The organism is Shinella sp. WSC3-e, from assembly GCF_945994535.1.
GTDB lineage: Bacteria > Pseudomonadota > Alphaproteobacteria > Rhizobiales > Rhizobiaceae > Shinella > Shinella yambaruensis.
Window position 1 is genome coordinate 170677 of sequence record NZ_OZ000533.1, and the last position, 55595, is coordinate 226271.

General features: G+C 64.0%; 55 protein-coding genes, 4 pseudogenes and 1 riboswitch (2 of these 60 only partly in view). Of the genes and pseudogenes, 14 read left to right on the forward strand and 45 right to left on the reverse strand.

Translation table 11 applies throughout. The features are described 5' to 3' along the window. On the reverse strand, nucleotides 1-1077 hold the 5' portion of the coding sequence (locus AABF56_RS29510; protein ID WP_272808529.1) for an ABC transporter substrate-binding protein. 471 nt of this gene lie to the left of the window's left edge; the window shows 1077 of its 1548 coding nt (coding positions 1-1077); it begins with the start codon at nucleotides 1075-1077; its stop codon lies off the left edge, out of view. A 371-nt stretch (nucleotides 1078-1448) separates the two neighbouring features. Here AABF56_RS29510 and AABF56_RS29515 point away from each other — a divergent pair, with 371 nt between their 5' ends. After that, nucleotides 1449-1745, forward strand: coding sequence for an antibiotic biosynthesis monooxygenase (locus AABF56_RS29515; protein ID WP_272808528.1), 297 nt, complete (start codon nucleotides 1449-1451; stop codon nucleotides 1743-1745). An 84-nt stretch (nucleotides 1746-1829) separates the two neighbouring features. Here the strand turns inward: AABF56_RS29515 and AABF56_RS29520 are convergent, their stop codons facing one another. Then, nucleotides 1830-2543, reverse strand: coding sequence for an HPP family protein (locus AABF56_RS29520; protein WP_272808527.1), 714 nt, complete (start codon nucleotides 2541-2543; stop codon nucleotides 1830-1832). 154 nt (nucleotides 2544-2697) lie between these two features. On the opposite strand from AABF56_RS29520, the gene AABF56_RS29525 reads away from it, so the two are divergent. Further along, entirely contained in the window at nucleotides 2698-3147 is a 450-nt protein-coding gene (locus AABF56_RS29525; RefSeq protein WP_244768546.1) for an NUDIX hydrolase, read from the forward strand. 86 nt (nucleotides 3148-3233) lie between these two features. On the opposite strand, the pseudogene AABF56_RS29530 reads toward AABF56_RS29525, so the two are convergent. The 9 genes and pseudogenes from AABF56_RS29530 to AABF56_RS29570 form a co-directional block, all read right to left on the reverse strand. After that, nucleotides 3234-3533 (reverse strand): annotated as a pseudogene (locus tag AABF56_RS29530) (IS3 family transposase); the annotation flags it as partial. A gap of 136 nt (nucleotides 3534-3669) precedes the next feature. After that, on the reverse strand, nucleotides 3670-5175 hold the full coding sequence (locus AABF56_RS29535; RefSeq protein ID WP_272808526.1) for an aldehyde dehydrogenase family protein: 1506 nt from the start codon (nucleotides 5173-5175) through the stop codon (nucleotides 3670-3672). A 145-nt stretch (nucleotides 5176-5320) separates the two neighbouring features. Further along, nucleotides 5321-5668, reverse strand: a complete 348-nt coding sequence (locus tag AABF56_RS29540) for a cupin domain-containing protein (protein WP_064333342.1) — start codon at nucleotides 5666-5668, stop codon at nucleotides 5321-5323. Between the two features lie 29 nt (nucleotides 5669-5697). Then, nucleotides 5698-6060, reverse strand: coding sequence for a cupin domain-containing protein (locus AABF56_RS29545; protein WP_272808525.1), 363 nt, complete (start codon nucleotides 6058-6060; stop codon nucleotides 5698-5700). Next, nucleotides 6053-7345 carry a glycosyltransferase gene (locus AABF56_RS29550; protein WP_272808524.1) on the reverse strand — a complete coding sequence of 431 codons (1293 nt, stop codon included), beginning with the start codon at nucleotides 7343-7345 and terminating at the stop codon, nucleotides 6053-6055. Before AABF56_RS29550 ends, AABF56_RS29545 begins: the two co-directional genes overlap by 8 nt. 17 nt (nucleotides 7346-7362) lie before the next feature. Then, a complete protein-coding gene (locus AABF56_RS29555; RefSeq protein ID WP_272808523.1) occupies nucleotides 7363-8409 on the reverse strand; it encodes an ABC transporter ATP-binding protein in 1047 nt (348 codons plus the stop codon). Beyond that, on the reverse strand, nucleotides 8406-9197 hold the full coding sequence (locus AABF56_RS29560; protein WP_272808522.1) for an ABC transporter permease: 792 nt from the start codon (nucleotides 9195-9197) through the stop codon (nucleotides 8406-8408). Before AABF56_RS29560 ends, AABF56_RS29555 begins: the two co-directional genes overlap by 4 nt. Further along, nucleotides 9194-9994, reverse strand: coding sequence for an ABC transporter permease (locus AABF56_RS29565; protein WP_272808766.1), 801 nt, complete (start codon nucleotides 9992-9994; stop codon nucleotides 9194-9196). The genes AABF56_RS29560 and AABF56_RS29565 overlap by 4 nt, the downstream gene beginning before the upstream one ends. Before the next feature lie 174 nt (nucleotides 9995-10168). Continuing rightward, nucleotides 10169-11209 carry a polyamine ABC transporter substrate-binding protein gene (locus tag AABF56_RS29570; protein WP_145926072.1) on the reverse strand — a complete coding sequence of 347 codons (1041 nt, stop codon included), beginning with the start codon at nucleotides 11207-11209 and terminating at the stop codon, nucleotides 10169-10171. Nucleotides 11210-11431: 222 nt separating this feature from the next. Here AABF56_RS29570 and AABF56_RS29575 point away from each other — a divergent pair, with 222 nt between their 5' ends. Next, nucleotides 11432-12364: a GntR family transcriptional regulator gene (locus AABF56_RS29575; RefSeq protein WP_244768539.1), complete on the forward strand. Its 933-nt coding sequence runs from the start codon at nucleotides 11432-11434 to the stop codon at nucleotides 12362-12364. A 6-nt stretch (nucleotides 12365-12370) separates the two neighbouring features. Continuing rightward, nucleotides 12371-13672 carry a glycosyltransferase gene (locus AABF56_RS29580; RefSeq protein WP_272808521.1) on the forward strand — a complete coding sequence of 434 codons (1302 nt, stop codon included), beginning with the start codon at nucleotides 12371-12373 and terminating at the stop codon, nucleotides 13670-13672. Here the strand turns inward: AABF56_RS29580 and AABF56_RS29585 are convergent. From AABF56_RS29585 to AABF56_RS29595, 3 genes are all read right to left on the reverse strand, one after another. Next, nucleotides 13655-13963: a gluconokinase gene (locus tag AABF56_RS29585; RefSeq protein WP_272808520.1), complete on the reverse strand. Its 309-nt coding sequence runs from the start codon at nucleotides 13961-13963 to the stop codon at nucleotides 13655-13657. The genes AABF56_RS29580 and AABF56_RS29585 overlap by 18 nt on opposite strands. Nucleotides 13964-14230: 267 nt before the next feature. Next, nucleotides 14231-14866, reverse strand: a complete 636-nt coding sequence (locus AABF56_RS29590) for an NrsF family protein (RefSeq protein WP_272808519.1) — start codon at nucleotides 14864-14866, stop codon at nucleotides 14231-14233. A gap of 1 nt (nucleotide 14867) precedes the next feature. Beyond that, nucleotides 14868-15422, reverse strand: a complete 555-nt coding sequence (locus tag AABF56_RS29595) for a sigma-70 family RNA polymerase sigma factor (RefSeq protein WP_272808518.1) — start codon at nucleotides 15420-15422, stop codon at nucleotides 14868-14870. A 226-nt stretch (nucleotides 15423-15648) separates the two neighbouring features. Between AABF56_RS29595 and AABF56_RS29600 the strand changes: the two genes are divergently transcribed. From AABF56_RS29600 to AABF56_RS29615, 4 genes are all read left to right on the forward strand, one after another. Continuing rightward, entirely contained in the window at nucleotides 15649-15930 is a 282-nt protein-coding gene (locus tag AABF56_RS29600) for a BufA1 family periplasmic bufferin-type metallophore (protein ID WP_272808517.1), read from the forward strand. A gap of 68 nt (nucleotides 15931-15998) precedes the next feature. Beyond that, on the forward strand, nucleotides 15999-16853 hold the full coding sequence (bufB, locus tag AABF56_RS29605; RefSeq protein ID WP_272808516.1) for an MNIO family bufferin maturase: 855 nt from the start codon (nucleotides 15999-16001) through the stop codon (nucleotides 16851-16853). A 3-nt stretch (nucleotides 16854-16856) separates the two neighbouring features. Continuing rightward, the gene (locus tag AABF56_RS29610) at nucleotides 16857-17642 is read left to right on the forward strand and encodes an HvfC/BufC N-terminal domain-containing protein (protein ID WP_272808515.1); all 786 of its coding nucleotides are present in this window, start codon (nucleotides 16857-16859) and stop codon (nucleotides 17640-17642) included. Continuing rightward, complete coding sequence (locus tag AABF56_RS29615) at nucleotides 17620-18108, forward strand: DoxX family protein (RefSeq protein WP_272808514.1); 489 nt, start codon at nucleotides 17620-17622, stop codon at nucleotides 18106-18108. The genes AABF56_RS29610 and AABF56_RS29615 overlap by 23 nt, the downstream gene beginning before the upstream one ends. 209 nt (nucleotides 18109-18317) lie before the next feature. On the opposite strand, the gene AABF56_RS29620 is transcribed toward AABF56_RS29615, so the two are convergent. From AABF56_RS29620 to pstS, 11 genes are all read right to left on the reverse strand, one after another. Further along, nucleotides 18318-19997, reverse strand: coding sequence for an ABC transporter permease (locus tag AABF56_RS29620; RefSeq protein ID WP_272808513.1), 1680 nt, complete (start codon nucleotides 19995-19997; stop codon nucleotides 18318-18320). A gap of 9 nt (nucleotides 19998-20006) precedes the next feature. Then, nucleotides 20007-20966 (reverse strand): ABC transporter substrate-binding protein, encoded by a 960-nt coding sequence (locus AABF56_RS29625; protein ID WP_272808512.1) that lies wholly within the window; start codon nucleotides 20964-20966, stop codon nucleotides 20007-20009. Further along, on the reverse strand, nucleotides 20960-22078 hold the full coding sequence (locus AABF56_RS29630) for an ABC transporter ATP-binding protein (RefSeq protein ID WP_272808511.1): 1119 nt from the start codon (nucleotides 22076-22078) through the stop codon (nucleotides 20960-20962). Before AABF56_RS29630 ends, AABF56_RS29625 begins: the two co-directional genes overlap by 7 nt. Before the next feature lie 66 nt (nucleotides 22079-22144). Further along, nucleotides 22145-22906 carry a metallophosphoesterase gene (locus AABF56_RS29635; RefSeq protein ID WP_272808510.1) on the reverse strand — a complete coding sequence of 254 codons (762 nt, stop codon included), beginning with the start codon at nucleotides 22904-22906 and terminating at the stop codon, nucleotides 22145-22147. A gap of 127 nt (nucleotides 22907-23033) precedes the next feature. Then, nucleotides 23034-24011: a CorA family divalent cation transporter gene (locus tag AABF56_RS29640; RefSeq protein WP_272808509.1), complete on the reverse strand. Its 978-nt coding sequence runs from the start codon at nucleotides 24009-24011 to the stop codon at nucleotides 23034-23036. Between the two features lie 45 nt (nucleotides 24012-24056). After that, a complete protein-coding gene (ppk2, locus tag AABF56_RS29645) occupies nucleotides 24057-24965 on the reverse strand; it encodes a polyphosphate kinase 2 (protein ID WP_244768828.1) in 909 nt (302 codons plus the stop codon). A 248-nt stretch (nucleotides 24966-25213) separates the two neighbouring features. Continuing rightward, nucleotides 25214-26179: a magnesium and cobalt transport protein CorA gene (locus AABF56_RS29650; protein WP_272808765.1), complete on the reverse strand. Its 966-nt coding sequence runs from the start codon at nucleotides 26177-26179 to the stop codon at nucleotides 25214-25216. Between the two features lie 125 nt (nucleotides 26180-26304). After that, complete coding sequence (locus AABF56_RS29655; RefSeq protein ID WP_272808508.1) at nucleotides 26305-27753, reverse strand: CYTH and CHAD domain-containing protein; 1449 nt, start codon at nucleotides 27751-27753, stop codon at nucleotides 26305-26307. A 59-nt stretch (nucleotides 27754-27812) separates the two neighbouring features. Next, nucleotides 27813-28811, reverse strand: coding sequence for a DUF808 domain-containing protein (locus AABF56_RS29660; RefSeq protein ID WP_272808507.1), 999 nt, complete (start codon nucleotides 28809-28811; stop codon nucleotides 27813-27815). A gap of 146 nt (nucleotides 28812-28957) precedes the next feature. Next, nucleotides 28958-30691 carry a Na/Pi cotransporter family protein gene (locus AABF56_RS29665; RefSeq protein WP_272808506.1) on the reverse strand — a complete coding sequence of 578 codons (1734 nt, stop codon included), beginning with the start codon at nucleotides 30689-30691 and terminating at the stop codon, nucleotides 28958-28960. A gap of 43 nt (nucleotides 30692-30734) precedes the next feature. Beyond that, complete coding sequence (pstS, locus tag AABF56_RS29670) at nucleotides 30735-31814, reverse strand: phosphate ABC transporter substrate-binding protein PstS (protein ID WP_272808505.1); 1080 nt, start codon at nucleotides 31812-31814, stop codon at nucleotides 30735-30737. A gap of 283 nt (nucleotides 31815-32097) precedes the next feature. Between pstS and AABF56_RS29675 the strand changes: the two genes are divergently transcribed. The 4 genes from AABF56_RS29675 (at nucleotide 32098) to AABF56_RS29690 (ending at nucleotide 35321) form a co-directional block, all read left to right on the forward strand. Further along, nucleotides 32098-32904, forward strand: a complete 807-nt coding sequence (locus AABF56_RS29675; protein ID WP_272808504.1) for a 3-hydroxybutyrate dehydrogenase — start codon at nucleotides 32098-32100, stop codon at nucleotides 32902-32904. Between the two features lie 38 nt (nucleotides 32905-32942). Continuing rightward, nucleotides 32943-33686: an acetoacetate decarboxylase gene (locus AABF56_RS29680; RefSeq protein ID WP_272808503.1), complete on the forward strand. Its 744-nt coding sequence runs from the start codon at nucleotides 32943-32945 to the stop codon at nucleotides 33684-33686. Between the two features lie 11 nt (nucleotides 33687-33697). Then, entirely contained in the window at nucleotides 33698-34870 is a 1173-nt protein-coding gene (locus AABF56_RS29685) for a patatin-like phospholipase family protein (RefSeq protein WP_443021260.1), read from the forward strand. Nucleotides 34871-35051: 181 nt separating this feature from the next. Next, nucleotides 35052-35321: an amphi-Trp domain-containing protein gene (locus tag AABF56_RS29690; protein WP_272808501.1), complete on the forward strand. Its 270-nt coding sequence runs from the start codon at nucleotides 35052-35054 to the stop codon at nucleotides 35319-35321. A gap of 262 nt (nucleotides 35322-35583) precedes the next feature. Here the strand turns inward: AABF56_RS29690 and AABF56_RS29695 are convergent, their stop codons facing one another. The 20 genes and pseudogenes from AABF56_RS29695 to AABF56_RS29780 all read right to left on the reverse strand — a co-directional run bounded on the left by AABF56_RS29695 (nucleotide 35584) and on the right by AABF56_RS29780 (nucleotide 53154). After that, nucleotides 35584-35889, reverse strand: coding sequence for a hypothetical protein (locus AABF56_RS29695; RefSeq protein ID WP_272808764.1), 306 nt, complete (start codon nucleotides 35887-35889; stop codon nucleotides 35584-35586). 205 nt (nucleotides 35890-36094) lie between these two features. Further along, complete coding sequence (locus tag AABF56_RS37810; RefSeq protein ID WP_445949912.1) at nucleotides 36095-36307, reverse strand: hypothetical protein; 213 nt, start codon at nucleotides 36305-36307, stop codon at nucleotides 36095-36097. 49 nt (nucleotides 36308-36356) lie between these two features. Beyond that, a pseudogene (locus AABF56_RS37815) lies at nucleotides 36357-36730 on the reverse strand (DUF6925 family protein). After that, nucleotides 36619-37002, reverse strand: coding sequence for a DUF6925 family protein (locus AABF56_RS37820; protein ID WP_445949911.1), 384 nt, complete (start codon nucleotides 37000-37002; stop codon nucleotides 36619-36621). Before AABF56_RS37820 ends, AABF56_RS37815 begins: the two are co-directional and overlap by 112 nt. 29 nt (nucleotides 37003-37031) lie before the next feature. Beyond that, on the reverse strand, nucleotides 37032-38222 hold the full coding sequence (fdhA, locus tag AABF56_RS29705) for a formaldehyde dehydrogenase, glutathione-independent (RefSeq protein ID WP_272808499.1): 1191 nt from the start codon (nucleotides 38220-38222) through the stop codon (nucleotides 37032-37034). A gap of 183 nt (nucleotides 38223-38405) precedes the next feature. After that, a riboswitch (cobalamin riboswitch) is annotated at nucleotides 38406-38606 on the reverse strand. Nucleotides 38607-38689: 83 nt separating this feature from the next. Then, a complete protein-coding gene (locus AABF56_RS29710) occupies nucleotides 38690-38872 on the reverse strand; it encodes a helix-turn-helix transcriptional regulator (protein WP_443021238.1) in 183 nt (60 codons plus the stop codon). A 121-nt stretch (nucleotides 38873-38993) separates the two neighbouring features. Continuing rightward, nucleotides 38994-39170: pseudogene (locus AABF56_RS29715) on the reverse strand (integrase core domain-containing protein); the annotation flags it as partial. Nucleotides 39171-39175: 5 nt separating this feature from the next. Continuing rightward, nucleotides 39176-39533: pseudogene (locus AABF56_RS29720) on the reverse strand (transposase); the annotation flags it as partial. 331 nt (nucleotides 39534-39864) lie between these two features. Then, nucleotides 39865-40806 (reverse strand): HAD-IIA family hydrolase, encoded by a 942-nt coding sequence (locus AABF56_RS29725; protein WP_272808497.1) that lies wholly within the window; start codon nucleotides 40804-40806, stop codon nucleotides 39865-39867. After that, entirely contained in the window at nucleotides 40793-42313 is a 1521-nt protein-coding gene (locus AABF56_RS29730; protein ID WP_272808496.1) for a xylulokinase, read from the reverse strand. The genes AABF56_RS29725 and AABF56_RS29730 overlap by 14 nt, the downstream gene beginning before the upstream one ends. Then, a complete protein-coding gene (locus tag AABF56_RS29735; RefSeq protein WP_272808495.1) occupies nucleotides 42310-43779 on the reverse strand; it encodes an iron-containing alcohol dehydrogenase in 1470 nt (489 codons plus the stop codon). Before AABF56_RS29735 ends, AABF56_RS29730 begins: the two co-directional genes overlap by 4 nt. Before the next feature lie 41 nt (nucleotides 43780-43820). Next, a complete protein-coding gene (locus tag AABF56_RS29740; RefSeq protein ID WP_338341932.1) occupies nucleotides 43821-44768 on the reverse strand; it encodes an ABC transporter permease in 948 nt (315 codons plus the stop codon). Nucleotides 44769-44860: 92 nt separating this feature from the next. After that, the gene (locus tag AABF56_RS29745) at nucleotides 44861-46390 is read right to left on the reverse strand and encodes a sugar ABC transporter ATP-binding protein (protein WP_272808493.1); all 1530 of its coding nucleotides are present in this window, start codon (nucleotides 46388-46390) and stop codon (nucleotides 44861-44863) included. Nucleotides 46391-46465: 75 nt separating this feature from the next. Beyond that, a complete protein-coding gene (locus AABF56_RS29750) occupies nucleotides 46466-47446 on the reverse strand; it encodes a substrate-binding domain-containing protein (protein ID WP_272808492.1) in 981 nt (326 codons plus the stop codon). A 73-nt stretch (nucleotides 47447-47519) separates the two neighbouring features. After that, nucleotides 47520-48197 (reverse strand): 2-oxo acid dehydrogenase subunit E2, encoded by a 678-nt coding sequence (locus tag AABF56_RS29755; RefSeq protein WP_272808491.1) that lies wholly within the window; start codon nucleotides 48195-48197, stop codon nucleotides 47520-47522. Nucleotides 48198-48209: 12 nt separating this feature from the next. Continuing rightward, entirely contained in the window at nucleotides 48210-49055 is an 846-nt protein-coding gene (locus tag AABF56_RS29760) for a class II fructose-bisphosphate aldolase (protein ID WP_272808490.1), read from the reverse strand. Next, nucleotides 49052-50818 carry a glycerol-3-phosphate dehydrogenase gene (glpD, locus tag AABF56_RS29765; protein WP_272808489.1) on the reverse strand — a complete coding sequence of 589 codons (1767 nt, stop codon included), beginning with the start codon at nucleotides 50816-50818 and terminating at the stop codon, nucleotides 49052-49054. The genes AABF56_RS29760 and glpD overlap by 4 nt, the downstream gene beginning before the upstream one ends. Before the next feature lie 61 nt (nucleotides 50819-50879). Further along, nucleotides 50880-51122, reverse strand: a complete 243-nt coding sequence (locus tag AABF56_RS29770; RefSeq protein ID WP_272808488.1) for a biotin/lipoyl-containing protein — start codon at nucleotides 51120-51122, stop codon at nucleotides 50880-50882. Next, a complete protein-coding gene (locus AABF56_RS29775) occupies nucleotides 51119-52153 on the reverse strand; it encodes an alpha-ketoacid dehydrogenase subunit beta (RefSeq protein ID WP_338341926.1) in 1035 nt (344 codons plus the stop codon). Before AABF56_RS29775 ends, AABF56_RS29770 begins: the two co-directional genes overlap by 4 nt. Beyond that, nucleotides 52150-53154: a thiamine pyrophosphate-dependent dehydrogenase E1 component subunit alpha gene (locus AABF56_RS29780; RefSeq protein ID WP_272808487.1), complete on the reverse strand. Its 1005-nt coding sequence runs from the start codon at nucleotides 53152-53154 to the stop codon at nucleotides 52150-52152. Before AABF56_RS29780 ends, AABF56_RS29775 begins: the two co-directional genes overlap by 4 nt. A gap of 302 nt (nucleotides 53155-53456) precedes the next feature. On the opposite strand from AABF56_RS29780, the gene AABF56_RS29785 reads away from it, so the two are divergent. Further along, nucleotides 53457-54440, forward strand: coding sequence for a sugar-binding transcriptional regulator (locus tag AABF56_RS29785; protein ID WP_272808486.1), 984 nt, complete (start codon nucleotides 53457-53459; stop codon nucleotides 54438-54440). A gap of 148 nt (nucleotides 54441-54588) precedes the next feature. Next, nucleotides 54589-55595 carry the 5' portion of an FGGY-family carbohydrate kinase gene (locus AABF56_RS29790; RefSeq protein WP_272808485.1) on the forward strand. Its footprint extends 466 nt past the window's final position, so the window shows 1007 of its 1473 coding nt (coding positions 1-1007); it begins with the start codon at nucleotides 54589-54591; its stop codon lies off the right edge, out of view.

The following is a 55595-nucleotide window of genomic DNA, read 5'->3' on the forward strand; positions in this document are numbered from 1 at the left end:
CACCTCGCGCCCCGCCATGCCGGAGGCGGCCAGCAATTCCTTCGCCTTGGCAGGATCATGGGGAATGCCCGGATAGTCCTTGTCGTGGAAATCGACGCTGCCCGGCAGCGTGGTATTCGCCGGTTCGGCATAGCCGCGCGTGATGGCCGCGGCCATGGCCTTGTTGTCGATCGCCATGCCCGCCGCCTGCCGCGCCGCCAGGCTGGAGAAGGGCTCGCGCTTGTGGTTCAGCAGGGTCATGTAGATGGTTGTCGAAGGCTCAAGCCGCATGTCGATCGTCTCGACCGTCTTCAGGTCGTCGACCTGCGCCCACGGCACGGCGCGGACTGCATCGATCTCGCCGGCCTTCAGCATGGCGATGCGGGTCTCGGGCGAGGCGATCTCGATCAATTCGACGGTGGCGTCCGATTTCGGATAGCCCTTGCGCCAGTAGTGCGGATTGGGTTCGAGCACAAGCCTCTCGTTCGGCTTCCACTGCTTGACGCCGTAGGGACCGGACGTGACCGGAACCGTGCCGAAAGCCTCCTCCTCCCCCCGCTTTTCCACGTCGGCCCTGGACACGATGCCCATGTTCCAGATTTCCGCATTGCCGAGGAACGGCGCGAAGGCCGACTTCAGCGTGACCACCACGGTCTTCGGATCGGCCGCCGTCACCGCTTCCACCGCGCTGAGCGGGGCCGGATAGGCCGAGCGCTTGTCGGTGCGGATGCGTTCGAGGCTGAAGGCCACGTCATCGGCCGTGATCGGCGAGCCGTCCGAGAACCGGGCGTCGCGAAGATGGAACGTATATGTCCTGCCATCCTCGGAAATATCCCAGGTCTCGGCCAGCCCCGGCTCCAGCGCGCCGGTCTCCGGATTGCGCCGCAGGAGGCGCGAATAGAGCTGGCCATAGGTTTCGATATTGCCCGCCGCCGCCGACCGCATCGGGTCCAGCGTCGTCGTCTGGTAGGGCGAGGCGACGCGGATGACGTCAGCCGCCAGGGCCGGCGCAAAGCCGGCGAGGCCCGCCGCCAGGATCGTCATGCCGCCCAATACCAGACCCTTGCCCCGCATGGAGGGCTTGCGCCAAAAACTCATTCTCTCTCCTCCCGAAATCCAACATCCCATCGGACACATCGCGGAGGCTATGTTAGATTATACACAAATGTCAATATCAATGTTATATATTCAACATCGATGGGAACGGCACCGACCGCCTGCCTTGCCGGTCATGCCGCGAGCCTCGCCTTGAAGAAGGGGCCTGGCTTCGGCATTTACGCGCGAACGGCATGCCGCCAGCCGGTGCTGAGGCAGCATTGCATTTCGCATATCTATTTTAGATTTCCCTTGTTTTTCGTGCGTGCTAGTTTGGGGGCAAGGATGTGTCCGGCACGGACTTCCGTGCGCCGGTCCGTCCCCGGACGCCGGTGTCCTGTAGCAATCGCAGCTATTTCTGACGGTAGGCAGCCATGATCGCATTCAATGTCGTGCGTTTCAAAGTCAAGTCCGGCATGGAGAACGCCTTTCTCGATGCGCACCGCAATGTCGCGACCGACTGGGCGGGCCTGCGCCATGCCAGTATCGTTCAGACGGGAGAAGGGCGTTATTGCATCGTTGCGGAATGGGAGAGCATGGATGCTCTTGCCGCCAGCAGGCCGCAGATGATCGCTACGCTCGACGGCTTTCGCGATACCCTCGAAGACCTCGGCGGCGGCCTCGGCATCACCGATCCGATCGCCGGTCCGGTTGTTCTTGCGCTGAAGTGATACGCCGCAGCATAGCGGGAACCCATAACAGGCCGCGCGGCGGTCTTGGACCGGTCGACGGATCAGACCGCCTCCCGGCACCTTTCACGCCGGATAGGCGCGCTTTGAAACAAACCGGTGGTAGAGCCAGGCGAGAAGGACAAGGATTGCGGTCCCCGTGGCGATCGGCAGGAGCAGGAAGGGCCATCCCGCACCGGCGAGGATGACGACCAAGGGGTCGCCGCCGGCCGGCGGATGAAGCGTGCCGCTGAACTGCATAAGCGCGATGGCAAGGCCGACGCCGAGCCCCATGGCGATAACGCCATCGCCAAGGACGGTCAGGACCAGCAGGCCGACCAGCGCGGAGATCAGGTGCCCGCCGATCACGTTCCGCGGCCTAGCGAGCGGACTTTGCGGCAGAGCGAAGAGAAGGACGCAGCTTGCCCCGAAGGGGGCGATCAGGAGGAACTGGCCGAGGTTTTCCGTCAGCGCGGCGAGCAATGAGATCGCGAGCGCTCCCGGGATCACGCCGAGCCGCAGCGTCCCGGTCAAGCCGCCCTTCTTCCTGCCTCTCAGGTCATCGTGAAGGCTCTCGTAGTCAGCGAGGATCTGCCGCCCCCAGCGCAGGACCTTCTCGCCTTCGGCGGTCAGCGACAGGAAGCGGTGCCCCCGAACGATCAGGGAAAGGTTCAGATCCTCCTCGAGCTTGCGGATCGCTTGCGAGAGCGTGGGTTGCGTGACGCTGCACTGTTCTGCGGCGCGCCCGAAATGCTGTTCTTCGGCGAGCGTCACGAAAAACTTCAGGTGCCTGATCAGCATGTCCTCATCCTGTCTCGATCTCCGGTCGGCATCGACATGGCTCTTCCCAATACGTTATATTTTGTGAAATATAACGATTAGAGGATTTGCGGCCGGAGCCAAAGCGCCTTCGGGCGGCGGCGCGCCATCGTTGGAAGAGGAATATCGGGTCATCATGCAGGAAGAAATCCGCATCGCGGTCGCGCTCGTCACCCGGGAGAACGGCGACACGCTGCTCGTGCGCAAGCGCGGCGGGCCGCAGTTCATGCAGGCCGGCGGCAGGATCAGGGACGGCGAAGTGCCGAAGGCGACACTTGCCCGCCGGCTGCACGAGGAACTGGGCATCCTCATTCCGCCCTCGCGCATGGCGCCCTTCGGCTGCTTCGAGGCCGAGGCGGCCGACGAGACGGACCATCTGCTCGTCGCCTATGTCTTCAGGGTCCAGCTCGAAGACGAGGTCATCGCGCCGACGAGCGAGATCGACGAGGCGCGGTGGATGCCGATCCAGGACACGCCCACGCTGCCGCTCGCCCCGCTCACGCGCAACCACATCCTCACCCTGTTCTGGCAGATGCAGTTCGGCACCGACCTGCCGCACCAGCACGGCCGGGAGGCCGCGGCGTAAGCGCCGCCCGTCTCGAAGATCGGAACGTCCATGCCGACCCTTCCGCACCTGACTGAATAGCCCCGAGTTTCGTAGACACCCTCGGGTTAGATTTTCTGCTGCTTTTCGAACTCGACGGGCGACAGCATCCCGTTCCTGACATGCTTTCATTTCGGGTTGCAGAACATCTCGATGTAATCGAACACATCCTGACGCGCCTCATCACGAGAGCGATAGACCCTGCGGCGTATCCGTTCACGCTTCAGAAGGTTGAAGAAGCTCTCTGCGACTGCGTTGTCATGGCAGTTGCCGCGTCGGCTCATGCAATGAACCAGTTTGTGGTGTTTGAGGAAGGATGCCCAGTCCATGCTGGTGAACTGGGAGCCCTGGTCCGAATGGACCGGCACCAGTTCTTATGGCTTGCGTCGTCTATCGAGACATGGACGAACTCCCGCAACGGCTGTTGGACTGGCCGGTGCGGTCGCCGGTGATGCAGTGCCCTCGGCGATGCGCCGAAGGATGCCGGCGAGCGAGGAATGAACCTCACACATGCTTGCGCCCCTCCGCGTCGAAGAACCAGTCATCCGGATAGGGATACCACCAGCCCTGGATCACCGGTTTATGGTCAATGATGACCATTTTCGAGCGGCGGAAGGCATCGAGGCCGAGTTTTGAAAGCTCCCGTCCGAGGCCGGATTTCTTCCAGCCCCCGAAGGGCAACGCGTCGTTGTCGATCAGCGGGTTGTTGACCCAGACCATGCCGGCCTCAAGCCGATCCGCCGCCTCCATCGCTTCTTCGAGTGAGGTGGTAAAGACGGACGCGCCGAGGCCGAACTCGCTGTCGTTGGCCCGTTCGATCGCCTCGTCGAAATCCTTGACGCGCATGATAGCGGCGACAGGACCGAAGCACTCTTCGTTCATGATCGCCATGTCGGGTGTGCAATTGACAAGGATGGTCGGCTCGTAGAACCAGCCGGTCGGCTCAGTGTCCGGGATCTTCCCGCCTAGCACCACCGTCGCTCCCGCGGCCTTGGCATCCTCGACCAGCCGGATGACCTTTGCGCGCGCCGCCTCGCTGACAAGCGGACCTATCTCAGCGCGCGTGAGACCGTTGCCGATGCGCAGACGCTTCGTCTCGGTAGCGAACTTCGCGAGGAACGCGTCATGCACCGCATCGACGACGAAAAACCGCTCGGCCGAGGTGCAGACCTGGCCGGACATGTGAAAGGCGGCGGTGACGGCACCGGCCGCGGCCACATCGAGCGGCGCGTGGGCCGTGATGATCATCGGGTCCGAACCGCCTGCCTCGATGACAGCGGGCTTCATCTGCGCCGCGGCGGCCATCGCCACGGCCTTGCCGGCGGCAACTGAGCCAGTGAACGCGACGGCGTGAGTCTTCGGCGAGGCGATGAGTGCGCTGCTCAGCCCGACACCGCCCGGCAGGCAGGCGATCAGGCCATCCGGCAAGGCCTTGAAGACCCGCATGAATTCCAGCGTGGAGAGCGTCGTCGCGGGCGCCGGCTTGATGATGCACGCATTGCCCGCGGCGAGCGACGCGGCGACCGTCCAGCACATCAGGAGGATCGGGAAATTGAACGGCATGATATGCACGCTCACGCCGAGCGCCTCGTAGCGCGCATGTTGGAAGGAGCCGGCCTGCGTGGTGCCCGCCACCTTGCCGCCCTCGTCGCGCGCCATTTCCGCGAAATAGCGGAAGGCGCCCGCGCAGTTCGCCACCTCGCCGATCGCCTCCGGATAGGGCTTGCCCATCTCGCGCGACATCAGTTCAGCGCAGCGGCGCATGTCTGTTGCCTCGATGCGGTTGGCGATGCGGTGAAGGATGGTCGCGCGTGTCTTCGCGTCGAGCCGTTTCCAGTCCCGCTGCGCCATGGCGGCGGCATCGAGCACAGCTTCCATGTCGTCGAGCGCGGTGTCGGCGATGGTGCCGACGGTGGCGAGCGTTGCGGGATCGATCACGGCATGGCGGGCGCCCTTGCTCGGGACATAGGCCGGGTGCCGGTAGAACACGGGTTCGGCGGGGTTGAACATGGCAATACTTCCTTGGTGTTCTGGAGAACCGGGCGACGGTCCCTCATCCGCCTGCCCGCCCCCCTCTCCGCAGGCAGGGAGAAGGGGCCGACCGCAGCGTTTCGTCTCGCTCTCCCCGCTTGCGGGGTGAGGGGAAAATATGCCCTCAGCGGATCATGTAGACCTTCTTCACGGTCTCATGGACCGTGCATTCACCCTTCCAGTCCTTCGGGAAGAAGGCGGCGGTATCCGGCGTGATCTCGATCACCTCACCGCTTTCATGGACATAGGTGCAGCGCCCTTCGAGGAAGTGGCAGAACTCGTCGCTGGTGACGTGGCAGAACCACTTTCCCGGCGTGCAGATCCATAGGCCGCTTTCGGATTCGCCGTTCGGGCCCTTGTAGATGACCTTGCCGGAGGTGCGGCTCTCGCCCTCGATCATGGTGGGAATCACGCCCCAGTCCTTGAGGTCGGTCTCTTCCAGCGGCTTGCGCATCAGGGGTGTCGCGGTCATGGGATATTTCCTTTCATTTTCTCTTTACGTCAGACCAGCATGTAGATGTTGCGCATGGTCTCGGTGACGGTGCATTCGCCGGTCCAGCCGCCGGGGAACATAACGACCGTGCCCGGTTCGACCACGATCACCTCGCCTTCGTCCGAGCGATACACCGCCCGGCCGGCCACGAAATGGCAGAATTCGTCCCGTGGGATGGACAGCCGCCAGCGGCCGGGCGTGCAGACCCAGATGCCGGATTCCGGCTGGTTGTTCGGCCCCTTGTAGACGAGACGGCCCGAGGAGCGAGACTGGCCCTCCAGGCTGTCCGGCTGGTCGCCCCAGTCGACGAGGCCGGAAAAGGTAGTCGCGTTATGGATGTGCGGGGCGGATGCTTTCGTCGTCTCAACCATTGTAGGCGCCCGTCTTCACGAGGTCGTCGAGAATGCCCGCGGCCTTCTTCGGGCCGTTGCGGGCCTGCATATGGGCGCTGGTGGCGGCAAGGCGCGTCTTCATGGTCGAATTGTTGAGGCAGGCGTCGAGTTTTGCCGCAAGGTCGGCATCCGTCCAGTCGTAACGCGGCATCTTGAAGCCGTGGCCGGTCTCGTCGACGCGCGTCGCATTGTCGTGACCATCCCAGACATAGGGCATGATGATCGCCGGCTTGCCGAAATAGAGGCACTCCGTGAACGAATTGTTGCCGCCGTGATGGATGACCGCATCGACCTGCGGGATGACCGAAGGCTGCGGGAACCAACTGTCGACGATGACGTTGCCGGGCAGGTTCTCGTACTGATCCTTGTAGTCGCCGACATTGACGAGCGCGCGATAGGGCAGCTTGCCGATGGTCGTGATCAGGCGCTTCAGGAGGTCCGTATCCCCTGCCCCCAGCGAGCCGAAGGAAATGTAGATCAGCGGCTTGTCGTTGTTCTCGGCAAAGGTCGGCACCTCGTAGGGCTTCTCCTTGCGAACGCAGCCCTCGAGATACTGGAACTGTTTCGGATCGAGCGGATGCTCGCGCTCGAACTTCACCGGCTCCGGATAGAGCAGCAGGTTCATGAAGGGCGAGGCTTCGAAAAACTGGCCGATCGGATAGGACGCCTCGTTATTCTCGGCAAGGAAACCGTTGAAATCGTCATGGATCGGCTTGATGACGTCGTTGAAATGGTCGCGATAGGCGGCGTGGCAGGCGAAATCCTTCTCACCGCAGCCGGAAAGATGCGGCGGGATTTTCGGATCCTCGATCTCGTTTTCCGAGCAGGAGATGATGCGCACCCAGGGCGTGCCGTATTGCTTGATCGCCGGGAAGAGGATGACGTTGTCGACGCAGATGAGGTCCGGCTTGATCTTCGCCAGCACGCCCGGCAGGTCTTTCTGCGCCCATTTTGCGCTGTCGACGATCGCCGTCCAGCAATCCTTCACGTAGTTGTCGACCTGGTCGTAGGGAGATCTACGAAAATTCGGGATGTGGCCGTTGATGAAATCCTCCCAGAACTTGGCCATCTGCTCCGGCGGCATGGGTTCGGAAAGGTTCACGGCATGTGCCTCGAAACCGTAGCCCTCATAGACCGATACGAAGCCGGGGTCGGAGAGGAAGACGGCCTTGTGGCCGAGCGCTTCGACGGCCTGCGCGATGCCGACCGAGTTCAGCGCCGGGCCAAAGGCCGCTTCCGGGAAGAATGCGATGGTCCTGGACATGGTGTTCCCCTCTTTATTCATTGGAAGAGCCGGCATCTCGCCGGCTCGATCTTGAGGCTCAGCGCATCGCCGATCTTCCAGTTGCCCGCCCCGCTCGCGGGAATGCGGACCTGAAGCGGCGTTGCACTCGCGGTCGTCTTGACGTGCAGCACGCGGTCGAGGCCGTGATAGGCGATATCGACGACGGCGCCGGACACCGGCAGGTCGCCGGGCGGGCCGACGGCGATGTTTTCCGGTCGCACGGCGAGCGTCGCGGAGCCGGCATTGCCAGATGCCTTCACCTGCAGACCTTCCGCGGCGAAGAGACCGTCGACCCCGACCTTGCCGTCGATGAAATTCATGACGCCGATGAAGTTGGCGACGAAGCGGTCGGCGGGGCGCTCATAGACGTCCTCCGGCGCGCCGACCTGCAAGAGGCGGCCGTCCTTGAGGATCGCCATGCGGTCGGCCATGACGAGCGCTTCCTCCTGGTCGTGCGTGACGATGATGAAGGTGATGCCCACCTCGTTCTGCATGCGCTTGAGTTCAAGCTGCATCTTCTCGCGCAGCTTCTTGTCGAGCGCGCCGAGCGGTTCGTCGAGCAACAGCACTTTCGGGCGCTTCACCAGTGCGCGGGCGAGCGCAACACGCTGCTTCTGGCCGCCGGAAAGCTGTTCGGGCTTGCGGTCGGCAAATTGCGTGAGGTCCGTCGTCGCCATGGTCTCGTCGACACGGCGGCGGATTTCCGTCCTGGCGAGCCGCTCCATTTCGAGACCGTAGGAGAGATTCTGCCTGACCGTCATATGCGGAAAGAGTGCATAGGACTGGAACATCAGGTTGAGCGGCCGCTTTTCCGGCGGCAACGGGGAAATATCCTTGCCCTCAAGCAGGATGCGGCCGGCATTCGGGCTCTCGAAGCCGGCGAGCATGCGCAGCAGCGTGGTCTTGCCGCAGCCGGAGGGGCCGAGCAGCGCGAAGAATTCGTTCTCGCGGATATCGAGCGTCACATCGTCGATGGCCGTCACCGGCCCGAACGCCTTGCCGACACCCTCGATGCGCAGGATCGGATTGCTGGATGCGTTCATGGGACCTGCTGCTGTCTGTTAAGCCATTGCGAGATCAGGAGCGCCGTCGCGCTGACGCCCATGACGATGGTGGCGAGTGCATTGACCTCGGGCGTGATGCCGAAGCGGATCATCGAATAGATCTGCATGGGGAGGGTGATGGACGAGCGCCCGGCGCCGGCCGTGAAGAAGGCGATGATGAACTCGTCGACAGAAAGCGTGAAGGCGAGCAGCGCACCGGCGACGATGGACGGCAGCAGCACCGGGAAGGTGACGCGCCAGAAGGTCGTCCAGCCCGACGCCCCGAGATCGCGCGAGGCCTCGACGATGGAAAAATCGAAATGCTTCAGCCGGGCGCGCACGACCGAGCAGACGAAGGCAAGGTCGAAGATGACATGGCTGATGACGATGGTGTGCAAGCCCATCGTCAGGCCGAGACGCGAGAAGAAGGTGAGCAGCGCCACGGCGAGCACGATATCGGGGATGACCATCGGCGCGAAGGCGAGCGCTTCGAGACCGTTGCTCTTGCGGCGCCGCGTCTCCATGCCGAGCGCCAAAAGCGTGCCGAGTACGGTGGAGATGACGGTCGCGAAGACGGCGACGATGAACGTGTTGCCGGCGGCGCGCAGGATGTCCGTATTGGAAAGCAGCGCGCCATACCAGCGGGTGGAGAAGCCGGACCACGAGGTCGGCAGGCCGCTGTCGTTGAAGGAAAGCAGCACCAGCACGGCGATCGGCAGATAGAGGAAGCCGAAGACCAAGAGCAGCACGATGCGCCCCGGCAACTTGCTGGAAAGCGTCACGTTCATTGCGCCGCCTCCCCTTTGCGCTCGCCGCTGGCATGGGCCGTGGCGCGGGCCTGCAACAGGAGCAGCACGATCATGGTGAGGATCAGCGCCGCGCCGAGGGCTGCGCCGAAGGGCCAGTCGTTCGCCGTCAGGAACTGGTCGTAGACGAGGTTGCCGACCATCTGGAACCGCCCGCCGCCGAGCAGCGCGGGCGTCACGAAATTGCCGATGGAGAGCACGAAGACGAAGACGCCGCCCGCCGCCACGCCGGGCAGGGTCAGCGGCAGCGTGACGCGCAGGAAGGTGCGGACGGGGCCGGCGCCGAGATCGCGCGACGCTTCCATCAGTTCCGGGTTCAGCCGCGACAGCGTGGAATAGATCGCGAGGATGACGAAGGGCAGGTAATTGTAGACGAGACCGGTGATGACGGCACTCTCGGTATAGAGCATCGACAGCGGCTCGCCTGTGTAGCCAAGCGAGCGCAGCAGGTTGTTGATCAGGCCCTCGCGGTTCAGCAGCACGATCCACGCATAGGTGCGGATCAGGTAATTGCTCCAGAAGGGCAGCACGGCGAAGAACAGCAGGATCGGCTGCGACATCCTTGGCGCCCGCGAAATCGCGTAAGCCGCCGGATAGGCGATGAGGATCGCCGCTACTGTCGCCGTCAGGGCGATGCGCGCGGAATTGAGAAAGATCTTCGCATAGAGCGGATCGGCGACGCGGGCGAAATTTTCCAGTGTAAACGTGTATTCGACCCCGCCCCAGACACCGCGCTCGAAAAAAGCATAGCTCAGCACCAGCAGGCACGGGACCACCATGAAGGCGACGAGCCAGGCGACGCCGGGCGCCGCGAGCAGGGTCGGTCTGGTGGCATTGAAGGACAAGGCTTTACTCCCGCGGGGGCCGTCACAGCATCGCGCATAAAGGATTGCAGGAAGAAAATTGCCCGTGGCGGCGGGCCGCCTTCCAGTCGCCACGGGAAGGGGCCGCGTTCAGTTCGCGGCCTTGATCTCGCTCACGATGCGCGAATAGTCCTTCTGCGCCGTCCCGAGGTCGCGCAGCAGCTCGTATTTGACGAGGTCCGCAGGCGCCATGGCCATGTTCGGGTATTGCTCGGACAGCGCCTTGTCGAGGCTTTCCATCGCGGCCTTGTTCGGCACCTTGTAGAGGATGTTCTGCGCGGCCCAGGCGTGGTTCTTGGCATCGAGGATGAAGTTGATGAACTTCATCGCCGCATCCTTCTTCTCCGAGCTTTTCAGGACGACGATCGTGTCGATCCAGAGGTCGGAGCCTTCCTTCGGCACGACGAACTTGATGTCCTTGTTTTCGCCGATGCCGTAGTTGCACCAGCCGTCCCAGGCATGCACCAGCGAGGCCTCGCCGGAAACGAGCTTGGAATAGAAGGTCGTGTCGTCATAGGCGAGCAGCGTCTTCTTCGCCTCGATGAGCAGGGTCTTCACCTCTTCGAGCCTGGCCGGATCCTTCTCGTTGACGGAAAACCCCTTGGCGAGCTCGCCCGCCGCCATCAGCCAGCGGTCGGTGGCGAGCATCGTCGTCTTGCCCTTCAGCGCATCCACCGGCTGGAGCAGGTTCAGCCAGCTGTCTGGCGTACCTTCCACGAGGTCGGAGCGGTAGCAGAGGCCCGTCGAGCCCCAGGTATAGGGCACGGAAAACGTGTTGCCCGGATCATAGGCGAGCGTCGTGGCTTCCGGATAGAGATTGGCGAGGTTCGGCACGGCCGCCTTGTCGATCGGCTCGGCAAGCCCTTGCCCGTTGAGGATTTCGGCGAAGGGTGAGGAGACGAAAACGACGTCGTAGCCCTTGCCGCCGCTCGCCATCAACTTGCCCATCACCTCTTCGTTGGTGGCGTGGTTGACCACCTCGATCTCCAGCCCGGTCGCGGCCTTGAATTGTTCGGCGATGTCAGGGGCCATGTAGCCATCCCAGTTCGAGATGACGAGATCGGCGGCGGAAGCCGCGCCCGTCGCAAGACATGCGGCGACAAGCGCCGCGGCCGCGCAGGTCGCAGTCAGTCGGTTCTTCACGGTCACGGAAGACTCCCTTGTTTTACGTTGTTCCAACCTCTTCGACGGGCGCGCCGGTTCTCCGGTCTCATTCCCTGTCGAATGGAAGTATTATTTATAAAAAAAATACGTCAATAGGGTCGATGCATTTTTGCGGTCCGCGCATTTCCGGGCTTGCGCGACGAAAGCTCAAAGGGCAGCATGCACGGCGATGGAGGGCAGAGGCGAGCCATGACACCGGAGCCGAAACGGACCAATTTCCGCCATGTCGAACTGGCGCAAAAAATACTGGATGTCGCCGGCGAGCGTGGCATGGCGCCCGGCGAGCGGCTGGCCGAACAGGCGCTCGCCTCGCTCTGCAACGTCTCGAGAACCCCGATCCGCAAGGCTTTGCAGATTCTTGCCGAGCGAGAGCTTGTGACGGCGGATGCCGAGGGCGGCTATCTGCTCGCCGTCGATCCCGCCGCCATTGCCCGCCTCGAAGACACGGCGGAAGGCGATGGCGAGAGTGAAATCTATGCCGCGATCCTACGCGATCTCGCCGCCGGACGCATTGCCGAAAGCCAGACCGTCGCCGCGCTGCAGCGCCGCTATGAGGTCTCACGCCAGACGGTACAAAATGCGTTTGTGAAACTGGCAGAGGAAAATCTGGCCGAACGCGGTTCCGGCCAGCAATGGCTGCTGAAGCACTTCGCCATCAGTGGCGATGCGGCGGCGAAAAGCTACGAGTTCCGCCTTGCGACCGAACCGCTCGCGCTGACCCTGCCGGAGTTCAAGCGCGATATTCCGGCGATGACGGCGCTGCGCCAGTCCATGCTGATCCTGCGCGGGATGAACGAGACGAATTTCGACCGCAAACTTTTCGACCGCACGGACTACGATTTCCACCTGTTGATCGCGCGCTCCTGCGGCAATCCCTTCATGGCAGAGACGCTTACCAACCATCACCGCCGCCGCCGCGCCAGCCCGCCGGCCGGCCATGTCAACGCCTTCCGGCTGATGCAGTCCAACCTCGAGCATATCCAGATTCTCGAGCAGATCGAGCGCGGCCAGATGGAGCTTGCGGCCGATCTCATGCGTGTGCATATACAGCTCTCCCAATCGCAGCGCCCACGGCTGGCCGGCCGTGGCGTTCCTCCCGCCTTCAAGCTCGTCGTGCGTTGATCCTCCATGACGCCAGCAAAGACCATCGCCCTCTTTCCGGAAGCAAGCTACGGCGCAGCGCTGAACTGTGTGGGCATCGCCCAGGAACTGAGGCGCATGGGCCACCGCCCCGTTTTCATTTGTCATCCCGGTTTCAGCGGCGTCTTTACCGAATACGGCTTTGGCGAATACCAACTCGGCGACGATACGTCCGCACCCGCGACCGACTGGAACGATTTCATCGAGCGCCATCAGGACGCCTTCCGCCAGAGTCCGTTCGACCAACTGCAAAGCTATGTCGGCCCGACCTGGGATGCGATCGTCGATACGGCGATCCGGGTGGAAGAGCCGCTCAGGCAACTTGTGGCCCGGCTGAAGCCGGATGTGATCGTGCTCGATAATGTCGTGATGTTTCCGGCGATCGCCAATGCCGGCGTACCTTGGGTCCGCGTCGTCTCCTGCGCCGAAACCGAAATTCCCGATCCGTGCGTGCCGCCCTATCTCTCCGGCTGCAGCGAAACACCGGGCGAGGAATGGGAGCGGTTTTCCGCGCGATACCGCGAGGTGACGGCTTCTGCCCACCGACGGTTTTCCGCTTTTCTCGGCCAGTCGGGCTTGCGTCCACCGCCAACGTCAGTTTTTCTCGAGCCGTCGCCCTACCTCAACCTGCTGCTAGCGCCGAAAATCATTCGCCGCAAGCGCCGTAACGTGCTGGATGAGGAGCTTTTCGTCTTCCTCGACGGTTGCGTGCGGCATGAGGCGCCCTATGTCTCGCCCCGCTTCGCCAGTCATAATGAAGCGCCGCTGGCGCTCATCAGCTTCGGCTCGCTCGGCGCCATGGACGTGGCAATGATCAAGCGGATGATCGAGGCCTTCTCGAAACTGCCCTACCGTTTTCTCATCAACGCCGGCCACTGGCGCGACGATTATCGCGACGTGCCGGACAATGTCTTCATCGACGACTGGTTTCCGCAGCCTTCCGTGGTCGAACAGGCGAGCCTGTTCATCCACCACGGTGGCAACAACTCCTTCTGCGAGGCGCTTTATTTCGGTACGCCATCGATCATCATGCCCTATTGCTGGGATGGTCACGACAATGCCCGCCGCGCTGAAGAAACCGGCGTCGGCCTGCACCTCGACCGCTATGGCTGGAGCGAGAACGAGCTGGCAAGCGCCATCACCAGCCTGATGGATGATGCGGCGATGCGGGCGAGGCTAAAGGACAATGCGATCAGCATGCAGAAGGCAGCCGGCGTGAAGCGCGCGGCCGAAGCGATCCTGAAGGTGGCGACCACGATGCCAAGCACGGGACTATCGGTAAAAGCATAAACCCGAGAAATGATCTCGCGGCAAATTTGAGGATTGCGATTCCAACGCACAGCCGACCCGGCACACCCCCTCATCTCTGGCGATCTCCGCCGCCAGCGCCTTCAGCCATGGAGTACGATCGTTGGCGTCGAGCGGACTGCCGGCGGACATCTTGGCCACGTTCTCCGGGGGATGGAAGCTGTCGCCCTCGATGAAACGCCAGCCGAGCCGTTCGGCAAGCGCTTCCCCGACGGTGGTCTTGCCGCTGCCGGAAACGCCCATCACCACGATATGATGCAGCTCTCCGCTCATAGTATCCACCATCCGACAAGGGCGAAAGCGAAGCCGATGACGCCGAGCAGGGTTTCCATCACCGTCCAGGTCTGGAGCGTGGTCCGTTCGTCCATCTGGAGGAAGCGGCCGAGGCAAGCTAGGCTTAAAGGGAGGAGGCGCAAAGCGAATATGTCGATGGCTCACAGAAAGACGGCGCAGGCGCCATGCTGGACGGAGTCGAGCTCGGCCTACCCGCAGTTGAGGGACAAGATCGAGCCGCCGGCTAGGCACGGAGGCAGCAGAAGACTACCAGCGCAGCAGACGACGGCCAAGAAGCGCGCCGCCAACGGTCACGCCGGCAATGGCGATCGTGTACCAGGTGGCGAGGAAAAGCGGGCTGTCGTCCGGGCAATGCCAAGCATAGATGGCCGCGGCAATCGCGCCGGCGGCAAGGCCCGCGGCAGCGCCCGCCGCCGTGGGGCTTTGCGGCGCGCCTTTTTTCAAAGCCCAGAAGAGACCGGCGAAGGGCGCGAGCGAAAGGGCCGGCACGAAGAGCAGGCAGAAGAGGGCGTTACGGCCGACCGCGTTTGCCCGCCACGCATCGGCCGGCAGCGCAAAGAGCTCGGCGACGACCGCGGCGGCGACCATCGCGGCAGGAACAGCGAGCAGAAGCGCGGGACGGCGCGTTTCCTCCCCCGGCCGGCCGATGCGCATGGCGAGCCGCACGGCGAAGATGGCAAGGACGATTGTAACGAAGATCTTGAACAGCACGCGCGCCGTCTCGAAGACGCTCACCATATTGTGCCTCGGCCCCACCGTCGCGATGAGCAGCACGGCCGAGACAACGACGCCCGCGCCAAGCGCAAGCGCAAGCGCGCGGCCGTAGCGCATGCCGACGGGCGCGTCTTGCGTCATCAGGGTGATCAGGTCGTCGGTCTTCATTTCATTCGCTCCGATAGAGGGCGGCCAGCGATTTCAGCGCCCGATGGAGGGCGACACGCACCGCGACTTCCGTCATTTTCAGCCGCGCTGCCGTCTCGCGGATACCGGCCCCCTCGATGGAGATCGAGCGGACGATATCGCGCTGCGGGGCCTTCAGTCGGGCGAGCACGGTCTCCGTGTCCAGCCGGTCCGCGGCCTCGTGCGTTTCGTCCCCCGCCGCCAGGAAATCCGCAACATCCTCGAGCGGCACATTCCCATGCCGGCTGCGGCGACGCAGGCTATCGACCAGCTTATTGCGCACAATCGTCGCCAGCCACGGCCCGAGCGGCCGGGTCGGATCCCAGGTGCCGCGCTTCAGATGGACGGCGAGCAGCACTTCCTGCACCACATCCTCCGCCTCGCTCGCCGGCGCACCGTACTGGTCGCAGCGTCGCCGCGCCATGCTGCGCAGATGCGGCGTCACCGCAACGAGGAAACGATTATAGGCCTGCGCGTCGCCCTTGATGGCGAGGCGCAGCCATGCCGCCCATTCCTCTTCGCGCGCCGACTGTTTCACTGCTGCATACCCTACGCCAGGAGACACGGTTTTGTTACCGCGTCTGTGCCGAGAAATCCGCAACGAGCCTAAGAGACTGATGTGAAAGGCTTTTTTCGTGTAACGATAGCTGCGCGACAAGAGCTGCCGAAAAAAGCCGGAACCTCCTCCTGTAACGAACCATCATCCCTCTCCGTAGCCGTCCATGCATAGCCAGTCGCGGCTGGCCCAAAAACGGAGACAGAGAATGAAGACCACGATCGTCACCCTCACCCTTGTCGGCTCGCTCGCTTCCGCGCTTGCCGCCATTGCCACGCCCGCCACGGCCGAAGAGGCCAAGGAGAAGTGCTACGGTATCGCCATGAAGGGTCAGAACGACTGCGCCGCAGGTCCGGGTACGACCTGCGCCGGCACGTCGAAGATCGACTACCAGCAGAACGCCTTCAAGCTCGTTCCGAAGGGAACGTGCCTGTCGATGAAGACGCCTGATGGACACGGCATGCTGGAACCGGGCATGGCGCCGGCCTGAGCCCCGCATCTGCCCTGCCGGACGGCGCCTTTGCGGCGCCGTCGCCTTCCTCGTCGAAAGGTTTCGCCATGATCCCCTCAGCCCTGTCCCAGCGCGCCGGCGCCGGCTTCAAGCCCGAGTATTTCGCAGCCATCATCTCCGAACCGCAGCCCGTCGGTTTTTTCGAGGTCCATGCCGAGAACTACATGGGCGCCGGCGGCCCGCCGCATGCCCAACTCGGCAAGCTGCGTGAGGATTATGGGCTCTCCATTCATGGCGTCGGCCTTTCCATCGGCTCCATGCAGCCGCTCGACCGCGATCATCTCGCCCGGCTGAAAACCGTGTGCGACCGCTACCAGCCGGAGAGCTTTTCCGAACATCTCGCCTGGTCGACGCACGACGGCGTCTTCCTCAATGACCTCCTGCCCCTGCCATATACGCAGGAAACGCTCTTCCGCGTCGGCGAGCACATCGATGAGGTACAGGAGGCTCTCGGCCGACAGATGCTGCTCGAAAACCCGGCCACCTACCTGCTCTTTGCGGAAAGCACGCTCGAGGAAACCGACTTCCTCGCCGAGATTGCACGCCGCACCGGCTGTGGCCTGCTGCTCGACGTCAACAATGTCTTCGTCGCCGCGATAAACCACAATCTCGATCCGCGCGACTACATTGCCCGCTTCCCGCTGGAGGCTGTGCGCGAGATCCACCTGAGCGGCCATTCCGAAACGGTGGATGACCTCGGTGCACCACTTCTCATCGACAGCCACGACACGCCGGTGAAGGATCCGGTCTGGGCGCTCTACGAAACGGTCCTTGGCCGTATCGGCCCGGTCGCGAGCCTCATCGAATGGGACAACGACGTGCCCGCCTGGCCGGTGCTTCGGAGGGAGGCCGTGGCGGCACAGCGCCTGATCGATGCCGCCGCGCGCCAAAGGGCAGCCTGAGCCATGCCGGAAGCGACCCAGAGTGCCTTCGCCGCCGGCCTCCTGAAAGCCGCGCCGCCACCTGCCGGCGTCATGGCCTGGAATTCGCCGTCACCGCACCGCCGCTACAGCGTCTATCGCAACAATGTGTCGGCCAGCCTGACCGGCGCCCTTGCCGCCCGGTTTCCTGCATCCGAACGGATCGTCGGAGCCGAGTTCTTCCGGGCGATGGCCGAGGCCTTCATCCGCGTCCATCCGCCGCGCTCGCCGCTGCTTCTGGTCTACGGCGATGATTTTCCGGATTTCGCAGCAGCCTTCGAGCCGGCTCGCGAGATCGTCTATCTCGCGGATGTCATGCGCCTCGAAGCGGCCCGGACCCGCGCCTATCATGCGGCCGACGCGGCATCGCTCCATCCGCAGGCCCTTGCAAGCATCGAACCCGATCGGCTGGGCGACCTTGTCTTCCTCTCCCATCCCGCCCTTTCGATCGTTTCGTCGTCTCATCCGGCAGCAACGATCTGGGCGATGAATGCGGGTGAGCGTCCCATTGCACCCATTCCGGACTGGCGCGGCGAAGACGCCCTCGTGGTCCGACCCCGCATGACCGTCGAGGTCGTGCCGCTGCCGCCGGCCGGCGCATCCTTCTTCGGGCATCTGGCGCAAGGCCGCACATTGGCAGAAGCCACCGGCGCGGCGATGACCGACGATGCCGCCTTCGACCTTTCCGAAAATCTCGCAATCCTGCTCCGTGCCGGAGCCTTCACCGCCACCAGGAAAGACCAAGACGATGAAGACCGTGACCGCGCCTGATCTCGCCACGCCGCTACCGCAGCGCCTCCTCGAACAGGCGATACAGGCGCTCGACCGGATTCCGAACGACCTCATCGCCCTGGTCGCACGCCTTTCCATAGCCGCCGTTTTCTGGCGATCCGGCCAGACGAAGCTGGACGGCTGGTCGGTTTCCGACAGCGCGGTCTATCTCTTCGAGAACGAATACAAGCTGCCACTCGTCGATCCCTGGCTTGCCGCACACCTTGCCGCCTTTGCCGAACACCTCTTCCCGCTCCTCCTCGTCATTGGTCTCGCCAGCCGGTTCTCCGCGCTGGCGCTGCTGGCGATGACGCTGGTGATCGAGATCTTCGTCTATCCGGATGCCTGGCCGACGCACGGCACCTGGGCCGTCTCTCTCCTGTTCATCGCGGCACGCGGGCCGGGCTTATTCTCGATTGACGCCACCATCGACCGCCAGGCACGCTGCAGGCATCGATCCGGCTAGAGAGAGAGAGAGAGAGGAAAGGCATCTTCCCGGCCCTTGCCGAAAACCTATCCGATTCTTCGCTCGATTCTTCCACCCTCATCCGACGAACACGCATCCCGGACCTGTACGATGCCATGGTGTGCACTGGGGTGATGGGCCACTCGCCGCCCATCGTTGGATAGCCCCTGTCCGCAGCCGGTGAGAATGATCGGCCGGACTTGACTGGCTCACTCCCTGATCAAGCTCTTCCTGCTCAGCAGGCGCAGGCACAATAGCGGCAGGAGTGTCGTCAGGATGATGGTGACGAAAGCCATCGCCATGCCGAGGCCGACGGAGCCCTGCTCGAACTGACGCCAGATGAAGGTGGCGATGGTCTGCATGCCGACCGGGGCGACAACGACGGACGCCACCAGCTCCCGCGAGGCGAGCGCGAAGACGAGGAGCATCGCCGAGGCGAGACTGGGGAAGACCAGCGGGATCAGGATGCGCCGGAAGGCGACGGCGCCGGTGGCACCGAAGACCCGCGCGGCGGCTTCGAGATTGTCGCCGATCTGCACGAAGGCGGCCGTGGCATAGCGCGCGGTCTGCGGCAAGAGGATGCAGCAATAGGCGAGCAGCAGGATGAAGCCCGTATTGTAGGGCGTGAAAGGCAGGCCCGGCATGTTCCAAGCGAGGATCAGGCCGACGGCGACGACGATGCCGGGCAGCGCATTGGGCAGCACCGTCATGATGTCGATGAGCGCCCGGCCCCGCATGCGCGTCTTGACCACCACATAGGCCGACACGACCCCGATCAGGCCCGTCAGCAGCGCGGTCGCGACGCCGAGCGTCAGGCTGTTGGCGAGCGCCCCCAGCGCACCGGCGGAATTGCCGAAGACGGCGGCGAAATTGTCGAGCGTCAGGTTGTCGAGGGCAAGCCCGCCGGAAATCGTCCGCGATAGCGCGGTCGAGAGGATCGCCAGCATGGGAACGCCCGTAGACAGGAAGGCGACCACGCCGAAGAGGGCCAGAACCGGCAGCTTGAGATAGCCGAGGGGGCGTTTGTCGCCATTCTGCGGCTTGCCGCTCACCGTCTGGTAGGAACGGCGGGTCAGGATCCAGCGCTGGAGGAGGAAGGCCGCCAGCGACAGGGCGACCAGCAGGAGCGACAGGGTGGCCGCGCCCGGCAGGTCGATCGGCCAGTCGCCGACGCGCGTATCGATGCCGGTGACGAGGACGTCGAAGCCGGCGCGGCGGCCGAGCGCCGCGGGCGTGCCGTATTCCTCGATCGCGGCGGCAAAGACGAGCAGCAGGCTCGCCGCAAGTCCCGGCGCGGAAAGCGGCAGCGTGATGCGCCAGAAAGCCCTTGCCGGCGTCGCCCCGAAGACCCGGCCGACATCCGCATAGCGCGCGCCGACCGCCTCGACGGTCCGTGACACGGCGAAATAGACGACGGGGAAGGTATTGAAGGTCATGACCAGCGTCATGCCGAACAACGAGAAGAGCACCGGCGCGAGGTTGAAGCCGAAAAGCTGCTCGAGATAGCCGCGCGGCTGCAAGGTCATGATCCAGCCGAGCGTGGCGATATAGGGCGGGATCATGAAGGGCACGAGGAGGAGCACGTCCCAGGCCGGCGCGAAGGGGACGCGATAGAGCGCGCGGGCAACGCCGAGCGGGATCGCCAGGAGCGCCGAGGCGATCACCACGCAGGTTCCGAGGAGCACCGTGTTGCCGGTCATGCGCAGGAGGCGCGGATCGGCGAGCGTCGCCACCAGGAGCGAGAAGGGCTTCGCGAAGGAGCCCATCCCGATGGCGGGGAAGATCGCCTGAAGGACGATCGCGACGAAGGGCACGGCGACGACGACGACAAGACCACCCAGGGCAAGCCAGGCTGCCGGCGCAACGCCGCCGATATCCTTCGCACTCATGGGATCACCTCAGTCGGCGCCGAAGATGTCGGAAACCTGCTGCAAGGTTTCCTTGCGCTTGCCCTGAACGGCCGCCGCATCGTAGCTCAGCAGCTTCAGGTCCGCGATGAGCGGGCGATCGGCCGGGATGTCGCTGCGGGCCGGCATCAGGAACGTCTTGGCGACGAGCGTCTGGCCGGCATCGGACAGCATGTAGTCGACGAACTTCTTGGCCTCGTCCTGGTTCTTGGACCAGTTGAGGATCATGACCGGGCGCGGCGCGATGACGGTGCCCGATTCCGGGAAGATCACGTCGATGCTCTCGCCCTTGGCCTTGCTGCCGAAGGTGATGTAGTCGACGGCGCCGAAGACGGCGGCCTTGGCGCCCTGTAGCACCGGATTCAGCGCCTCGGCATTGGCGCCGGCGATGACCGCGCCGTTCTCCTTCAGGTCCTTGAAGAGCTTGAAGTCGTCCTGGCCGGCGAGCGCCGCGGTCAGCTCGAAGGACGAGCCGGACTGTGCCGGGTCGGGAATGTTGACGAGGTCCTTGAATTCCGGCTTGGTGAGGTCGGCCCATTCGGCGGGCTTCGTCGTGCCGCTCTTGGTGTTCCAGGCAATGCCCAGGGCAGAGACGCCCTGTGCGACGGCGGTTTCGGTCTTCAGGAAGGCCGGCACCTTCTCGGCATTCGGGCTGGCATAGGGCACGAGCCAGCCGCGTTTTGCAAAGTCGGTCGCCGTATCCCAGGAGGCCGAGATCAGGACATCGACCACCGGATTGGCGGCTTCCGCCTCGATGCGCGCCATGACCTTGCCGGTCGTGGCCTGGAACACGTTCACCTTGACACCGGTCTCGGCGGTGAAGCCTTCGGCGAGCTTGTCGATGAGGCTCTGCGGTCCGGCGGTGTAGACGGTGATGTCGGCATGGGCGACACCTGCCAGGAGCAGGGTCGATACGGCGCTGGCAACGAGCCCCTTGATCGATTTCAACATGTCACAACCTTCTTTTCTTGCGTGCTATGGCTTTCCTCCCCGAACCAGCGGATCCGGCCGGGGTCTATGGAAAGTCCGATCTGTTCGCCGGGGCGCAGCCGCGCGGCGCTGAGAAGCTGCAGCTCGACATCGGGCGAGCCGGCGAGCACCACCGTCGCCAGATGGCCGTCACCGCGGAACTGGGAGCGTACGACCCTGGCCGGAAGCGCCTTGTGGGACGGTCCGCTCAGCGCGACGGCGGCAAGCGGCAGCAGGACCTGTGCCTCGCGGCCACGGGACGGTGCGGCCTCGTGCGCCACCGCGTGGTCGCTGCCGGCGAGAAACCAGGTGCCGCCGCGCCAGGAAAGCCGCGCCGTTCCGCCGAGCCGCAGGAAATCGGCCACCTCGGCGCTCGCCGGGCGCGCGACGAGATCGTCCGGCGCCGCGAGCTGGGCGATCTCACCGGCGCGCATGACGGCGACCTCGTCGGCAAGGGTCAGCGCCTCCGCATGGTCGTGGGTGACGTAGATGGCGGTGAGCCGGAGTTCGGCAATGAGGCCGGCAAGCTCGCCCACCATGTTCTCGCGCAGCTCGCGGTCGAGATTGGACAGCGGCTCGTCGAAGAGGATGAGCTGCGGCTCGGCCACGATGGCCCGCGCAATGGCGACGCGCTGCTGCTGGCCGCCGGAAAGGTCGCTCGGGCGCCGGTCGACATAGGCTTCGAGGCCGACGCGCCTGAGGGCGCGCATCGTGCGCGCCGCGCGCGCCGCCCGGGCGACACCCCGCATTTCGAGCGGGAAGGAGACATTGCCGCCGACCGTCAGATGCGGCCAGAGCGCGTAGTCCTGGAAGACCATGCCGAGATTGCGCCGCTCCGGCGGCGCGAAGAAGCCGGTCTTCGCATCGGCGACCGGCTGGCCGGCGATCCTCACCGTGCCGCGGGTCGGCTGGAGAAGCCCGGCGACGAGCCTGAGAAGCGTGGTCTTGCCGCAACCCGAGGGCCCGAGCAGCGCAAGGGTCCTGCCCCTCGAAAGCGAAAGGTCGATGCCCTTGAGGACGATCGTGTCGCCATAGTGCAGCGCTAGGTCATGGGCGGATACCGCATCGGCATCCTGGTCAATTTTCTTCGACATCGGCAATGGCTTCTTGCAACAATTGCCGGTGCAATATTCGCCTTGGATGACAGTTGGATGACGGTTTCAGGCCGGGCCGGCCAGCGGCTCCACCGTGACGGTGCCATCGGCGGAAACCGCCGTGCGCAGGAAGTGCGACAGCCTGCCCTCTTCGAAGACGGCGGCCGTCAGATGGCCGGACTTGAAGGCATGGGTGTCGAGCGCGATGCGGTTGGGGTAGACCTCCGGCAGGCCGGAGGCGGTCGGCGTATGGCCGTGGACGATGCGGTGCTCGAAAGCCCCGCGATAATCGAGGAATTCCGCCTTGATCCACATCAGGTCCTCGGCGGACTGCATGGCGAGCGGCACCTGTGGCCGCAGGCCGGCGTGAACGAAGCAGAACGGCGCTTCGACAAGGACGTGGCGTGCCGCGCACAGCACATCGCGATGCCCGGGCCATCCGGCGAGGATCCGGCGGCGCGTGGCGGTCCAGTCGGCCGCGGGATCGGCGATGCCGTAGGACAGCAAGGCCCCCGTCGCGCCATAGTGATCGATCCACCGCCGGAGATCGTCGGCAGCGAGACGGTCGAGCAGGAATTCGCGCAGAAACCAGTCATGATTGCCGAGGATGAGATGCGAGGCGCTGTTCTCCCGCAGGTGGGCGGCCACCATGTCCAGCACGGCCCGGCTGTCCGGCCCGCGGTCGATGAGATCACCGAGGAAGATGACGCGGCTCCCCTCCTCCGCCGAACGGATATGGGCAAGCAGCCTATCGAGAAGATCGGCACGCCCATGAATGTCGCCGATCGCATAGAGGCGGCGCCCTGTGGCTGGGACCTGACCTGACATTACGTTCAAACCTTTTTTGGATCGACCTCTTCAGTGAGCATGTTCGTCGGGACTGAGGCCAATAAAGCATCTTATGCATCTATACTTCATCGTTCGAAGGGCCGGCGATACGATCCGGATTGCATACCTAGAACCGCAGGCTGATGCCCGCGCGGCGCAAGAGCCAGTAGAACAGCGCGGTCGCGGCGATGCCGAGCATCATCGCCCACAAGAAACCGGTGTTGCCCTCGCTGAAGGGAAGCCCGCCGGTGTTCATGCCGAAGACGCCGACGACCAGCGTGCCGGGCAGCAATAGCGCGCTCATGACGGCCATTGCCCTCAGGCTCCGGTTGGATTCGTCCGCAAGCTCCGCCGCCATCTCCTCCTGGAGCAGCCGGGCGCGGTCGTTGACCATGACGATTTCGCGGTCAAGCCGTTCCAGCCGCATGGAGAGCCGCCGGAGAACGGCATGGGCATGCTCGGAGAGTGCCCAGTCCTCCCGGTCCTCCTCCTCGAAAAGCGCTACCATGCCCGCGACGGGCCGATGCAGCGAGACGGCGAGGCGCCGCACTTCCTTCAGGCTGCGCCGCTCGTCGCTGAGCCGCTCGGTGACCAGCCGGTCCTCCACCGCGTCGAGGATCGCCGCGGCGTCCTTGAGCCTGATGGCGGTGTTCTTGCAGAAGGCCGCAACGATGGCCTCGAAGAGTTCGTAGGCCGTCGCCGGGCAGAAGCCGTCGGCGAACGAGCGCCGCACCCGGTTCACCGCCTCGACGGGATGTCGCCGGCCGGTGACGAGCAGACGCTCCGACAGGGCGAAATGCAGCCGGCCGATCGTGGTGGAGGTACGCTCCATGTCCTGCTGCAGGTCGGCGACGACGCCGTGAACCGTGCCCGCCTCGTAACCGAGGACGAGGCTTTCGTCATGGCCTTCGAGGATGGAGCGCGCCGCCGCCGGCAACGGGCACTTGCCGGCCAGCCAGCTCAGCATGCGCTGGTCGACGAGATCGACATGCAGCCACACCCAGCCGTCCTCGGCGGCAAGCGCAGCGTCGATGTCCTGCGGGACAATCGGCATGAGCGGACCGCCGGGGTGGCCGCGATAGGCGCCGACCAGGCCCGGCGCCATGCCTCTCTCCCTCTGGTCCAGCAGGTTCAAGTGCGGGAACCGGCGTCAGTAGACTTCCGGGACATACATCTCGTCCGGCGGCTCATGACGGATATAGTCGTCGTTGCGAACGCGCTCCGGCAGCTCGATGGCAGGCTTCGGAATATCCTCGTAGGGGATTTGCGCCAGAAGATGCGCGATGCAGTTGAGGCGCGCCTTCTTCTTGTCGACAGCCTCGACGATCCACCAGGGCGCTTCCGGAATATGTGTGCGCTCCAGCATCTCTTCCTTCGCCTTGGTGTAGTCTTCCCAGTGGACGCGGCTTTCGAGGTCCATCGGGGAAAGCTTCCACTGCTTCAGCGGGTCGTGGATGCGCATGCGGAAGCGGAATTCCTGCTCGTCGTCGGTAATGGAGAACCAGTACTTGATAAGAATGATGCCGGAGCGCACCAGCATGCGCTCGAATTCCGGCACGGAACGGAAGAACTCCTCCAGCTCGTCGTCCGAACAGAAGCCCATGACGCGCTCGACGCCGGCGCGGTTGTACCAGGAGCGGTCGAAGAGGACCATTTCGCCCGCCGTCGGCAGATGCGGCACATAGCGCTGGAAGTACCATTGATTGCGCTCGCGCTCGGTGGGCGCCGGCAGGGCGACGACGCGGCAGACGCGCGGATTGAGGCGCTGGGTGACGCGCTTGATGGCGCCACCCTTGCCCGCGGAATCGCGCCCCTCGAACAGCACCACCACCTTGAGCTTCTTGTGCTGCACCCAATCCTGCAATTTGACCAGCTCGTGCTGGAGGCGGAACAACTCACGGAAATAGACCCGGCGTTCAAGGGTCTGGACGGGCACTTCGGACATGCCTTCGGCGATGAGATCGTCCAGCCGCTCCTCCTCGATCTGCATTTCCAGCTCCTCGTCGAAGCTGTCGGCAATCTCCGCCTTGATGCGGTTGAGATGATCGTCGTTGAACATGGGGCGATATCCTCAAGGGGTGGAAACGGCACCCGGAAGCAGGCGCCACCGGGACGATCGAAGGGCAATCCGCGTCAGGACACCGAAGCAGGCAATGACGACGACGGTGGCTTGGCGGCGCCAGTCGGCGCATGGCCGAAACGACCTGCCCGGCCCGGCTGTTCCGCGCCTTTCCCGCCGGAATCCTATAGGAAACATCGACGACGCTTTTGTGACGAAGCGCAATTCGGCGCCCTCCTGGAACGGCCTCATATCCACTTGTAGCGCTTGAACCGGAAGTACAGCACGCTGCAGAAAATGGCGATTATCCCGAGAACGACGAAGTAGCCGTAACGGGTTTCGAGCTCCGGCATGTTCTCGAAGTTCATGCCGTAAATACCGGCGATCGCCGTCGGTACGGCGAGGATCGCCGCCCAGGAGGCAAGCTGGCGGGTGATCGTGCCCTGCCGCTGCTGCTCGAGCAGATTGCTCGCCTCGAATACCGAGGTGATGACGTCCCTGAGACCGCCGACCGTCTGCTCGACGCGATGCATGTGCTGCAGCGCATCGCGGAAATAGGGCTTCGCCTCGGCATCGAGGCACGGCAGGTCCAGATGCACCAGCTTGCCGCACAGATCGAGCATCGCATCGAGAACACGCTGGAACAGGATGACCTCGCGGCGCAGGCGGAAGATCAGCTTGATCTGGTCCCGGTCGAGAAAGGCGTCGAGCATGGTGCGCTCCATGTCGAGCACGGAATCCTCGATCGTCCGGACGATCGGTAGGTAGCCGTCGACGATGAAATCGAGAATGGCGTGGAGAATATAGTCGGTGCCGTGGCTGAGCGTATGCGGCGACATTTCGAGCCGGCCGCGCAACGCGCCGTGCCCCCGCTCGGATCCGTGCCGCACGGTGATGATATAGCGCTCGCCGACGAAAATGCCGGTGCGCCCATAGACGATCCTGTCGCCTTCGAGCTTCGCCGTCTGGGCGAGCACAAAAATCTGGTCGTCGTAGGCGCTGAGTTTCGGCGTTTGCAGCGGGTTGAGCGCATCGTCGACGGACAGTTCGTGCAGGTCGAAGCGCGCCTTCAGCAGCGCCATTTCCTCGGCGGTCGGCTCATGCAGACCGATCCAGATGAAGTCGTGGGGCTCTGCCGGCACGGCGACGGCGGAAAACGGCACCTCCTCCATGCGGCGTCCTTCGCGATAAAGGCAGGATGCGACGACGGCCATGATGTCTCCCAGCGAATCCGGACGGTCGGGAATGCCCGACCGGGCCAGCAGATAGCGGCCGGTCTTGACAGCCATGTGAAAAGCAGGGAGCGCGATCCTCGCGAAGCCGGGCAGCCCTTTTTCGTTCAGCGCCAGAAGCGCCTGGCGTCGCAGAAGGCATCATGCGCCTCCACCGCGACCTTCAGTATCTCCGCCTCGTCCGCCCCCTTCTTCTGCGGCATCTCTTCGGGAAAGAGGCCGGCCTCGGCGAGGTGCCTCGATGTGTTCGCCCTGTCGTTCAGCACACCGAGAGCGTCCTGCAGCGTTTTCAGCGCCTCGATGAAGTCGCCATAGCGCCGCCGCTGCTTCCTGCCCTGGAAAAGGCTGGCGAAGAACTCGGCTGCATAGCGCAGCTTCTTGGCGTCCTTGCGCATCCTGTGGCGCACCTCGTCATCGAGGTCGGCGAGGTCGCGACCCTGCCTTTTCACCTTCCGCCGCAACCGGTCGAGGGCGGCGATCGCGAAATCACGCAAGGGCATCGCGCGCATTTCCGCCAGCGACGGACGATGATGCCAATCGCCGCAGGCAAGCCATTCCGACAGGTCGAGCATCAACGCCTGTGCCCGGGGCGACGCCAGGGCATCGGTCGCCCTTTCGAAGGCCTCGCGGCGCGCCTGCTCCAGTGCGGCGCGTGCCGCCGCATCCCGTTGTTCGGGGATCAGTACGTCGAGGTCGCGCACCGCGCCCAGAACGCCGGCCAGCCAGCGCAGCTCGTCCTTCAGGTACTCCAGCGCATCGTCCGCGACCACGGGCGCGAACGCGGCCAGCGCCGAACGCAGGCGCCGAAGGGCGACCCGTGCCTGATGCACAACCTCCACATCACCGCGACCGAACAGCATCTCGTTCAGCCTGAACTGGCGAAGGCAAGCGCCGGCGACGACGCGGAATGCCCTCTCCACGTCCATGTCCTGCGACAGAAGGACCGGCTCGGCCGGCGCCGAGGAGAATGCAGGGCCAAGCAGCCTGTAGCCCCGCTCCGCCTTGCTGAGCACGCCGGGACGCAGCGGCGCCTCGGCGGCGACCCCGCGCGCGTAGGAAAAAAGAGCGGCGGGATCGCCCGACTTCAGCTCCAGCTCGATCTCGCAGACCGGCGTGTGCCTATCGCCGGCGGCGATCTCGCCCCGATCGAGCACGAGCTCGATCTGCGCCTCCCGCCAGGATACGAGCCAGGTCATCCGCGTGACGGCAACCTCGAACACCGGACGCAGTACCCGTGCCCGCTCGCCGAGAAGGGCTTTCAGCGGCGTCGTGTCGTCGAGGACAGGCACGTCGCTTTCGACGAGCTGCTCCCATTCCGGACGCACGAAGAGGCTGGCCGCGCTCTCGCCCGCGGCCTTGACGGTCTGGATGCGCTGGTCGCCCGTCCGGCGGATGCGCAAGGAGAAGCCGGCAGCATGAAGCTCCTCCTCCGGCGTGTCGAAATAGATCGCCCTGAGTTCCGACACGGCGGGCTCCGCCGGCAGCAGGCCGGAAGACAGGAGCGCCTGCGCGGCCTCGGGCGTCAGGTCCAGCTTCAATTCGATTTCCGATGCCAAGACGGCTCATCTCCAAAGGTTATGGCCCGCAGGGGGTATTCCGTCACAAGCGAGGCGGATCAAGCTGCGCGAAGCCTGCGAAGGCGTCCGCTCAGCCAGCGCCATACCGGCACGATGAATCCGCCGACGGCCGGGATCATCGCCGCGCCGATCGCCAGGCCGAGGATACCGGAACCCGTGGCCTGGACCAGCCAGGAAAGAAAGCCGCCGAATGCCGGAACGGCTTGCGCAGCCGCCTCGGCGGCATCATGCAGGATGTGGCTCGGCCATGCGAAGCCGAATATCTCGGCGCCATGCAGCAGGATACCGCCGCCGACCCAGATCATCGCCGCCGTACCGACCATGCCGAGGAGCTTCAGGAGATAGGGCATACCCTGAACGAGACCCTGACCGATGATGCGAAGGCCGGCGTCGATCGGCGAGCGGGAGGGGCGGCGCGCAAGCCAGAGGCCGGCGTCATCTGCTTTCACAATAAGCGCGACAACACCATAGACACCGACCGTGATCACGACGCCGACGACGGCCAGTATCAAGGCCTGGCTGGCGATGCCCGCATCCGGCACGGAACCCAGCGTGATCGCCATGATCTCGGAGGACAGAATGAAGTCCGTGCGGATCGCGCCGGCGACTTTCTCGTTTTCGAAGGTCTTGGCGTCGACCGCGATGGTATCCAACGCCTCTTCATGACGATGGGCGCCGTGCGGAGATATGAGTTCATAGACCTTTTCCGCACCCTCGTAGCAGAGATAGAGACCACCCAGCATCAGGAGCGGCGTGATCGCCTGCGGCGCAAGAAGGCTCAGCACCAGCGCCGCCGGGAGCAGAAAAAGCAGCTTGTTCTTCAACGAGCCAAGGGCAATCCGGCCGATAATCGGGAGTTCGCGCGCCGGTGAGAAGCCGGTGACGTAACGCGGCGTCACGGCGGCATCGTCGATGACGACGCCGGCTGCCTTGGCGCCGGCCTGCCCGGCCTGGGCGGCAATGTCGTCAAGCGATGCAGCGGCAGCCTTTGCAAGGGCCGCGACATCGTCAAGAAGAGCAATCAGGCCGACACTCACGAGGGACTTCCTTCTCGGTAAATCGGGGAAGCATAAGGGACTATGCTCAAGGGATGTTCCCAAATGCGAAAACTGTCCGGCAGGCCGGAGCCGGCGGCCGAGCAGTCACCGCAGCGTAGCCGCCGCGGTGACCGATAGCATATGGCCTATTCGGCGGGAACCGGGCTCAAGCCGCCGTCATCCATCCGCTGCTCGCGGTTCTCCCGCCGGATATTCGCGCGGGCGAGCACGCTCTGCCGGTTTACCGACTTGCGCTCGGCATCGATGCGACGGATCAGGATTTCCGCACGCTCGACGGAACCGAGCAGAGCAAGGATGGTGCCCCGTTCAGCAGCACCGGCATTCGGACCGAGCGCCAGCGTCTTGGCGCGCAGTTCCTCCACGTCGGGATAGCTGACATGGCCCGCCGGCATCTGCGGATCGGCGATGCCATGGTCCGGCATGATGGCGCGAAGCGAGACATCGAGCTTGTTCAGCGCGGTTTCGACGATCGCCTGTGCCTGCGGCGAGAATTTCTCACGCTTCACCCGGCGCGCAACCTGGTGCATCGATTCCGTGAGCGCCGCGGTGAAGTCCGCCTCCTCGATCAGGCTGGCGATGAGGTCGAGCTGATCGTAGGGCAGGTCTTCCTTCATCAGGTTGGCCGTGTACGCGCGAATATCGCGGCTGAGGATGTCGGTCGCGAGATAGTGCTCGCCCGGATCGGAGGGTGCCTTCTTGTCGCCGCGTGCGATGTTGAGGAACATCGCACCGGCCTGGAGGTGACGCGTCGTTTCCTGCTGGATGGCCGGAACGGCACGAGCGAAGTCGTTGGCAACCTCGCGGCTGAGGAACTTCGGGGTCGAATAGTCCTCGATATCCTCTTCGTCCGACCGCCCGACACGGGACAGAACACGCTCGAACACGCCGACGAAGGGAAAAAGCAGTGCCGTGTTGAAGATGTTGAAAACCGTCGAGTAAAGGCCGACCGCGACAGGAACGAGCGGGAACGTTTCCTTGCCGTCGACCATGACCGCAAGACCCGGATCACCCATGCCGAAGACGCCCATCGTCCATTGCAAGACGCCGATCGAGACGAAGAAGAGCGGGACGGTGATGCAGACGCCGATAATGTTGAAGGAGATATGCGCGTAGGCCGCGCGCTTGGCATTCTTGGACAGGTTGAGCGAGGCCATCCACGAAGTGATGGTGGTGCCGAGATCGGCGCCGAGCGAGAAGGCGACGGCGGTCGTCCAGTCGAGCACGCCGGCCGCACCCAGGCCCATGACGATGCCGATCGTTGCCGACGACGAGTGGATCATCGCGGTGATGCCGGCTGCGATGAGGACGCACTTGATGAGGTTGAAATAGGAATCCGCCCGAAGCGTCTGAAGCAGTTCCATGACCTCGGGCATGTTGCGCAGGGGACGCAGGCCACCCGTCATCAGGTTGAGACCATAGAAGATCAGCGCGAAGCCCATGCAGGCGAGCGCAATGTTACGGACTTTCTCACTCTTGGCGAAGCAGTAGACCAGCGCGAAAACGCCCCCGCAGATCAGGCCAAGCGGGCCAAGCGGCAGGGCGATCAGGCCGTTGCCGAGCGTCGTACCGATATTGGCGCCCATGATCACGCTGATTGCCGGCCTGAGACCGACCACGCCGGCATTGACGAGACCGACCACCATCACCGTCATGGCCGTCGAGGACTGAATGACGCCAGTGATCAGAGTTCCGGCCATGACACCCTTGATCGGCGTGCCCGCAGCCTTGGCAAGGAAGTTTCGCATGCTGTTGACGGAAAGCGCCTGGATGCCGTTGGCCATGAACTCAAGGCCGAGCATGAAGATTCCCAACCCGCCGATGACGGGGACGAGAATGTCCTTGAAGATATCAATTTCCATGGGAAGACTCGCTTCTATTAGAACGATTGCGACGAAGCCGGGCTCAGTTGCTCACGGAACCCAGATTCGTGGTCCAGTACGCTTCGATCTTGCCGGCCAGCGCCGGCGGGATGGGGATGTAGCCGAGTGCGCTCGCCTCATCGCCACCGTGGCTGAAGGCAAGGCGGAAGAGATCCAGCACGCGGTTGACGCGCCCCTTTCCGCGATCCCGCGGCACGACAGCGTAGGTGACGACCGCCATCGGATAGGCCCTGTCACCCGTCGTCACCGTACCGGTGGCGGGAGAGCCGGTCGCGGGATCCCAGGCGAGGCCTTCAAGGCCTGCCTGGAAACTCTCCGGGCCCGGCTGCACGAAAGCGCCGGCCTGGTTCTCAAGCGTTGCATAGGCAAGACCAAGGCGGACGACCTGGCCATATTCGAGATAGGAGATGCTGTTCTTCGTGGCAGCCGCGAGGCTCGCAAGCCCGCCGGTGCCCTTCTCGCCCTTGCCGAGCGGCCATTTGACCAGCGTATCCGCGCCGACCTTCTCCGCCCATTCCGGGCTGACCTTGGCGAGGAAACCGGTGAAGGTGAGGGTTGAGCCCGAACCGTCCTCGCGGCGAAGGACTGCTATCGCCGCATCCGGCAGCGCCAGACCCGGGTTGAGCGCCTTGATCGCCGGATCGGACCATGTCGTCACCTTGCCGAGATAGATGTCGGCCAGGACGGGTCCGGAAAGACGCAGCGCCCCCGCACCGACACCGTCCAGATTGGCCACGACCACGATGCCGCCCATCACGATGGGAAACTGGGCATAGCCGCGCTTCTTGAGTTCATCCGACGGCAGCGGCGCATCGGTTGCCGCAAAGTCCGTTTCCGGCTGGTCGAGCCGCATGATGCCGGCGAGCGAGCCGACCGGCTCGTAGTCGACGCGCCAATCCGGCGACGTGAAATCACCGCCATCCGTGCGCATCGCCTCGTAGTCGCGCGACCAGAGATGGATGATCGGTGCAGCAAAGGTCGATCCGGCGCCCCGGATGGGTTCGGCGTGGGCGGCATGGACGGATAGAAGGATGACAGCGCCAAGGGCCAGCGCAAGCCTGCGCCAGACTTGGCAGCCGGGATGCCGTAACAAATTCACCATGAATCTCCCCTCGGTATTGCGCAATTTCAGACAACAGAGGGCCTCTCCGCCAGTCATGACCGACTGGCAGGTATGGAAATGCGCACGACTTCAAGACGTAAATTTAATACACTGCGTGTTCGACCACTATTTACTAATAATCTTGTTTGACGCTCTCGTGACGATATTGACCATAATTAAAAACAGCACATAGATGACCAGGAACAACTGTCATCGCAATGAAATATCGGTGTGCTCCAGATCACGCCACGACCGCTCAAGGCCGAAGATATGGAGCCCCCCGATGAACGACGCGACCCAGCCGAATACCCTCGCCAACCGAACCGCCATCGTCACCGGCTCCACCAGCGGCATAGGCCTTGCGATCGCCCGGCGCTTTGCGTCGGCGGGCGCGAATGTTGTCATCAACGGACTGGGCGATGCTGCGGCAATCGAAGCGGAACGTGCGGCTATCGAGGCGGATTTCGGCGCGCGCTGCCTCTATTCGCCGGCGAACATGCTTGATGGCGAAGCGATCACGGCGATGGTCCAGCTTGCAGTCGACACGTTCGGCGGCTGCGACATCCTCGTCAACAATGCCGGCATCCAGCACGTCGCCCCGATCGAGGAGTTCCCCGCCGACAAATGGCAGGCGATCATCCAGATCAACCTGATCGCCGCCTTCCATTCCATCAAGGCCGCCCTGCCCGGCATGAAGCAGCGCGGCTTCGGCCGCATCATCAACATCGCCTCGGCCCATGCGCTGGTCGCCTCGCCCTACAAGTCCGCCTATGTCGCGGCCAAACACGGCATCGCAGGCCTGACCAAAACCATCGCGCTGGAAGCGGCGACGAACGGCGTCACGGTCAATGCCATCTGCCCCGGCTATGTCTGGACCCCGCTCGTCGAGAAGCAGATCCCCGACACGATGGCTGCGCGCGGCCTCACCAAGGAGCAGGTCATCCATGACGTGCTGCTCGAAGCCCAGCCGACCAAGCAGTTCGTGACGGTCGAGCAGGTTGCCGGCCTCGCCCTCTATCTCGCCGGCGAAGGTGCAGCTTCCATGACCGGTGCCATCCTGTCGCTCGATGGCGGCTGGACGGCACACTGATCGCCCCTCACAATTTCGCAAATTCAGGAACGACCGACATGAAGGCCGCCGACGTCCGCAACGCCTATGCCATGCCGCTGACCAACCCCGCCTATCCGCCGGGTCCGTACCGCTTCATCGACCGGGAATATGTCATCATCAGCTACCGCACCGACCCCGATGCGCTGCGCGCCGTCGTGCCGGAACCGCTGGAGATCGTCGATCCCGTCGTCAAATACGAGTTCATCAAGATGCCCGACTCCACCGGCTTCGGCGACTACACCGAATCCGGCCAGGTCATCCCCGTCCGCTTCAACGGCGAGGAGGGCGTCTATGTCCACGCCATGTATCTCGACGACGACGCGCCGATTGCCGGCGGCCGGGAAATCTGGGGCTTTCCGAAGAAGCTTGCCTTTCCCAAGCTCGTGCATGAGGGCGAGGTCATCGTCGGTACGCTGCACTACGGCTCCGTGCTCTGCGCCAGCGCCACGATGGGCTACAAGCACCGCGCGGTCGATACCGCCGACGTCGCCCGTTCGCTCGGCAAGCCGAATTTCCTAGTCAAGATCATTCCCCATGTCGATGCAAGCCCTCGCATCTGCGAACTGGTGCGCTACCATCTCGAAGACGTGACCGTGAAGGGCGCCTGGACGGGGCCGGCCGACCTGCAGCTCTTCCGCCACGTCATCGCCGACGTCGCCCGCCTGCCGGTGCTCGAAATCGTCTCGGCCGTGCATTTCATCGCCGACCTCACCCTGGGCATGGGCGACGTCGTGCATGACTACATGGCCGATCCGGCTTGAGGAACAGGATGATGGACGAACAGGCAAGGCTGAAGCCCAGGCGCAAATCCGAAACGCCCGATATCGCCGATCTTCTCTCGGCCTATCAGTCGGTCGGCCTGGTCTTCCAGGGCGGCGGGGCGCTCGGCGCCTATCAGGCCGGCGTCTTCCAGGCCCTCGACGAGGCCGGCATCGAAGCGAACTGGCTGTCGGGCGTATCGATCGGCGCGGTCAACGCCGCCATCATCGCCGGCAACGCCAGGGAGAACCGCCTCGACCGGCTGCGCGATTTCTGGGAGACGATCTCCGCCCGCAAGATCTGGCATTTCACGCCGGAGGGCGACTTCTTCCGCAAGATGCGCAACCAGGCGAGCTCGATGATGACGATGATGTCGGGCCTGCCCGGCTTCTTCGCGCCGCATCGTGTCAATCCCTGGCTGCAGCAACCGGGCGCCTCGGGGGCGACCAGCTTCTACGATACGTCGGAACTGAAGTCGACGCTCGACCGCCTCATCGACTGGGACGTGCTGAACGACCGCCGCCAGCGGCTCAGCGTCGGTGCGGTGAACGTCCGTACCGGCAACTACCGCTATTTCGACAGCCATATCGAAGTCCTAGGTCCCGAGCATGTGATGGCGTCGGGCGCCCTGCCCCCGGCCTTCCCCGCCACGCTGATCGAGAACGAATATTACTGGGACGGCGGTATCGTCTCCAACACACCGCTGCAATATCTGCTGGAACAAGAGGACGTCCGCGACACGCTGGTCTTCCAGGTCGATCTTTTCAGCGCGCGGGGCATCCTGCCGCGCGACATGGCGGATGTGCTCGCGCGGCACAAGGACATCATGTATTCCAGCCGCACGCGCAACAATACCGATACGTTCCGCCGCCTGCACAACCTGCGTCTCAGGCTGCACCAGGCGCTGCTGCGGGTGCCGGCGGAGGCGCTGACGGACGAGGACCAGGCTTTTCTCACGGCCATGGAGGACGTGCCGCAGATCAACATCGTCCATCTCATCTACCAGCAGAAAATCTACGAAAGTGACGCCAAGGACTACGAGTTCTCCGGCACCTCGATGCGCGAACATTGGGATTCCGGCTACCAGGACACGCGAAAGACCCTGAAACACCGCCGCTGGCTCGAAAAGCCGCCGGAATCCATCGGCATGGTCGTCCACGACGTCCACCGCGACGATCCGAGCTGATTCCCCCTACAAGAAAATATTACATTCGACAGAGGGTTATTTCCCGCTGCGCAGATTCACCAATCCGCGCAGTATACAGAAGATACGTAAATAATATCATGTAAATACTATCAAAACTTCATCGTTGTTTTGCAGTCGAACGCTTTCATGCTGCTGCCAACTGCTAAACAGAGGATCAGTCATGGAAGCAGAACGCGAAATCCAGAAGACCTATTCCATAGCGGAATTCGCAGCGGAACTCCGCCGGCTGGCGGATATGCTGGAATCGAACGAAAACTACTCGATCCGGCTCGAGGACGAGGAAGTCGTCATCCCGCAGGACGCCGTCGCTTCGATCGTCTACGAGATCGAGGAAGGCAGCGCCGAAATCGAGTTTCAGTTGAGCTGGGAAACCGGCAAGACCGAGGATGACGACAAGGTCGAGGAAGAAGGCCAGACCGAAAACGCCTGAGGCATGGACCGTCCGGGTGGTGTCGGTCATTCGATCACCATCCGGCCGTTCCTCCTCGCAGCGACACGAGGCGAGTACTCCTCGCCTCAGATCCCGAAGCACGACCGACCGGCGGCTTCGTTCAGCAATCGGCGGTCGTGTGCCCGCACGCCCGCCAAATCGCGGATGATTGGCAAAGCATTCCGGGCGGCCCCAGCCCCTATGAGCCAGTCCAGCACGAGCCATCGAGCGGTCAGGAGTGCAAAGGGGCCTCAGGCCAATCTTAAGCCTTTACGGGTTTCCGCTTCTTCACCAAGGCCTTGTCGGCCGTCGGCTCCTCGCCGGGCTCGAAATCGTTGTCCATCACCGGGTCGAGCCGATGCCTGATGGCCAAGGCATAGACGACCTTCAGAATTTGGGCGTCCTTCACGCCCGGATCGGTCAGCGCCAGCAGCGAAGCCTTCACGATCCTCTTGCTGCTCGCCTTTGGACATTCCGCCAGGACATGGCGGTAAAGCGCGTCATCCTCCAGCCCTCGTTCTGCGCCACCAATGAGAGCGTCATATATCCTGTCAATTTTTCCGGCCATTTCAAGAAGCTCCAAACTAAGGATCGTCTTGAAAGAGGTCGCCAATTCCGATGTCACAATCAAGAATGCCGGGTGCATAACGACTATAAGATGGTCAAAAGAGCTACCGAAGGCAGGGGCGTCTTTCTTGGCGGCCCTTTTGGACCAGCCCCCCACCGATTCAGCGGCTGGCAGCTCCGTTTTCAAAGATCAAATCAGGCAAATCCTATCCCCACCAAGGAACAGATCGTCCCACTGGCTGCCTGCGCCAGATGGAAACCCCGAGCCGATACTGCTGACGCAGCATGATGCGCACGGTGGCCCGGCTGAAGCGGTCGGATTGCGCTAGGAATTGCTCGGGGTCTATCCTGCGGGCGAGCCCGTCCAGCACCGCCTTGCGCAGGATCGGCAGAGCCCGGCGCGCGAAGCGCTCGAACAGATCCTGGAAGCGGCGTGATCATCGATGTCGAAATCCCGATCCCCGCCCATCACAGGATTGGCGGGCTGAAGACCTCGATGCGGCCGATGCGAGTCAAGGCGACGCGATGGGGGTAGGCCCTCCTCATCGCGTCGCTTGCCGGATTGCCGGGATCGAACAGGCTGCGGCCGGCATTGGCGCGCAGGATCACCAGCAAATCCGGGTCCTCAGTGCGGATGCAGAAATCGCAGTGGGGCAGATTGAGACCAATGTCGAAAAGGATTGCCTTCCGGTCGGCACGACGGACGGCGTCCTCATCCGCCCGAGCTCGGTCAGGACCCTGCGTCCCGCCATGATCGAATCTTTCTGCGGCAGGCAAAGTGCCAGGCCGTGGCTCCATCGATGCGGCTTCGGGCTGAGGGCCTCATAGGCGAGAGGGACGATCTCCCGACCGTTCCGGCATTCAGCCGGATTGCATCACGCGGCGTCGCGCGCACGAACATCGTCGGCGCGTCGGCTTCCAGATACTCGCCCCGATCCCGATGAAACTCGGCGACAGCACCGAGGGAGCCCATGCTCCAACCGGATCTGTCATCGACGATGTGGTCCTTCAAGACATCCCGAAGGTGAGCCATGCCGGTATCCTTGATCGATGAGGCGCAATCCTGCGGCCCGTGTGGCAGCGCGCATTCCATCGTGCTTGCGGCGCCGGCCATGAGAACCGACCGGCGCCCGTTTCATGTCATCAGGCCGCCTTCAACAGGTCCCCATGGGGATCGAGTACGAACTTTGTTGCCGCGCCCTGGTCGAAGCTCTCGTAGCCCTGCACCGCATCGTCGAGCGCGATGATTTTCGCATTGACGATATCGGCGATGGGCAGGCGGTCGTGCAGGATGGCCTGCATGAGCTGCCGGTTGTATTTCAACACCGGCGTCTGGCCGGTGTGGAAGGATTGCGCCTTCGCCCAGCCGAGACCGAAGCGCAGCGACAGGCTGCCCTGCTTGGCTGCGTTGTCGACCGCGCCCGGATCTTCCGTGACGTAGAGGCCCGGAATGCCGATCGAGCCGGCGGCGCGGGTGATCTCCATCATCTGGTTGAGCACGATGGCCGGCTGCTCGCCGCCCGCATGGCCGCGCGCCTCGAAGCCGACGGCGTCGATGGCGCTGTCCACCTCGTTCGTGCCGACCACGTCGGCGATCATGTCGCCCAGCCGGTCGCTCTTGGAGAGGTCGATGGGCTCGAAGCCGACCTTCGCCGCGTGGGCGAGACGGTCCTTGTTGAAATCGCCGATCATGACGACCGCCGCACCGAGGATGCGCGCAGAGGCGGCGGCGGCAAGCCCGACAGGGCCGGCGCCCGCCACATAGACCGTCGAGCCGACGCCGACGCCCGCGCGCACCGCGCCGTGGAAGCCGGTCGGCAGGATGTCCGAGAGCATCGTGAGGTCGCGGATCTTGGCCATCGCCTTGTCGCGATCGGGGAATTTCAGGAGGTTGAAATCGGCATAGGGGATGGTGACGTAGCGTGCCTGCCCGCCGATCCAGCCGCCCATGTCGACATAGCCATACGCGCCGCCGGCGCGGGATGGGTTCACCGTCAGGCAGACGCCGGTATCCTGCGACTTGCAGCAGCGGCAGCGGCCACAGGCGACGTTGAAGGGCACCGAGACGATATCGCCGACCTGAAGCATCTCGACGTCGATGCCCTTCTCGATCACTTCGCCGGTGATCTCGTGGCCGAGGACGAGGCCCGGCATCGCCGTCGTACGGCCACGTACCATGTGCTGGTCGGAGCCGCAGATATTCGTGGAAATTACCTTGAGGATCACGCCGTGCTCGATGCGGCGGCCATCCGGCGCTTCGAGTTTCGGATCATCGATGTCGCGGACCTCGACCTTGCCGGGCCGCATGTAGACGACGCCTCGATTCCTGCTCATGCTCTGTCTCCTCCTGTGTTGAAGCCGCCCGGCCCGCTCCTCCGCGGGCAGGATCGTGGTCAGGACGAAACGCGAACCGCCGGGCGATCCGCGAAACGTCTCTCGACGAAGGATGGAAAGGAGAAAGCAACGGAGCGTCCACGAAAGGACGCCGTTCGCCTCTCGATCGCCCACCGCAATCGGCCGAGTCATGGATTCAAGGCTGGTTTCCGGGCTTCGGAACCGTCCCTAAGGACCCTCTCGACACCTTCCCGGCCGGCCGGCCAGTGGCATTCGTCGAGATTTCGTTCCGCTACCGTTGCGGGGGCAGCGCCGGCATTGGACCGGCTTCCCAATTATCCATCCCGGCAAGGCCGGGATGGCACCCTGAATGCCGCCAGCATTTCACTTGAGGGGCAAAAGAACCGTCGAAATTACGACATCCGCGGTGTCTTGAACGACAGCTTTTCCCGACCGCTCGGGCCTCCTCACGCAGCCTGCCGGAACTGGCGCGGCGTCTGCCCCACGATGTTCTTGAACTCACGGGCAAAATGCGATGCGCTTGAGAAGACGACTTCCAACGCGATATCAATGAGCGGCGATTTGGATTGCAGCAACAGCGCCTTCGCATGCTCGGCTCTCACCTGCTTATATGCGCGGGCCGGCGACATCTTCAGTTGCGTTATCGAGATGACCTTCCATGAGGATCAGGACAGCCGCAGGCGATTGTCTTTGACCTGAGCCCCAAGTTTCGTCCGGGATTTCGGAGAGTCTTTGGTTTTCAATCTGGCCTCATGCGGCCTGTTTTTCCATCGCCATTTTCATGGCGAATTCGTTGGGCGTGATGTTGCCCAGCGCTGAATGAGGTCGCTGTCTGTTGTAATCCTCCTTCCATGCGGTGATTTCGGCTCTGGCGTGAGGCAGTGACGAGAACAGCGTTTCGTTGAGGCACTCGTCGCGGAAACTGCCGTAGTCGACCGATCCACGGCCAGGATTGCACACGCCCGGCGCTGGCTCACATCATGCTCTTCGCAGACATAAGCCACCGCATCCCGCCTTGCGCCGGGCTTCACCATTTTTTTGATGCGATACCCTTCAAAATGGCGTTGTCCAGCATCGTGTCCGCCAAAAGCCTCTTCAGCTTGGCGTTCTCATCTTCCAAGGCCTTTTCCGAGCGTCGGAGACATCCATGCCGCCATACTTCGCCTTGTATTTGGAGAAGGTTGCCTCGGATATTCCGTGCTTGCAGCAGACATCGGCCGTCCTCTGGCCGCTCTCCTGCTCCTTCAGCATCCCGATGATCTGCTCGTCCGTAAACCGTGCACGCTTCATGCCGTCCGTCCCCGTAATACGACAGAACCCACAAAAATCTGGACGAAGTTCTGGGGTTCAGGGCAGAAGTCGCCCCGCCTCCCCTGCTCAGAACCGGTACCCGCTCGATCCTGCGTTCACCTGAAAACAAAAAGGCCCGGCGCTGATGCGTCCGGGGCTTTTGAGTCCGCCTATCCCCTTGATTTCCCTGTTAAACGGGGGTTTCAAGGGTCGCATGCTAGAAACTGGTTGCGGGGCCTAAGTCCACGGAAACTTGTAAAGTGAGGCGTTGAAAGAATTCGAACCAACGACCGCTCCCGCCAGAGGGGGAAAGCAGCGGCAGAGGAATCCTTTAAATAAACGGAATTATAATGGTGGGAACGATTTGCGAGTCTGCGATATAGGGTTCAACTGGCTCTGCTGCGAATAAACCGTGCCTGGTGACGAGGATCGTGTCGAGGCCGGCAGCTTGCCCTCCGAGTATATCGGTATGCAAGGTATCGCCGACCATCGCCAGCCTGCCTGCTCCGACACGGCCGATCGCATTCTCGAAAGCGGCCGCAAAGGGCTTTCCGAAAAAATGCGGCGTGACGCCGGCGCGGTCCTGGAGGTCATGCGCCCACCAGCCTGGTTCGAGGGTAAGCCCGTCTTCGCGCGGTGCGATCAAGTCGGGATTGGCGATGACGACGGGGCGGGGATTCATGAGCAGTTCGGAGACGAGACGATCCTGCAGGACCTCTGTCCACCGGGCGGACGACAGGAAGAGGAAACCTTCTGCGCGCGACCAGTCATCGCCCGCATCTAGGAGATCGATGACGCCGACAGCCGCGTCCTCGAAACCGTCTCCCGAAGCACAGATCGCGGACCATCGAAGGTCCGGCGCGAGACCGTCGAGATGCGCGAGGGCGACATCCCGGCTGGAGACGATCTCCTCGCGTCGCACGTCCAGTCCGAGACGCCGATATTTCCCGTAGGCGATCTCGCTGGTGTAGCTCGCCGCATTGGTGAGAATGCAGAAGGGCTTGCCCATGGCACGCAGCGCCGACAGGCATTCCGCCGCGCCCTCGATCGCCGTCTCGCCGACGTTCAGCACGCCGAACGAGTCGAACAGGAATCCGTCGTAGCGCTCCGCCGTTTCAATGAGGCTTCCGGCATAGACCGGCGCGCTGGGGAAGCGCGCGCCGGGCAGGCGCGAGCGGATTTCCTGATACCGTTGATAGGCGCGCGTGAGGCTGATCGTCGGAACGACCGTCATCATTTCAGCGTCCGATTGTGCGGCGCTATGCAGCGTCATGGGTGGCATCCTGCAATTGCCTGAACTGGTCGCGAAGCGACGGGTAGACGGTCTTGTAGATCTCATAGAACCGGTCGTACTTCAAACCGCGTTCCCTGTCGGGCAGGTAGACCCGCCCGCTGCCGCTCATGGCGGAGGCCGCATCCTCGACGCTATCGAAGAAACCCGCGCCCTTCGCGGCGAGCATGGCCGCGCCGAGGCATGTCGCCTCGCCCTCGCGCGCGACCTCCACCGGCCGCTGCAATATGTCCGCGACGATCTGGCACCAGAGTTCGCTGCGCGATCCGCCGCCCATAACCAGAAAGCGATCGGTTGTCGAGCCGGTCACGCGCTCGGCGCTCGTTGTTGACAGGCGTTGCTCCATCGCCAGCCCCTCCAGTATCGCACGATAGAAATGCGCTTTTCCGTGCCGGCTCGACAGGCCGAAGAATACGCCGCGCGCCGCACTGTCCCAGTAGGGCGTTAGCACGCCGGTGAGATAGGGAAGCGCCAAGAGGCCTTCCGAACCGGGCGGGAGGCTGGCGGCAGCGGTCTCAAGGATCTGCTCGGGCGAAAGGTCCAGATGAAACGGGTCCCTGCCGATATCCGAGAACCGCTCCACGAACCAGTTGATGTTGTAGGTGCCGCCGCCGAAGAAGGTCTCGATCAGATAGGAGCCGGGCACACCGCCGACCATCAGGCGAAATGCGCGATCCACCTGGTAATTCGCACTGAACGTGCCGGAAACGATCCCGGTGCCGAGGTTGAGATAGGCCTCGCCCGGCCGCGTGATGCCGACACCGAGACCGGCCGCCTGCCCATCCCCGAGCCCCGCAACGACCTTCAGACCCGGTATCAGCCCGAAGTCGGCGGCCACGTCAGGGCGCACCGTTCCCAATACCTCGCCAGGCGCAACGATGTCTCCAAAATGCTCAGGCGCAAGACCAGTTTGTCCGATCAGCCCGCCATGCAACGCGAAACGCTTCAGATCAAGCACGCCCAGCGGATCAATGCTTCCATAGGAGCCGCGCCACTCGCCGGTCAACCGGTGGACGAGATAACCGTGCACGTCCACCACGCGGTGCGCTCTTTCGAGGACACGCAGCTCGTGCTTCTTCAGCCACAAAAGCTTGTACCAGCTCGTGGCGGTGTTTGGCGGCTTGCCGGTGATCGCGTGGACGGCGTCCGTTCCGAAGTTCTCGACCTCCTCAGCCGCACGCGTATCGAGCCACAGGATGGCGGGCCGCAGCGCATGCCCGGCCTCGTCCAGGCAGACGAAGGTTTCGCGCTGATGGGCGATCGAAAGGGCCGCCAGGCGGGAGGGATCGATCTGCCGGCACGCCTGCCCGATTGCCTCGCAGGTGGTCCGCCACCATTCGACGGGATCCTGCTCGCCCCAGCCCGGCTTCGGCGTCGAATGACCGAACGCCGCCCGGCCGCTGCTGACGGCACGGCCCTTCTGGTCCCAGACGATCGCCTTGGCCGCGGTGGTCGAGCAATCGATGCCGAGAACCAGATCCGCCGTCATCTGCCAGCCCCCCTGGCGGCATTGCAGGCTTCATCGACGCGGTCGAGGACTCGCTGGACGCCCGCCTCGTCCCACCAGCCGGCAAGCGTCAGAAGGTCGGCAACCGTGAAGCGCTCGCGCATGAACTGGCAGTTCGCCACCACCCAGCGCGCGAGATCTGCCGACGGCATGGGATCGAGCTGGTCGTGACGCATGGGTGCGTTGGCCCTATGAAGGTAGCGCGCAATCTCGTGCGAGCCAAGCACGAGCGCATCGTGCCGCGCGCGGTTTTCCGCCCAGTCCGCGAAGAACGCCTCGACGCTTCCGCGGGCGCCGTGCCAGTCGGCCAGCTTCCTGCCGTAACGCGACCAGCATTCGGCGCCGATACGGCCGCTGGGATCGAGCATCGCGAATACCTCGCCGACGCGGGACTCCCAGGTTCCGATATCGGGAAAGAGGCTCGCCGGGTCCGGCCGAGCCTCGCTCCAGCGTTCGCTGAAGACTTCCCAGGCGGCCGCGCGGATCACCGAACCAACGCCGACCTGCGCGCCGTGCAGGCCCATCGGCGCGCCGCGCTCGCCGGCGACCATGTCGAGCATATGGCTGAAAAGGTGCTCCATGCCAGACAGCGCCGCCGTGGTGCCGCCGACGCCCGTGACGATGCCGCGCATCGCCAGCGCCGAGGCGAGACGCGCGCAGGCGTCGTGATCGCCCTTGCCGACGCCTTCCGACCAGTCGCCGACCCCTTCGCCGCACAGGGCGAGAAGATCCAGCAGTATCGGCGCGAAGGTGCTGTCCAGCCCGAGACGGCATGCCAGGAACCAGTCACCCGGCGCACTGTACATCGACATGAGCTCGCCGAAGCCGGATGCGTTCAGGACATGCGGCGCCTCGCAAACGGTGCGCGTGTCGGTCAGCACCGCCTCGGGCCAGCGCGTCAGCAGCGTACGCTTGACGCCGTTCTGCAGGACCACCGAGAAATTGTCGGTGTAACCATCCACCGAGGCCGCCGTCTGGATGACGATATGCACGGGCACGTTCGACCGCATGGCTGCGACCTTGGCGATATCGGTGATCGTGCCGCTCCCCACCGAGACGATGCAATCCGCCCCGACCGCGCGACGGGCGGCCTCGTCGAGGATCGGATCATCGGCATGCAGCACGGCGTGGCCATCGTCGAGCGTGACGCGGGTGACCGCGTAGCGCTCTGAAAGCTTGCGAAAAACCTCGCCTTTGAGGTCTCCCCCATTCCGCCGGATGACCACGGGATCCACCATCAGATGGACGCGGATTGCCGGGCCGGAGGCGAGACCGGCAGCCGACAGATGACGGTCGATCGTTCCGGTGAGGCCGTCGAGCACGTCGCCCGATATCGCCACTTCCTTGAGGCCCAGCGGCTCGAATTGTCCGCGCGGGTCATTCTGGCTCAGCGCCGCCCTGATCGTGTCAAGGCGTGAAAGGTCCGACAGCCGGAGGTCAAGCGACATGATACACTCACTTTCCAATAAGACAGGCCGACCGGACACACTCAGCGGCCGGACCGGCGATCCAGGATCACGGCAATAATGATCGCGACGCCGATGACCACCGGTTGGAGGTTCGGTGAAACGTTGATCAGCGCCATGCCGTTGCGAAGAACGCCGATGATCAGAAGGCCGACGAACGTCCCGAGCATTCCGCCCGACCCGCCGGAGAGGCTGGCACCGCCGATGACCACGACGGCGATGACGCTGAGCAGATCGCTCGCGCCGGCCGTGGGATGGGCCGTGTCGAGCCGCGAGCCGAGGATGAGGCCGGCGACGGCGGCCAGCACGCCGGCGATCACGTAGACGCCGAGCTTGACACGCTGCGTGTTGATCCCGGAAAGCCGCGCCACCTCCTCGCCGCCGCCCACCGCGTAGAGCGCCCGCCCAGCCGGCCGGAAGGTCAGCCAGTAGGCGGCGATCAGGTAGATCGCGATCATCAGGATCGTCTCGAGCGGAATGCCGAGGATGCGCGTCGCCGTCAGCGCGGTGAAATAGTCGGGAAAACCGGTGATGGGGCCACCATTGGTGATGAAGAGCGCAATGCCGGAACAGGCTGACATGGTCGCAAGCGTCGCGACGAAGGGCTGGATCCGCCCGTAGGTGGACAGAAGACCGTTCACCAGCCCGACGAGGGCTCCGACTGCAACGCCGGCAAGGCACGACAAGGGAAAAGGCACGCCGAACTCGCGGTAGAGCCAGGCGTTCACCATCAGGCTGACGGCGAGCACGGCGCCGACCGACAGATCGATGCCGCCGATGATGATAACGAGCGCCGCACCCACGGCCATGATCCCGATTTCGGAAACCTGGCTGAAGATGTTCAGCATGTTCCGCGTCGTCAGGAAGTACGGCGACAGATAGGAAAACACGATGCAGATCAGGATCAGGCCGATCAAGGGTCCGGGCAGGATGCGGAGGGCGGAAAGGACCGCGCTGGAAAAGCGGTTCATTGCGGGAGCCTCGCTGTCCTGCCGACGCGTCTGCGCGTCCGGAAAGGCCGTCTGCGTGACGTCAGTGTTGGTTTTGACATCTGACATGGTCGTCATCCCTGCTGGATATCTGAAGTTGAAGACGCGCGGCCGCCGACCGCCAGCGCCATGACCTTTTCCGGACTGGCCTCCTCGCGGGAGAGGATCCCGCATTGCCGGCCTTCGGACATGACGAGGATCCGGTGCGAGAGGCCCAGGACCTCCTCGAGCTCCGAGGACACCACGATCACCCCCATGCCGCTCGACGCAAGGCTGCGCAGGATCTCGTAGATCGCCATCTTGGCGCCGACATCCACCCCGCGCGTCGGCTCGTCGACGATAAAGACCTTCGGCGCCTCCACCAGCCATTTGGCCAGCAGCACTTTCTGCTGGTTGCCGCCGGACATGAAACCGACGGGCAGGTCCAGCCGTCCGCGGATATCGAAACGCTTGCGCTGCTGCTCGCCGACCTTCCTGACCGTCGACGGAAGGATCTGGCCGAAGCGCGCGAGCTTCCTTTCCCAGGGAAGCGTTATGTTGGCGGCGGCGGAGCGATCGAGGTTGAGGCCCAGCCCCTTGCGGTCTTCCGGGACCATGAAGATGCCTGCATCCATCGCGCCGCGCGGGCTCTTGAAATTGACGCGCTGCCCGGCAACCCAGATCTCGCCGCTATCGAGACGGTCCGCGCCGCTGATGGCTCTGACGACATCGGTGCGCCCGGCGCCGACCAATCCGGCGAAGCCGAGGATTTCGCCCTCCAGCAATTCGAAGGAAACGTCGCGGAACGCACCCTGCCGGGCCGCCCCATCTACCTTGAGCACCACCTTCTGGCCGCGCGGCTTGGGCGCATGGTGCTCGAAAGTGAATTCGCGTCCGACCATCGCGTTGATCATCTGCTCCTTCGGTACGGGCTTCTCTTCCCATCGGGCCACCATTGCGCCGTCGCGCAAGCAGACCACCTGGTCGGCCACGGACTGGATCTCGTCGAGCCGGTGCGAGACGTAGATGACGCCGGTTCCTTCGGTCCGCAGACGGCGCACATGCTCAAGGATCTGCTCGGCCTCCACCTCACCGAGCGTGGCGGTCGGCTCGTCGAATATGATGTAGCGAGGCTTGCGCAGTAGCGCCTTGGCGATCTCAATGCTCTGCTGCACCGCCATGGTGAGGCCGTTGACGACGCGCCGGGGGCTGATGGTGACGCCGAGGGAGCCGAGGATCGCGCGGGATTCCTCCTCCATGCGCGCCCGGTCGACACGGCCGCCTCGCATAGGCAGACGGCCCATGAACAGGTTCTCCGCGACGGATAGCCTCGGCAGCAGGCGGATTTCCTGATGGATCAGCGCGACGCCCTTCTGCAGCGCCTCGGAGGGGGAGCGCGGCCGGTATTCCGTGCCATCGAGCCAGATCTGTCCTTCGGTCGGCGAGACGATACCAGCGATGATCGCGTTGAAGGTGGACTTGCCCGCGCCGTTCTCACCGATCAGGCCCACCACATTGCCGGGCCGCAAGGAGAAATCGATCGATTTCAGAACCTTTATCTTGCCGTAGTCCTTGACGATCCTGTTGCAGAACAGGCCGACCTCTGCGGGAGCGCTGGCATCCATGACCGAGATCCGTTTCGAATAATTGCTTGATGCTGACGGCGGACCCGGCCCATGACGGACCGGGTCCGACCCCTGTCAGAAGCGGTCGGCGGCCGGGCCGTAGAAATCCGACGGCTTGATCTGGTCGACATTGTCGGCCGTGACCAGAACAGTGTCCTGGTACTGGATCTCCGGGATCGAGCCCGCCTCGCCGTTGATGACGCGCAGCGCGTCCCGAACTGCCATCTGACCCATCTTATACGGAATCTGGGCCATGGTCGCCTGGGTCAAGCCGGACTTGATCGCCTTGAACATCGTCGGGAAGCCGTCGATGCCGACCGACAGCAGGTCGTCGCGGCCAGCCTGCCGGGCGGCCTTCGCCGCGCCGAGCGACATGGCGTCGCTCTCGCCGAAGACGGCCTTGAGGTTGGGGTTGGCGGTCAGGATGTTCTGGGTCGCCGCGAAGGCTTCGTTCTCGTCCCAGTTCGCGGCCTGTACGGCAACGACCTTGATGTCGGGATAGTTCTTCAGCGCTTCCTCGCAACCCTGCGTGCGCTGCTGCTCGGCCGTCGAACCGAGAACACCCTTGAGGATGGCGATCTCGCCGCTGCCGCCCATCTTGTCGAAGAGCCAAGTGCAGAGGTCGCGCGCCGCCTTCACGCTGTCAGTCGCGATGAAGGTGACGAGCTCGCCGCTGCCGGATTCCGGCCGCTGGTCCACGGCGATGACGGGAACCTCGGCATTGTTGGCGGCCTTGACGCTGGCGGCTGCCGCCGTCGAATCCTGCGAGATGAAGAGCAGCGCCTTCGGCTGCTGGACCAGGAGGTTCTGAACCTGGTTGATCTGCTCGCGCGAGCTGTTGGAGGCAGAGGCCACGTTGAGATCGAGGCCTGCTTCCTTCGCCGCATCGCGCATGCCATCGACCGCCGCGATATAGAACAGCGATTTCTGGTCGGCAACGGAAGCGGCAATCAAGGGCTTTTCCTGGGCCGCGGCGATTGCCGGGGCCAGGGACAGGGCGAGCGCAGCACCGAGCAGGCCCCGGACCACGGATGCACGTAGTTTACTGTTCTTCATAGCCATATCCTCCCATAGTTAGGCTATTCATTTTCCAGTTTCGCAGTGCTTACGATCCATTCGCGGATCGACTTCAGTTCGCAGGCGCCTCCTTTTCGAGACGCTTCTTCAGGGCAGCCATGAAGCTGGCCGCCTGTGCTCCGTCGAGGGCGCGGTGATCGCAGGTCAGCGTCAGCTCGCTGATCTGGCGCCATTGGGGATCGCCGTCGTTCCAGACCTGACGCCGGCTCGTACCGCCCACCGCCAGGATCGCCACCTGCGGCGGGTTGATGATCGCGGTAAACCGCTTGACGTCGAACATGCCGAGGTTGGAGATCGTGAACGTGCCACCCACCACGTCCGTAATCGCGATTTTTCCGTCGCGTACCTTACCCACCAGCGCCCGGCGGCGCTCGGCGATCCCTGCAAGCGACAACCGCGCCGCATTACGGACGACAGGCACCGTCAGGCCCCTGTCGGAGGCCACGGCAAGGCCGACATTGATGTCGTCGTACTCCACGATTGTGTCGTCGCGGTAATGGGCGTTCACCGCCGGGTGCTCAGCCAGCGTGGCGGCACAGTCCGACAGGATGACGTCCGTCAGCGTAACCCCCTCCGTGCGCCGCGCCATCGCGGCTTCCATGTCCACCTCAACCGTGATGCCGAACATCGGCGCCTGCCAGGCCGTGCCCATGTGCCGGGCCATCAGCTTCGCCGTCTTGGAGAGCGGCTTTTCGCGGCCAACCGGTTCTGCTTCGAGGGTCTTCGTCATGGCCGGGTTCCCTCAAGCCGCCTTGCCGGCGCAGCCGTAAAGCTGGATTTTCTCGACCGTCGCATCGACCATCTGGCTGCGGCCTTCCGCCATTGCCTCCTCGAGCTGTCGGTCGCCCTTCGCCCAGACCGACTCGAAGCCGCGCCGGAAGGCATGGCGCAGATCGGTATCGGCGTTGAATTTGTGCACGCCGGCCGCCCTCGCCTCGCTGACCTCGCGTTCGGTGAGACCGGAGGCGCCGTGCAGAACCAGCGGAATGCCCGTCGCTTCGCGGATCTCATGGATACGTTGGATATTGATCGGCTCGGGCGTCAGGCCGGGAATCACGCCATGGACGATCCCGACCGAGATGGCGAGATAATCGATGCCCGTCTCGGCCGCGAAGCGACGCGCCTCTTCGACATCGGTGTAGTAATCGGCCCAGTTTACGGTCTCGCCGACATCCGGGATCTTGCCGAGCTCGGCTTCGACCGGAATGCCGAAGGCGTGGGCGATCTCGACCACACGCCGCGTGGTGGCGATGTTCTCCTCGAAGGGCAGATGGGCGCCGTCATACATGATCGACGTGAAGCCGAGGCGGATCGCCTCCATTACCTCATCCCAGGACCCGTGATCGAGGTGGATCACATATTTGGCATTCGACCACTCGGCGATCCTCTGCGTCATCTCGAACGCACGCCGGACGCCAATATGAGGAATGATGGCGCGGCCGACCTGAAGGAACACCGGCGCTCTGGCACGCTCCGCGGCCCAGACGAGCGCCTCGGTGGTCTCCTCGTTGTGCATGTTGAACGCACCGACCGCATAGCCGTTGCGGCGAGCGTCTTCGATGATCGCTCTGGGGTCGGATTGGGTCATGTGGTCTGTCCTCCGAAATGTCGTGTGTCGATGCGGGCGGCTGTGGTGTCCGGGACGGCAGGCGACGGCGCGCCTGCCGCGGGCGCCGCGGCCATCCGGGGGAGATCGGATCGGCCCGGCACGTCGAAACGGCGGATGTAGCGAAGATAGTCACGAACCTCATCCGCCCGGCGCTGCTCGCTCCAGCCGAGATGGCGGGCGAGGATATCGGCCGCACGGTCGAGAGCAGCGCGACCACAGGTCGAGTTGAGACCGACCATGACGCGGCGGATCAGGGCGTCGGTCAGGGTGCGGCAGAATTCGTTGCGATAGGTGAAGACGAGCTCCGCGCCGAGGGCACCCGTTTCGGGATCGAAGACCTCGGCGAGATCAGGGTGTTCGTGCGCCAGGGCAAGGATATCCGCCGCCCGCGCGCCATAGGTCTCGACAAGGCGGTGCATCGTGGCGGGCGCAGCGGCGCCGCCGCGCTCCAGTCCCTTGCGGAAGGCGTTCCAGTCGCCCACCCTGGCGCCCGGGAATAGTGTCCGCGACGTCGAGCACGGCGGCGCCTTCTTGCCGAGCTGCCTGTAGATTTCGTCGACAGCTTCCTCGGCGAGGCTGCGATATGTCGTCAGCTTGCCGCCGATCACCGACAGAAGCCCCCTGCACCGCGGCGCATGATCGTGCAACACATGGCTTCGCGGCACTTTCCACTCCGACTTGTCGGGAACAAACGGGAGCGGGCGCACGCCGCTATAGGTGTAGAGGATATCGTCTTCCGTCAGACCGGCAGAGGGGATGAGCTGGTTGACCTCGCCGAGCAGATACTCGACCTCGGAGGCATCGGCGCAGGCCGTGTCGGGGTCGTCCGCGTAACGCTTGTCGGTCGTGCCGATCAGGTAGCGCTCGCCCCAGGGAATGACGAGAACGAGACGGCCGTCGGCGCGCGACTCGTAATAGATGACGTCCTTGGGCGCGCCGGGGAACGGGTCGACGACCAGATGGCTTCCCTTGGCGCCGCCGATATGGCGCTCAGTGCCGCCGCTCGAACCGTCGAGCACCATGTCGACCCAGGGGCCTGCCGCATTGACGACGACGCTCGCGGAAAGCGCGTGCCGCTCGCCGGTCAGGACATCAGTGAAGAGCACGCCGCCGACCGATCCGCCCTCCTCCAGAAAGCCGTCCACCTTGGCATGGGTGAAGATGCGCGCGCCGTCGGCGCGGGCGGCAAGGGCCACCTCCACGCACAGCCGCTCGGACCAGACCACCTGCCCGTCCATGAAGATCGCGCATCCTTCCAGCCCGTCGGGATCCATCCCGGGGAACCGGTCGAGCGTCTCCTTGCGGGAAAGGACCTTGTGCGAATGGGTCGACTTGTCGAAGGAGAGAACGTCGTAGGTCACCATCCCGGCACGGATCATCCAGCGCGACCGCCTGTTGTGCCGATAGAAGGGGATCATCAGCGGCACGGGCTTCACGAGATGCGGAGCGAGGCGGAACAGCCGCTCGCGTTCGCGCAGGGATTCGCGCACCAGCGCCACATCGCCCTGCTCCAGATAGCGCAGCCCCCCATGGATCAGGCGGCCCGACCAGCTCGAGGTGCCGCTGCCGATATCCTCCTTCTCCACCAGCGCCACGCGCAAACCGCGCGCCGCCGCGTCGCGGGCGATGCCGGCGCCATTGATGCCGGCGCCGATCACGATCAGGTCGAAGACGTTCTCCGGGGCCGGGGGCCCGTCGGGTCTTGTCTCCGCCGCGCGGCTATCTCCTGGAATATCGGTCATGGCTCATCGTCTTGAACTATGGACTTCGGGACCGGCCAGCCGGCCGGCGGCATCGTCTGTCTCAGTCGTCGGTCTCTATGATCGCGAGGACGCTGCGGACCTTGGCCTCCTCGCCCTTCTGGACGATGATCTCGGTCAGGACGCCGGTGGCGGGGGATTCAAGCTCCTGCGTCGCCTTTTCGGCCTCGATCTCGGCGAGCGGCTCGTCCTCGCTGACGCGATCGCCGACCTTCTTCAACCAGTCGGTGACCGTGCCCTCGCTCATGCCCATGCCCCACTGGGGCAGAAGAACTTCCACTCTCATACAACCAACCTCCGGTTCTTCGTCATGTTCTGATCGACCGCGCAGACCGCTTCGAGCGCGGCGACGATCTTCTCCGTCGTGGGATAGATCTGCGGCTCCAGCGCCGGGCTGAACGGCACCTGCATATTGAGCGACGCCACCCGCTTGATCGGCGCCCGCAGGGCCTCGTAGGCTTCGTCCGCCACCACGGCGGCGATCTCGGCCGCCGCGCCGCACATGCGATGGGCCGGCTCGGTGATCACCAGGCGCCCGGTGCGCCGGACGGATTCGACGATCGTCTTGGTATCGAGCGGAACCAGCGTGCGCGGATCGATCACCTCCACCGAGATGCCCCGCGCTGCCATCTGCTCCGCCGCCTTGAGCGCGAGCGGGACCGCGCCGGAAACGCCGACCAGCGTCACGTCCGTTCCCTCCCGCCGCGTGCGCGCCTTGCCGAACGGGATCCAGTATTCGTTGTCGTCGACCTCCTCCTTCGCCCCCCAGAGCGGCACCGCCTCGAAGACGAGAACCGGGTCGTCGCTGTCGATGGCCGTGCGTAGCAGGCCTTTGGCGTCACTGGCGGAAGCCGGAGCGACGATCTTCAGGCCCGGCACGTTCATGAACATCGGATAGGGGCGGTCGGAATGGTGCGCGCCGGTGTTGAGGCCGTAGAACATGGCCGAGCGGAACACGACCGGGATCGAGCTCTGGCCGCCGAACATGTAGCGGTTCTTGGCCGCCTGGTTCACAAGCTGGTCCATCGCCATGTAGAGGAAGCTGGAATAAGACAGATCGACCAGCGGCCGCAGGCCGGTCATCGCCGCGCCGATCGCGGCGCCGACGATGGCTTCCTCGGCGATGGGCGTGTTGCGGATGCGCGAACGCCCGAACTGCTGGACGAAATCGCCTTCCTCGGCACGCTGCTTCCCGCCGCCGGTCGTGCCATAGACATTGGCCTCGACGTCCTCGCCGATGATGATAACGCGCTCGTCGGCGATCATGGCCTCGCGCTGGGCGGCGCCGATGGCGCCGATATAGGTCATCTGGCTCAAAGCACGTCCTCCAGCTTGTAGGGATCGGTGTAGAGATCCTCGAAGGCCACGTTCAGGGCGGGGTCCGGGCTCTCCAGGGTGAAGGTCACGCAATCCTCGACCTCGCGGGCGATGTCAGCCTCGACGGCGTCCATCTCCCCGGCGGTGGCGATACCCTTGGCGATCAGCATTTGGCGGAAGAGGACGATGGGATCGCGCGACAGCCAGTGTTCCTTCTCGGCGGCGTCGCGGTAGTCGACATTGATGCGCAGGCCTTCGGAATGCTCGCGGAAGCGGTAGGTCATGACCTCGACGAGGGTCGGGCCGGCGCCGATACGGGCACGCTCGGCGGCCTCCGCCACGGCGTCATAGACCTTCAGCACATCCTGGCCATCCTCGACGCGCACGCCCGGAAGGCCGAAACCATGGGCGCGGTCGCAGATCCTTCCGGCGGTCACGGTATGGGCCGGGGTGGAGAGGGCGTACTGGTTGTTTTCGCACAGGAAGATGACCGGCAGCTTCCAGACGGATGCGAGGTTGAGGGCCTCGTAGAAGACCCCCTGGTTGGCCGCGCCGTCACCGAAGAAGGAGAGCGCCACACGATCCTGCTTCAGCACCTGCGCCGAGAGACCAGCGCCCACGGCGATCGGAATGGAGGATCCGGTGATGCCGGACTCGCCAAGGCTGCCGACCGCGGCGTCGGCGAGATGCAGCGAGCCACCCTTGCCCTTGCACACGCCGGTCGCCTTGCCGACCAGCTCCGCCATCAGCGGCCCGAGGGGCGAGCCCATGCCGATCGGATGGCCATGGCTGCGATGGTTGCCGGTCATGTGATCGCCGGGGCGCAGCGCCATGCAGGCGCCCACCACCTGAGCCTCCTGTCCGATGCTGGTATGCACCGTGCCGGGAATCTGGCCGCGCTTGACCATCTTGGATGCGCGCTCGTCGAACAGACGGATGCGCAGCATGCGACGCTGCATTTCCAGCAGCGTCTGCGCCGATAGGGTCGCAGACCGCTCCATGCCTCTCCTCCACTTGAAGCAAATGTTCTTTATATGAACTTATGTATCAAACAGGGCAGATGGACGCAAGCGGCGAAATCGTCCGGCCGGATCTTTTTCAGGCGCGCGCCCCTTCCCACGCAGCAAAAAGGGCGTGACGCGGCGCGATTTTTCGTGTTTTTCGTCACTATGCCGCCGATTCAGGGTTGAACCGGCTCCAGCCGGCAATAAGCCGGACGCCCGTCGAGAACCGCAGTGGACGAGCGGTTTGTCATCAGGCAGGACTTGCCCGGGAAATAACGAGGCCGCGACGAATGAATGAGATGGACAGGATCAGCAGCGAACCGGCACGGGCGGCTTGGCTCTACTATGCCGAGGAGCTTACCCAGAGCCAGGTCGCCGAGAAGCTGGGCGTCAGCCGCAGCACTGTCATCCGCCTGCTCCGACGCGCCAAGGAGAGCGGACTGGTCCAGATCACGCTCGGCGTGTCGTCGGAGACATTCGAGGCCGAGCGAAACCTGGAGAACCGCTATGGCCTGAAGAAGGTCCGTATCGTCCCCACCGCCGAGGATGACGCGATGCAACGCCGTTGGATGGGGCAGGTCGCAGCCGAGACCCTTGTCGGCATGGTTCGCGATGACGCCGTTGTTGCGGTAAGCTGGGGGACGACGCTCCAGGCGATGGCCGACTCGCTCTATGGCGAGACGTCGGTCTCCGGAATGCAGATCGTCGCCCTTGTCGGCGGGCTGCATAACGCGACCCGCGGCACGAATCCGTCGGAAGTGGCCGAGCAGCTCGGCCAGTATTTCCGTGCTCCGGCGCGTGCCCTCTACGCGCCGGTCTATGTCAAGAACGAGGCTACGGCCTCCGGCCTCAGAAGCGATGCAGGCCTGCGGGAAGCACTCGAACTCGCCCGCAAAGCCTCGCTCGTTGTCTTCGGCCTCGGCGCGCTGCACGACGATGCGACGATGTTGAAGCTCGGATATGTCGACGCGGCAGAGAAGGAATTCCTGGAGCGGCAGGGCGCAGTCGGCGACATCGGTTGTCGCTGGATCGACCGCGATGGGCAGGCGGTCGCCCTGCCGCCCACCATCCATCCGATCGGCATCGAGCTCGAGGATTTGCGGCATATTCCGGAGCGGCTGGCGGTGGCGGGCGGCGCAAACAAGAACGAGATCGTGCGTGCCGCGCTGCACGGCGGCTATGTGACTCACCTTGTGACAGACGAGCAATGCGCCTCGTTTCTCCTGGCGGAGGGTGGGGAAGCCGCCGCATCGAAACGGCACGCGCCGAAGCAATCGCGCTGATATTCAGCGCGAGGTGGCATCGCGGCCGCCACGCGCGGGGCATCCGCGCCGCTTGACATATTTGTTCAAATGGTGAACATTTGCTTCAATAGAACCTGACTGGTGCCATTGCCGTGAGGAGCGGTGCGCTATCGGGATGGGAGGAGCCATGATTCTCGGGATCGACCTTGGAACCTCGGTCGTGAAGGCGGCCAGCTTTTCGCTGGAGGGACGCAATATCGCCGTCGCCTCGCGCCGCACCATTTTCGACCCGTTCGGCGATGGCCGGATCGAGCAGGACCTTGAAACCCTCGTGACGTCGGTCGGCGAGGTGGTGGCGGAGGTCTGCGCCCGGTCCGGCGGCCCGCCGCAGGCGATCGGCATTACTGGCCAAAGCGACGGCCTCTGGCTCCTTGATGAAGCCGGACGGGCCGTCAGGCCGGCCATCTCCTGGCTCGACGACCGCGGCAACCCCTTCCTGCAGCGCTGGATCGATTCCGGCGTATTCGAGGCGGTATTCCGCCGCAATGCCAATGCGATCTTTTCCGGCTCCCAGGCGCCGCTGATGGCCGCGCTGGCGGCCACCGACCCGGCTTCACTCGAAGCCGCGACCACGGCCAGCTACCTCAAGGACGCGATCCTGCAACGCCTCACGGGCGTGCGCGTCACGGATGCCTCCGACGCCTCTCTGCCTTTCTTGGATATTCGAAAGCGTGACTATGATCCCGAAATCCTCCGCCTCCTTGGACTGGAGCGTTACGCGCGGCTGCTCGCGCCGGTAATGCCCGCCCCCGGCCAAGCCTTTCCGCTGAGCGCCACCGGCGCCGCGCTGACCGGCCTTCCCGAAGGAATCCCGGTTCATGCCGGACCATTCGATCTCGTGGCCTGTCCCATGGGCGCCGGGGTGAGAACGGTCGGCGATGGCCTGATCATCGTCGGTACGACACTCGCCTGTGAAGTGATGGTCGATACGATCGACACCACGGCGGACCCCGTCGGCATGACGCTGTGCATGCCCTCCGAGGGCCGTTGGATCCGCTCTCTGCCGGCGACGGTCGGCACGGCCGCGCTGGACTGGGTGCTGAACCTTGTCGGTATGAAGCACGATGCCCTCGACGCGCTGCTTGAGCAAAACGCGCCGGGCGCCAATGGCGTCACCGCCCTGCCCTATTTCTC

What these genes read in the sequence shown, in the direction of transcription:
- AABF56_RS29725 (WP_272808497.1), bottom strand. Translation starts at nt 40,806, where the DNA reads ATGACGCTGCATAGCGCCGCACAATCGGACGCTGAAATGATGACGGTC.
- AABF56_RS29730 (WP_272808496.1), bottom strand. Translation starts at nt 42,313, where the DNA reads ATGACGGCGGATCTGGTTCTCGGCATCGATTGCTCGACCACCGCGGCC.
- AABF56_RS29735 (WP_272808495.1), bottom strand. Translation starts at nt 43,779, where the DNA reads ATGTCGCTTGACCTCCGGCTGTCGGACCTTTCACGCCTTGACACGATC.
- AABF56_RS29555 (WP_272808523.1), bottom strand. Translation starts at nt 8,409, where the DNA reads ATGAACGCATCCAGCAATCCGATCCTGCGCATCGAGGGTGTCGGCAAG.
- AABF56_RS29710 (WP_443021238.1), bottom strand. Translation starts at nt 38,872, where the DNA reads ATGTCGCCGGCCCGCGCATATAAGCAGGTGAGAGCCGAGCATGCGAAG.
- AABF56_RS29780 (WP_272808487.1), bottom strand. Translation starts at nt 53,154, where the DNA reads ATGGAGCGGTCTGCGACCCTATCGGCGCAGACGCTGCTGGAAATGCAG.
- AABF56_RS29525 (WP_244768546.1), top strand. Translation starts at nt 2,698, where the DNA reads ATGCAGGAAGAAATCCGCATCGCGGTCGCGCTCGTCACCCGGGAGAAC.
- AABF56_RS29635 (WP_272808510.1), bottom strand. Translation starts at nt 22,906, where the DNA reads ATGTCAGGTCAGGTCCCAGCCACAGGGCGCCGCCTCTATGCGATCGGC.
- AABF56_RS29535 (WP_272808526.1), bottom strand. Translation starts at nt 5,175, where the DNA reads ATGTTCAACCCCGCCGAACCCGTGTTCTACCGGCACCCGGCCTATGTC.
- AABF56_RS29580 (WP_272808521.1), top strand. Translation starts at nt 12,371, where the DNA reads ATGACGCCAGCAAAGACCATCGCCCTCTTTCCGGAAGCAAGCTACGGC.
- glpD (WP_272808489.1), bottom strand. Translation starts at nt 50,818, where the DNA reads ATGACCGATATTCCAGGAGATAGCCGCGCGGCGGAGACAAGACCCGAC.
- AABF56_RS29615 (WP_272808514.1), top strand. Translation starts at nt 17,620, where the DNA reads ATGAAGACCGTGACCGCGCCTGATCTCGCCACGCCGCTACCGCAGCGC.
- AABF56_RS29755 (WP_272808491.1), bottom strand. Translation starts at nt 48,197, where the DNA reads ATGACGAAGACCCTCGAAGCAGAACCGGTTGGCCGCGAAAAGCCGCTC.
- AABF56_RS29520 (WP_272808527.1), bottom strand. Translation starts at nt 2,543, where the DNA reads ATGCTGATCAGGCACCTGAAGTTTTTCGTGACGCTCGCCGAAGAACAG.
- AABF56_RS29675 (WP_272808504.1), top strand. Translation starts at nt 32,098, where the DNA reads ATGAACGACGCGACCCAGCCGAATACCCTCGCCAACCGAACCGCCATC.
- AABF56_RS29540 (WP_064333342.1), bottom strand. Translation starts at nt 5,668, where the DNA reads ATGACCGCGACACCCCTGATGCGCAAGCCGCTGGAAGAGACCGACCTC.
- AABF56_RS29685 (WP_443021260.1), top strand. Translation starts at nt 33,698, where the DNA reads ATGGACGAACAGGCAAGGCTGAAGCCCAGGCGCAAATCCGAAACGCCC.
- AABF56_RS29665 (WP_272808506.1), bottom strand. Translation starts at nt 30,691, where the DNA reads ATGGAAATTGATATCTTCAAGGACATTCTCGTCCCCGTCATCGGCGGG.
- pstS (WP_272808505.1), bottom strand. Translation starts at nt 31,814, where the DNA reads ATGGTGAATTTGTTACGGCATCCCGGCTGCCAAGTCTGGCGCAGGCTT.
- ppk2 (WP_244768828.1), bottom strand. Translation starts at nt 24,965, where the DNA reads ATGTTCAACGACGATCATCTCAACCGCATCAAGGCGGAGATTGCCGAC.
- AABF56_RS29565 (WP_272808766.1), bottom strand. Translation starts at nt 9,994, where the DNA reads ATGGTGGTCCCGTGCCTGCTGGTGCTGAGCTATGCTTTTTTCGAGCGC.
- AABF56_RS29600 (WP_272808517.1), top strand. Translation starts at nt 15,649, where the DNA reads ATGAAGACCACGATCGTCACCCTCACCCTTGTCGGCTCGCTCGCTTCC.
- AABF56_RS29515 (WP_272808528.1), top strand. Translation starts at nt 1,449, where the DNA reads ATGATCGCATTCAATGTCGTGCGTTTCAAAGTCAAGTCCGGCATGGAG.
- AABF56_RS29620 (WP_272808513.1), bottom strand. Translation starts at nt 19,997, where the DNA reads ATGAGTGCGAAGGATATCGGCGGCGTTGCGCCGGCAGCCTGGCTTGCC.
- AABF56_RS29560 (WP_272808522.1), bottom strand. Translation starts at nt 9,197, where the DNA reads ATGAACGTGACGCTTTCCAGCAAGTTGCCGGGGCGCATCGTGCTGCTC.
- AABF56_RS29575 (WP_244768539.1), top strand. Translation starts at nt 11,432, where the DNA reads ATGACACCGGAGCCGAAACGGACCAATTTCCGCCATGTCGAACTGGCG.
- AABF56_RS29760 (WP_272808490.1), bottom strand. Translation starts at nt 49,055, where the DNA reads ATGACCCAATCCGACCCCAGAGCGATCATCGAAGACGCTCGCCGCAAC.
- fdhA (WP_272808499.1), bottom strand. Translation starts at nt 38,222, where the DNA reads ATGAGCAGGAATCGAGGCGTCGTCTACATGCGGCCCGGCAAGGTCGAG.
- AABF56_RS29590 (WP_272808519.1), bottom strand. Translation starts at nt 14,866, where the DNA reads ATGAAGACCGACGACCTGATCACCCTGATGACGCAAGACGCGCCCGTC.
- AABF56_RS29785 (WP_272808486.1), top strand. Translation starts at nt 53,457, where the DNA reads ATGGACAGGATCAGCAGCGAACCGGCACGGGCGGCTTGGCTCTACTAT.
- bufB (WP_272808516.1), top strand. Translation starts at nt 15,999, where the DNA reads ATGATCCCCTCAGCCCTGTCCCAGCGCGCCGGCGCCGGCTTCAAGCCC.
- AABF56_RS29680 (WP_272808503.1), top strand. Translation starts at nt 32,943, where the DNA reads ATGAAGGCCGCCGACGTCCGCAACGCCTATGCCATGCCGCTGACCAAC.
- AABF56_RS29585 (WP_272808520.1), bottom strand. Translation starts at nt 13,963, where the DNA reads ATGAGCGGAGAGCTGCATCATATCGTGGTGATGGGCGTTTCCGGCAGC.
- AABF56_RS37820 (WP_445949911.1), bottom strand. Translation starts at nt 37,002, where the DNA reads ATGGCCGGCGCCGCAAGCACGATGGAATGCGCGCTGCCACACGGGCCG.
- AABF56_RS29545 (WP_272808525.1), bottom strand. Translation starts at nt 6,060, where the DNA reads ATGGTTGAGACGACGAAAGCATCCGCCCCGCACATCCATAACGCGACT.
- AABF56_RS29610 (WP_272808515.1), top strand. Translation starts at nt 16,857, where the DNA reads ATGCCGGAAGCGACCCAGAGTGCCTTCGCCGCCGGCCTCCTGAAAGCC.
- AABF56_RS29690 (WP_272808501.1), top strand. Translation starts at nt 35,052, where the DNA reads ATGGAAGCAGAACGCGAAATCCAGAAGACCTATTCCATAGCGGAATTC.
- AABF56_RS29650 (WP_272808765.1), bottom strand. Translation starts at nt 26,179, where the DNA reads ATGGCCGTCGTCGCATCCTGCCTTTATCGCGAAGGACGCCGCATGGAG.
- AABF56_RS29750 (WP_272808492.1), bottom strand. Translation starts at nt 47,446, where the DNA reads ATGAAGAACAGTAAACTACGTGCATCCGTGGTCCGGGGCCTGCTCGGT.
- AABF56_RS29625 (WP_272808512.1), bottom strand. Translation starts at nt 20,966, where the DNA reads ATGTTGAAATCGATCAAGGGGCTCGTTGCCAGCGCCGTATCGACCCTG.
- AABF56_RS29745 (WP_272808493.1), bottom strand. Translation starts at nt 46,390, where the DNA reads ATGGATGCCAGCGCTCCCGCAGAGGTCGGCCTGTTCTGCAACAGGATC.
- AABF56_RS29550 (WP_272808524.1), bottom strand. Translation starts at nt 7,345, where the DNA reads ATGTCCAGGACCATCGCATTCTTCCCGGAAGCGGCCTTTGGCCCGGCG.
- AABF56_RS29630 (WP_272808511.1), bottom strand. Translation starts at nt 22,078, where the DNA reads ATGTCGAAGAAAATTGACCAGGATGCCGATGCGGTATCCGCCCATGAC.
- AABF56_RS29640 (WP_272808509.1), bottom strand. Translation starts at nt 24,011, where the DNA reads ATGGCGCCGGGCCTGGTCGGCGCCTATCGCGGCCACCCCGGCGGTCCG.
- AABF56_RS29740 (WP_338341932.1), bottom strand. Translation starts at nt 44,768, where the DNA reads ATGAACCGCTTTTCCAGCGCGGTCCTTTCCGCCCTCCGCATCCTGCCC.
- AABF56_RS29770 (WP_272808488.1), bottom strand. Translation starts at nt 51,122, where the DNA reads ATGAGAGTGGAAGTTCTTCTGCCCCAGTGGGGCATGGGCATGAGCGAG.
- AABF56_RS29695 (WP_272808764.1), bottom strand. Translation starts at nt 35,889, where the DNA reads ATGGCCGGAAAAATTGACAGGATATATGACGCTCTCATTGGTGGCGCA.